The organism is Flavobacterium hydrocarbonoxydans, assembly GCF_009789235.1.
GTDB lineage: Bacteria > Bacteroidota > Bacteroidia > Flavobacteriales > Flavobacteriaceae > Flavobacterium > Flavobacterium hydrocarbonoxydans.
In genome coordinates this window covers 115,343-173,013 of record NZ_WSTB01000008.1, presented here as the reverse complement: position 1 = coordinate 173,013, position 57,671 = coordinate 115,343, and the positions used below count along the sequence as shown (strand labels likewise).

The 57,671-nt window shown below is 34.6% G+C and carries 51 protein-coding genes, 2 tRNA genes and 1 riboswitch (1 of these 54 cut by a window edge); of the genes, 23 read left to right on the top strand and 30 right to left on the bottom strand.

Annotation, left to right across the window (positions count from 1 at the left end; translation table 11 throughout):
* Positions 1 to 150: 150 nt before the first annotated feature.
* The 3 genes from GON26_RS15055 to ahcY all read right to left on the bottom strand — a co-directional run bounded on the left by GON26_RS15055 (position 151) and on the right by ahcY (position 3,306).
* Complete coding sequence (locus tag GON26_RS15055) at positions 151 to 1,002, bottom strand: bifunctional helix-turn-helix domain-containing protein/methylated-DNA--[protein]-cysteine S-methyltransferase (protein ID WP_160375604.1); 852 nt, start codon at positions 1,000 to 1,002, stop codon at positions 151 to 153.
* A gap of 181 nt (positions 1,003 to 1,183) precedes the next feature.
* On the bottom strand, positions 1,184 to 1,660 hold the full coding sequence (locus GON26_RS15050; RefSeq protein ID WP_160375603.1) for a hypothetical protein: 477 nt from the start codon (positions 1,658 to 1,660) through the stop codon (positions 1,184 to 1,186).
* 329 nt (positions 1,661 to 1,989) lie between these two features.
* Entirely contained in the window at positions 1,990 to 3,306 is a 1,317-nt protein-coding gene (ahcY, locus tag GON26_RS15045; RefSeq protein ID WP_160375602.1) for an adenosylhomocysteinase, read from the bottom strand.
* Positions 3,307 to 3,728: 422 nt separating this feature from the next.
* Between ahcY and GON26_RS15040 the strand changes: the two genes are divergently transcribed.
* Complete coding sequence (locus GON26_RS15040; RefSeq protein WP_160375601.1) at positions 3,729 to 4,361, top strand: 4'-phosphopantetheinyl transferase family protein; 633 nt, start codon at positions 3,729 to 3,731, stop codon at positions 4,359 to 4,361.
* A gap of 84 nt (positions 4,362 to 4,445) precedes the next feature.
* On the opposite strand, the gene GON26_RS15035 is transcribed toward GON26_RS15040, so the two are convergent.
* On the bottom strand, positions 4,446 to 4,733 hold the full coding sequence (locus tag GON26_RS15035) for a hypothetical protein (protein WP_160375600.1): 288 nt from the start codon (positions 4,731 to 4,733) through the stop codon (positions 4,446 to 4,448).
* Between the two features lie 79 nt (positions 4,734 to 4,812).
* Positions 4,813 to 5,409: a Crp/Fnr family transcriptional regulator gene (locus GON26_RS15030; RefSeq protein ID WP_160375599.1), complete on the bottom strand. Its 597-nt coding sequence runs from the start codon at positions 5,407 to 5,409 to the stop codon at positions 4,813 to 4,815.
* A 96-nt stretch (positions 5,410 to 5,505) separates the two neighbouring features.
* Here GON26_RS15030 and GON26_RS15025 point away from each other — a divergent pair, with 96 nt between their 5' ends.
* The 5 genes from GON26_RS15025 (at position 5,506) to GON26_RS15005 (ending at position 11,850) form a co-directional block, all read left to right on the top strand.
* Positions 5,506 to 6,234, top strand: a complete 729-nt coding sequence (locus tag GON26_RS15025) for a geranylgeranylglyceryl/heptaprenylglyceryl phosphate synthase (RefSeq protein ID WP_160375598.1) — start codon at positions 5,506 to 5,508, stop codon at positions 6,232 to 6,234.
* Positions 6,235 to 6,253: 19 nt separating this feature from the next.
* The gene (pnuC, locus tag GON26_RS15020) at positions 6,254 to 6,877 is read left to right on the top strand and encodes a nicotinamide riboside transporter PnuC (protein WP_160375597.1); all 624 of its coding nucleotides are present in this window, start codon (positions 6,254 to 6,256) and stop codon (positions 6,875 to 6,877) included.
* A complete protein-coding gene (locus GON26_RS15015) occupies positions 6,838 to 8,952 on the top strand; it encodes a DUF4301 family protein (RefSeq protein WP_160375596.1) in 2,115 nt (704 codons plus the stop codon). Before pnuC ends, GON26_RS15015 begins: the two co-directional genes overlap by 40 nt.
* Entirely contained in the window at positions 8,952 to 9,356 is a 405-nt protein-coding gene (gene arfB, locus GON26_RS15010) for an alternative ribosome rescue aminoacyl-tRNA hydrolase ArfB (protein WP_160375595.1), read from the top strand. The genes GON26_RS15015 and arfB overlap by 1 nt, the downstream gene beginning before the upstream one ends.
* 277 nt (positions 9,357 to 9,633) lie before the next feature.
* Positions 9,634 to 11,850: a TonB-dependent receptor gene (locus GON26_RS15005; protein WP_160375594.1), complete on the top strand. Its 2,217-nt coding sequence runs from the start codon at positions 9,634 to 9,636 to the stop codon at positions 11,848 to 11,850.
* Between the two features lie 65 nt (positions 11,851 to 11,915).
* Here the strand turns inward: GON26_RS15005 and GON26_RS15000 are convergent, their stop codons facing one another.
* Positions 11,916 to 12,332 (bottom strand): Rieske (2Fe-2S) protein, encoded by a 417-nt coding sequence (locus GON26_RS15000; protein ID WP_160375593.1) that lies wholly within the window; start codon positions 12,330 to 12,332, stop codon positions 11,916 to 11,918.
* 156 nt (positions 12,333 to 12,488) lie between these two features.
* Here GON26_RS15000 and greA point away from each other — a divergent pair, with 156 nt between their 5' ends.
* Both greA and GON26_RS14990 read left to right on the top strand, forming a co-directional pair.
* On the top strand, positions 12,489 to 12,965 hold the full coding sequence (greA, locus tag GON26_RS14995) for a transcription elongation factor GreA (RefSeq protein ID WP_160375592.1): 477 nt from the start codon (positions 12,489 to 12,491) through the stop codon (positions 12,963 to 12,965).
* 10 nt (positions 12,966 to 12,975) lie between these two features.
* On the top strand, positions 12,976 to 13,365 hold the full coding sequence (locus tag GON26_RS14990) for an HIT family protein (RefSeq protein ID WP_160375591.1): 390 nt from the start codon (positions 12,976 to 12,978) through the stop codon (positions 13,363 to 13,365).
* Between the two features lie 46 nt (positions 13,366 to 13,411).
* On the opposite strand, the gene GON26_RS14985 is transcribed toward GON26_RS14990, so the two are convergent.
* Complete coding sequence (locus tag GON26_RS14985) at positions 13,412 to 14,563, bottom strand: sensor histidine kinase (RefSeq protein WP_160375590.1); 1,152 nt, start codon at positions 14,561 to 14,563, stop codon at positions 13,412 to 13,414.
* A gap of 160 nt (positions 14,564 to 14,723) precedes the next feature.
* Here GON26_RS14985 and GON26_RS14980 point away from each other — a divergent pair, with 160 nt between their 5' ends.
* From GON26_RS14980 to GON26_RS14965, 4 genes are all read left to right on the top strand, one after another.
* Entirely contained in the window at positions 14,724 to 15,599 is an 876-nt protein-coding gene (locus GON26_RS14980; protein WP_160375589.1) for a flavin reductase family protein, read from the top strand.
* A gap of 31 nt (positions 15,600 to 15,630) precedes the next feature.
* Positions 15,631 to 16,002, top strand: a complete 372-nt coding sequence (locus tag GON26_RS14975; RefSeq protein WP_160375588.1) for a DUF3127 domain-containing protein — start codon at positions 15,631 to 15,633, stop codon at positions 16,000 to 16,002.
* 254 nt (positions 16,003 to 16,256) lie between these two features.
* Entirely contained in the window at positions 16,257 to 16,895 is a 639-nt protein-coding gene (gene aat / locus GON26_RS14970; RefSeq protein ID WP_160375587.1) for a leucyl/phenylalanyl-tRNA--protein transferase, read from the top strand.
* Positions 16,895 to 17,689: an MOSC domain-containing protein gene (locus tag GON26_RS14965; protein WP_160375586.1), complete on the top strand. Its 795-nt coding sequence runs from the start codon at positions 16,895 to 16,897 to the stop codon at positions 17,687 to 17,689. The genes aat and GON26_RS14965 overlap by 1 nt, the downstream gene beginning before the upstream one ends.
* Here the strand turns inward: GON26_RS14965 and GON26_RS14960 are convergent.
* From GON26_RS14960 to GON26_RS14900, 13 genes are all read right to left on the bottom strand, one after another.
* Positions 17,686 to 18,396, bottom strand: coding sequence for a HesA/MoeB/ThiF family protein (locus tag GON26_RS14960; protein WP_160375585.1), 711 nt, complete (start codon positions 18,394 to 18,396; stop codon positions 17,686 to 17,688). The genes GON26_RS14965 and GON26_RS14960 overlap by 4 nt on opposite strands.
* Positions 18,397 to 18,474: 78 nt before the next feature.
* Entirely contained in the window at positions 18,475 to 19,605 is a 1,131-nt protein-coding gene (gene thiH / locus GON26_RS14955; RefSeq protein ID WP_160375584.1) for a 2-iminoacetate synthase ThiH, read from the bottom strand.
* Between the two features lie 63 nt (positions 19,606 to 19,668).
* A complete protein-coding gene (locus GON26_RS14950) occupies positions 19,669 to 20,046 on the bottom strand; it encodes a GxxExxY protein (RefSeq protein ID WP_160375583.1) in 378 nt (125 codons plus the stop codon).
* Between the two features lie 135 nt (positions 20,047 to 20,181).
* Positions 20,182 to 20,958, bottom strand: coding sequence for a thiazole synthase (locus GON26_RS14945; RefSeq protein WP_160375582.1), 777 nt, complete (start codon positions 20,956 to 20,958; stop codon positions 20,182 to 20,184).
* Positions 20,939 to 21,577 (bottom strand): thiamine phosphate synthase, encoded by a 639-nt coding sequence (locus tag GON26_RS14940; RefSeq protein WP_160375581.1) that lies wholly within the window; start codon positions 21,575 to 21,577, stop codon positions 20,939 to 20,941. The genes GON26_RS14945 and GON26_RS14940 overlap by 20 nt, the downstream gene beginning before the upstream one ends.
* Entirely contained in the window at positions 21,567 to 22,322 is a 756-nt protein-coding gene (locus GON26_RS14935) for a hydroxymethylpyrimidine/phosphomethylpyrimidine kinase (RefSeq protein WP_160375580.1), read from the bottom strand. The genes GON26_RS14940 and GON26_RS14935 overlap by 11 nt, the downstream gene beginning before the upstream one ends.
* Positions 22,289 to 22,891: a thiamine phosphate synthase gene (locus GON26_RS14930; protein ID WP_160375579.1), complete on the bottom strand. Its 603-nt coding sequence runs from the start codon at positions 22,889 to 22,891 to the stop codon at positions 22,289 to 22,291. Before GON26_RS14930 ends, GON26_RS14935 begins: the two co-directional genes overlap by 34 nt.
* A 95-nt stretch (positions 22,892 to 22,986) precedes the next feature.
* On the bottom strand, positions 22,987 to 24,810 hold the full coding sequence (gene thiC / locus GON26_RS14925) for a phosphomethylpyrimidine synthase ThiC (RefSeq protein WP_160375578.1): 1,824 nt from the start codon (positions 24,808 to 24,810) through the stop codon (positions 22,987 to 22,989).
* Between the two features lie 339 nt (positions 24,811 to 25,149).
* A complete protein-coding gene (gene thiS, locus GON26_RS14920; protein ID WP_160375577.1) occupies positions 25,150 to 25,356 on the bottom strand; it encodes a sulfur carrier protein ThiS in 207 nt (68 codons plus the stop codon).
* An 86-nt stretch (positions 25,357 to 25,442) separates the two neighbouring features.
* Positions 25,443 to 25,539: riboswitch (TPP riboswitch) on the bottom strand.
* A gap of 121 nt (positions 25,540 to 25,660) precedes the next feature.
* The gene (locus GON26_RS14915) at positions 25,661 to 26,224 is read right to left on the bottom strand and encodes a DNA-3-methyladenine glycosylase I (RefSeq protein ID WP_160375576.1); all 564 of its coding nucleotides are present in this window, start codon (positions 26,222 to 26,224) and stop codon (positions 25,661 to 25,663) included.
* On the bottom strand, positions 26,224 to 26,925 hold the full coding sequence (locus GON26_RS14910) for a hypothetical protein (RefSeq protein ID WP_160375575.1): 702 nt from the start codon (positions 26,923 to 26,925) through the stop codon (positions 26,224 to 26,226). The genes GON26_RS14915 and GON26_RS14910 overlap by 1 nt, the downstream gene beginning before the upstream one ends.
* Before the next feature lie 12 nt (positions 26,926 to 26,937).
* Positions 26,938 to 27,594: a queuosine precursor transporter gene (locus tag GON26_RS14905; protein WP_160375574.1), complete on the bottom strand. Its 657-nt coding sequence runs from the start codon at positions 27,592 to 27,594 to the stop codon at positions 26,938 to 26,940.
* A 54-nt stretch (positions 27,595 to 27,648) separates the two neighbouring features.
* Positions 27,649 to 31,356, bottom strand: coding sequence for a TraB/GumN family protein (locus GON26_RS14900; protein WP_160375573.1), 3,708 nt, complete (start codon positions 31,354 to 31,356; stop codon positions 27,649 to 27,651).
* Positions 31,357 to 31,561: 205 nt separating this feature from the next.
* Between GON26_RS14900 and GON26_RS14895 the strand changes: the two genes are divergently transcribed.
* A complete protein-coding gene (locus GON26_RS14895) occupies positions 31,562 to 33,694 on the top strand; it encodes a M3 family metallopeptidase (RefSeq protein ID WP_160375572.1) in 2,133 nt (710 codons plus the stop codon).
* Positions 33,695 to 33,946: 252 nt separating this feature from the next.
* On the opposite strand, the gene tsf is transcribed toward GON26_RS14895, so the two are convergent.
* From tsf to rplM, 4 genes are all read right to left on the bottom strand, one after another.
* On the bottom strand, positions 33,947 to 34,909 hold the full coding sequence (gene tsf / locus GON26_RS14890) for a translation elongation factor Ts (RefSeq protein WP_160375571.1): 963 nt from the start codon (positions 34,907 to 34,909) through the stop codon (positions 33,947 to 33,949).
* 135 nt (positions 34,910 to 35,044) lie between these two features.
* Complete coding sequence (rpsB, locus tag GON26_RS14885) at positions 35,045 to 35,836, bottom strand: 30S ribosomal protein S2 (RefSeq protein WP_160375570.1); 792 nt, start codon at positions 35,834 to 35,836, stop codon at positions 35,045 to 35,047.
* A 172-nt stretch (positions 35,837 to 36,008) separates the two neighbouring features.
* Complete coding sequence (rpsI, locus tag GON26_RS14880; RefSeq protein ID WP_007808909.1) at positions 36,009 to 36,395, bottom strand: 30S ribosomal protein S9; 387 nt, start codon at positions 36,393 to 36,395, stop codon at positions 36,009 to 36,011.
* Positions 36,395 to 36,850, bottom strand: coding sequence for a 50S ribosomal protein L13 (rplM, locus tag GON26_RS14875; protein WP_160375569.1), 456 nt, complete (start codon positions 36,848 to 36,850; stop codon positions 36,395 to 36,397). Before rplM ends, rpsI begins: the two co-directional genes overlap by 1 nt.
* A gap of 349 nt (positions 36,851 to 37,199) precedes the next feature.
* On the opposite strand from rplM, the gene GON26_RS14870 reads away from it, so the two are divergent.
* Positions 37,200 to 38,225 (top strand): LacI family DNA-binding transcriptional regulator, encoded by a 1,026-nt coding sequence (locus tag GON26_RS14870; RefSeq protein ID WP_160375568.1) that lies wholly within the window; start codon positions 37,200 to 37,202, stop codon positions 38,223 to 38,225.
* A gap of 34 nt (positions 38,226 to 38,259) precedes the next feature.
* Here the strand turns inward: GON26_RS14870 and GON26_RS14865 are convergent, their stop codons facing one another.
* Together GON26_RS14865 and polA are read right to left on the bottom strand one after the other, a co-directional pair.
* A complete protein-coding gene (locus tag GON26_RS14865) occupies positions 38,260 to 39,273 on the bottom strand; it encodes a hypothetical protein (protein WP_230407943.1) in 1,014 nt (337 codons plus the stop codon).
* Positions 39,274 to 39,433: 160 nt separating this feature from the next.
* Entirely contained in the window at positions 39,434 to 42,280 is a 2,847-nt protein-coding gene (polA, locus tag GON26_RS14860; RefSeq protein ID WP_160375566.1) for a DNA polymerase I, read from the bottom strand.
* Positions 42,281 to 42,478: 198 nt separating this feature from the next.
* Between polA and GON26_RS14855 the strand changes: the two genes are divergently transcribed.
* Both GON26_RS14855 and GON26_RS14850 read left to right on the top strand, forming a co-directional pair.
* Complete coding sequence (locus GON26_RS14855; RefSeq protein WP_160375565.1) at positions 42,479 to 43,714, top strand: metallophosphoesterase; 1,236 nt, start codon at positions 42,479 to 42,481, stop codon at positions 43,712 to 43,714.
* 73 nt (positions 43,715 to 43,787) lie between these two features.
* The gene (locus GON26_RS14850; RefSeq protein WP_160375564.1) at positions 43,788 to 44,084 is read left to right on the top strand and encodes a thioredoxin family protein; all 297 of its coding nucleotides are present in this window, start codon (positions 43,788 to 43,790) and stop codon (positions 44,082 to 44,084) included.
* Between the two features lie 2 nt (positions 44,085 to 44,086).
* On the opposite strand, the gene GON26_RS14845 is transcribed toward GON26_RS14850, so the two are convergent.
* Both GON26_RS14845 and GON26_RS14840 read right to left on the bottom strand, forming a co-directional pair.
* Positions 44,087 to 44,725: a polysaccharide deacetylase family protein gene (locus GON26_RS14845; protein ID WP_160375563.1), complete on the bottom strand. Its 639-nt coding sequence runs from the start codon at positions 44,723 to 44,725 to the stop codon at positions 44,087 to 44,089.
* 171 nt (positions 44,726 to 44,896) lie between these two features.
* Complete coding sequence (locus GON26_RS14840) at positions 44,897 to 48,172, bottom strand: glycosyltransferase family 117 protein (protein WP_160375562.1); 3,276 nt, start codon at positions 48,170 to 48,172, stop codon at positions 44,897 to 44,899.
* A 245-nt stretch (positions 48,173 to 48,417) separates the two neighbouring features.
* Between GON26_RS14840 and GON26_RS14835 the strand changes: the two genes are divergently transcribed.
* A tRNA-Gln gene (locus GON26_RS14835) sits at positions 48,418 to 48,488 on the top strand.
* Positions 48,489 to 48,923: 435 nt separating this feature from the next.
* Positions 48,924 to 48,994: transfer RNA gene (locus GON26_RS14830), tRNA-Gln, on the top strand.
* Positions 48,995 to 49,128: 134 nt separating this feature from the next.
* On the opposite strand, the gene GON26_RS14825 is transcribed toward GON26_RS14830, so the two are convergent.
* A complete protein-coding gene (locus tag GON26_RS14825) occupies positions 49,129 to 49,953 on the bottom strand; it encodes a universal stress protein (RefSeq protein ID WP_160375561.1) in 825 nt (274 codons plus the stop codon).
* A gap of 178 nt (positions 49,954 to 50,131) precedes the next feature.
* Between GON26_RS14825 and rimP the strand changes: the two genes are divergently transcribed.
* The 4 genes from rimP (at position 50,132) to GON26_RS14805 (ending at position 55,461) form a co-directional block, all read left to right on the top strand.
* Positions 50,132 to 50,596: a ribosome assembly cofactor RimP gene (gene rimP / locus GON26_RS14820; RefSeq protein WP_031454413.1), complete on the top strand. Its 465-nt coding sequence runs from the start codon at positions 50,132 to 50,134 to the stop codon at positions 50,594 to 50,596.
* A 13-nt stretch (positions 50,597 to 50,609) separates the two neighbouring features.
* Positions 50,610 to 51,863, top strand: a complete 1,254-nt coding sequence (nusA, locus tag GON26_RS14815) for a transcription termination factor NusA (RefSeq protein WP_127337718.1) — start codon at positions 50,610 to 50,612, stop codon at positions 51,861 to 51,863.
* A 51-nt stretch (positions 51,864 to 51,914) separates the two neighbouring features.
* A complete protein-coding gene (gene infB, locus GON26_RS14810) occupies positions 51,915 to 54,797 on the top strand; it encodes a translation initiation factor IF-2 (protein WP_160375560.1) in 2,883 nt (960 codons plus the stop codon).
* A 154-nt stretch (positions 54,798 to 54,951) separates the two neighbouring features.
* The gene (locus GON26_RS14805; RefSeq protein ID WP_160375559.1) at positions 54,952 to 55,461 is read left to right on the top strand and encodes a DUF4920 domain-containing protein; all 510 of its coding nucleotides are present in this window, start codon (positions 54,952 to 54,954) and stop codon (positions 55,459 to 55,461) included.
* A gap of 413 nt (positions 55,462 to 55,874) precedes the next feature.
* Here GON26_RS14805 and GON26_RS14800 read toward each other — a convergent pair whose 3' ends face one another.
* Entirely contained in the window at positions 55,875 to 56,264 is a 390-nt protein-coding gene (locus GON26_RS14800; protein WP_160375558.1) for an SPOR domain-containing protein, read from the bottom strand.
* Positions 56,265 to 56,485: 221 nt separating this feature from the next.
* On the opposite strand from GON26_RS14800, the gene GON26_RS14795 reads away from it, so the two are divergent.
* A protein-coding gene (locus GON26_RS14795) for a c-type cytochrome (protein ID WP_160375557.1) crosses the window boundary here: on the top strand, positions 56,486 to 57,671 show its 5' portion. Its footprint extends 146 nt past the window's final position; only the first 1,186 of its 1,332 coding nucleotides appear in the window; its start codon is at positions 56,486 to 56,488; its stop codon lies beyond the right edge, outside the window.

The window sequence follows — 57,671 nt, the reverse complement described above, 5'->3', positions numbered from 1 at the left end:
AACCTAAAACTTTCGGTTCAGGACCCAAACGTTTCGGTGTTTAACCGAAACACTTCGTGACAGAACCGAAACACTTTGGTTTTTTACCAAACAATATCGTTTTGTTTCTAATGTGGAGTTGGGAAAAAATAATAAGAAAGGGTTTTATACCTAAAAATCTGGGTTAGATTGAACGCCTTCCCATCCAATAATGGCTGTTTTTCTGGTATTTCCCCACATATATCCGCCAAATGTTCCTGTAGATTGAATGACGCGGTGACACGGAATAAGAAAAGCAACAGGATTACTGCCAATAGCAGTTCCTACTGCTCGTGAAGCATTGGGTTTGGCTATTGTATGGGCAATGGATCCGTAAGTAGAGAGTTGTCCCATTGGAATTTTAAGCAGGGCTTCCCAAACTTTCAGCTGAAAATCGGTTCCTTTTAAGTGTAGTTTAATGTCGGATAATTTGCTCCAGTCATTCTGAAAAATAAAGAGGGCATTTTGCTGTGATAAGTCTAGTTTTTGTTCGAATGAGGCATTCGGGAATTTATGTTTTAAATCTGTAAAACCAGTTTCTCTGTCTTCGGCGAAAGCCATAAAACAAATTCCCTTTGATGTCGAGGCTACAATAATATTTCCAAACGGACTTTCGGCAAAACTATAATTGATGAACAGGTTTTTACCTCCGTTTTTATACTCTGCAGGAGTCATGCCTTCGATAGTAACAAACAAATCATGCAAACGGCTTGTACCGGAAAGACCTGTTTCATAAGCAGCATCAAACAGGGTAGCGGTATTGTTTTCTTTCAGGATTTTTTTGGCATGCTCAACACTTATGTATTGCAGGAATTTCTTCGGACTTGTTCCTGCCCATTCCGTAAACAACCGCTGAAAATGAAACGGACTCAAGTGTACTTTCTCCGCAACTTCATCCAGATTGGGCTGCTCCTTAAAATTAGCTTTGATATAATCAATTGCATCTGCAATCCGATTATAATTGATGTTTTCCTGTGTGTTCATTTTCGTTCCTTTTTATAATACAAATATCAACAGGATCTGGGGGTTATAAAATCCGAAACTTGCTATAAATAGATCATCCCTCTGGGGTTTTGTAATCCTAATTTATAGAAAATATAATTAATTTAATTTTTTTAAACGAAAAAACCCGACAGGTCTTAAAACCTGTCGGGTTTGAATAGGATTAATTTTCTATTCTTTTAAATTTTGCTTCTTCTAAAGCTTTCTCTAAATCTTCTAGTTTTTTTAATTTTAATTTTAATTTCACTTCAGCTTCATTTAGTTTACTCTGAGATTTGGCTATTTGCTTTTTAGAATTTTCAATTTTCTTTTGATGGTCGGGATCATTGCTGTTTTCTGTTGCATTTTCCAGATTTTCCAGATTTTTTAATTTTTCTTTTAAATCATCTTCATCGGCCCATATTTTTTTTTCCAGTTTTATTATTTCCTGCTCTTTTCTTGCCAATTTGGATCGCATATTTTGTACGTGGCTTTGAGAAATAGGTTTTACGGTCTCCAATTGTGGAAGTTTTGGATTCCTCGGTGTGAATGGAGAAGTTCCTAATTCAAAAGGTGGTTGTATTTGTACCGGTTTAAAATTTTGTGCGTTCACAAAAAAGGGGAATAGCAAGATTAGTATTACTATCAGGCGGATATTCATAATTTAGGTTTTGGTTTTCAAAAATATACTTAAATTTAAAAAAGCAGGTAAAAATATCCAATTAATTTTAAGGTTCTTGATACCGTTTGCGTGAGGGATAGGAGCCAGCTACCAAAGTAGCGCGTATAGCCCGACAGCATCCCGATAAGAGGGCGAATACGCGTAAAGTAATTTTGCCCTCTTATCGGGATGGTGGCACGCCCAGATTATTTTAGATTATAGATTTCTGAGTTTAGATTAAAAAACAAAACCCGACAGGTGTTAAAACCTGTCGGGTTTGAATATGATTAAAGAAATCTAAAATCTAAACTCAGAAATCTAAAATTAACCTAGTATCTGTAGTATTCTGGTTTGAATGGACCTTCAACTGGAACACCAATATAAGCAGCCTGATCGTCACGTAAAGTTTCCAATTCAACTCCTAATTTTGCAAGGTGCAAAGCAGCCACTTTTTCATCTAAATGTTTTGGTAACATATAAACGTCATTGTTGTAAGCAGCGCTGTTGTTCCATAATTCGATTTGAGCCAAAGTCTGGTTAGTAAATGAATTACTCATTACAAAACTTGGGTGACCTGTAGCACAACCAAGGTTTACCAAACGACCTTCAGCCAAAATGATGATGTCTTTTCCGTTGATAGTATATTTGTCAACCTGAGGTTTGATTTCGATTTTAGATGCACCGTGGTTTTTGTTCAACCAGGCCATATCAATTTCGTTATCAAAGTGCCCGATGTTACAAACAATAGTTTTGTCTTTCATTTGCTCGAAGTGCTCTCCAAGAACGATATCTTTATTTCCTGTAGTAGTAATGATGATATCAGCATTAGCAATTACAGTGTTTAATTTCTTCACTTCGTAACCGTCCATTGCAGCTTGTAAAGCACAAATTGGATCGATTTCAGTAACAGTTACAATAGACCCAGCACCTCTAAAAGAAGCAGCAGTTCCTTTTCCAACATCACCGTATCCACAAACGATCACTCTTTTTCCAGCTAACATCAAGTCAGTTGCACGACGAACTGCATCTACAGCAGATTCTTTACAACCGTATTTGTTATCAAATTTAGATTTAGTAACAGAGTCATTAATGTTGATAGCTGGCATTGGTAAAGTTCCGGCTTTTACTCTTTCGTAAAGTCTGTGAACACCAGTTGTAGTTTCTTCAGACAATCCTTTGATTCCAGGAACCAATTCTGGGAAACGGTCAATAACCATATTAGTTAAATCTCCACCATCATCAAGGATCATGTTCAATGGTTTTCTGTCTTCACCAAAGAATAAAGTCTGCTCAATACACCAGTCAAAAGACTCTTCATCAAGACCTTTCCAGGCATAAACCTGAATTCCGGCAGCAGCAATAGCAGCAGCAGCCTGATCCTGAGTAGAGAAAATATTACAAGATGACCAGGTAACTTCTGCACCAAGAGCGATTAAAGTTTCGATCAAAACTGCAGTCTGGATAGTCATGTGCAAACATCCAGCGATACGAGCACCAGCAAGAGGCTGCTCATCTTTATATTCAGCACGAAGCGCCATTAAACCTGGCATTTCAGCTTCAGCCAGTTCAATTTCTTTTCTTCCCCAAGCCGCTAGAGAAATGTCTTTTACTTTGAAAGCCACATATGGCGTAGTCGTTGTACTCATTTATAGTATATTTGTATTGTAAAATTTTTGCAAATTTACGTAATAACTTTATAATTTTTGCTAAATTATAGAACATTTGTGAAATGTTTAATTTCTTAATCTCTAGAGTATTAGTTCAATAATAGTTTTTAGGAGCTATTCCTGCTATCCGTTGCAATCTTTTATGCCGAACCCCGGCATAAAAGGATTTCCACTTCTATCAGGGCTAGGAGCATCAAACTTAAAAGAACGTTTCGTTTTTAAAAAAGAAAAATAAATTTACTATTTAAACATTTAAGCAATATAAGTTCATTTAAAAAGATTCTTAACTATGTATTTTGGTACGAATTACTTAAATTTACTTGACACAATTTTTAGACACTATATTATATTTTCTTACATCACTTATATGGTTAAAAAAATAAAACCAACAACTTAAAAGAATGCCTTTACTTCAAACCATACAAGCCAACGAAACGACCAAAATTCTAATCTGGAAAATCACCGAGTCTTTCGACGAATTGCGAAGTCAGGTGGTACTGAAAGAAAAAACACAGCTACGGCTCGACGGAATGAAATCTGAACTTCATCAACGAGCCTTTTTAAGCGTTCGTATGTTGATACAAGAAATGGGTTTTACAGACAAAGATTTGCATTATGACGAATTCGGAAAACCGTATTTCGATTGTCATAATTATATTTCGATAACGCATTCGCATCATTTTGCAGCCATCATTATCAGCCATGAAACCGTAGGAATCGACATGGAATTGCAGCGCGAAAAAATCCTCAGAATCGCCGATAAATTCGTTGAAACTGAAAATAGTTTTTTAAATAAAGAAAACATTCCAGATTATATTCGGGAACTGACAGTGATTTGGGGAGCCAAAGAAGCGATCTTCAAAATCAGAAACGAAAAAGGAATCAGTTTCAAAGATCATATTCAGGTCGAAGCTTTTTCATTAGATAAAAATCAAACCCAGGCCAGTCTTCATTTTGATGATTTGGTAAAAAACTTCGAAGTCAATTATATAGAGATAGAAGGTTTTACTTTGGTGTATGCTTTTGAAAAATAACAAAAAAAAGCAATTGAAAATTTCTCTTCAATTGCTTAGAACTATTAGTGGTATTTAATACGTTCTTGGAATAAATAAAATCTGTTATATTAGAAATTTATTTATAAGTATAAATAAGGTACTTAAAACAGTACTCAAAATAATAAGGTTAAAAATTACTTTGTGCTTCATCTGAGCCAAAATAGAAGTGTTGGCAAATACAGAAGCCAAAACAATAATCGCCAGTTGTAACATTTGCGTAATCGAGGTTCCGTTTGAAAGTACATACATGGCTGCTGCACCACCTAAACAACTCTGAACAATAACTGCCATTGCTGCAGAACCCATATAATTTTTATTGAAATTTTCGAATGATGTTTGATAAAGTGTCATAGTATTTAATTTTATACTGCAAAGATACGGCAGCTATAAACCAAGTATTTATGACTTAAATCATATTACAAGAACTATTTTATCGATATACTTTTCGATTGATAATTTTAAGTGAACCTTTCTTTTCTAAAGATTTAATGGTTCTAATAACAGTTTCTACACGTAAACCTGTCAGATCGCCAATTTGCTGTCTTGTAAAATTGATGAGGTAGCCGTTTTCATCTTTTTCAAAATCTAGATGCTCGATACAATAATCGATAAAGGTTAAGACACGATGTTCAGGTTCCTGAGTCGAAATTTCTGCCGCCATAATCGATTTGTAAAATAATCGGCGGGCAAAATCTCCAATCATTTGGATACTTATTGTAGGGTTTTCTTCGAGTAATTTTATAAAATTATTTTTAGGAAGATAAATAATTTCACTGTCCACAACCGCTACAGCATTCGCAGGATATAGCTGATCGATAAACAAAGGAGGCTCACCAAAACCCTGATCGTTGTAGAATATTCCCTGAATAAATTCTCGTCCATCATCATTATAATTATTCATTTTTACTTCGCCAGAAATAATTTGGTAATAATGTGTAGGAAGATTTCCCTCTTCAAAAAGGATAGCGTTTTTCTCGAAAGATTTTCTTAGAGCTCCATATTTTTCTAACAATTCAATTGCAATCATAATTTAGTTTCTTTCGTTAGCAAAACGCATTACACAAATATAATTGATTCAAAATAGTTCTTCGGCATAAAAAAAACTTTTACTTTTACGGCCAATATGCAACCAACGACAAATACTATATACCAGCAAATTATTCAGTCTAAGAAAGATGGAAAAAAGCTATTAGCTATTCTTTTGGATCCTGATAAAATAGAATTATCAAATTTAGATAGTTTGTTATTAAAAATAAATCAATCTCCGGCAACTCATATTTTTGTGGGAGGAAGTATTGTCGAAACTACAATTTTAGAAGAATTAATAGAGACCTTAAAACATAAAACATTTTTACCCGTTGTATTATTTCCGGGTGATCCATCGCAAATTTCACCTCAGGCAGATGCTATTTTGTTTTTGTCATTATTGTCCGGCCGAAATCCTGATTATTTAATAGAATATCATGTTCAGGCTGCGCCAATTTTAAAAAATACCAATCTTGAGGTTATATCTACAGGATATATTTTGGTCGAAAGCGGCAATGAAACTGCAGTTGCACGCGTTAGTAAAACTGAGCCATTAGACAGAGAAAATCTTAATTTGGCTTTGGCAACTGCTCAGGCGGGAGAAATGCTGGGTAATAAATTAATCTATTTAGAAGCAGGAAGTGGTGCAAAAAAAGCAATTCCGTTGGAGATGATTCAATTAATTGCACAAAATCTTAAAATTCCTATAATTGTTGGAGGGGGAATTGTAGATTTGCACGGAATTCAAAAAGCGTATGAGTCAGGTGCTGATTTAGTTGTAATAGGAACTGCTTTTGAAAATAATAATCGTTTTTTTGAATCATAACCAAACCCAATGAACCAAAATGATTGACTTTTTTCTTGATAGTTATAAAAATGCTTCTTTGTGGCATATTATATTGGAATTTTTAGTCTTCGTTTTCGGGATATTAAGTGTCTGGTTTGCTAAAAAAGAAAATATCTGGGTGTATCCAACAGGTTTGGTGGCGACTGTAATTTCAGTCTATTTGTTATATCTGGCAGGTTATATTGGCGATATGATAATCAATGGTTATTTTTCGATTATGAGTATTTATGGTTGGTATGTTTGGTCAAAAGGCGGAACAACCGAAGATAATTTACCCATTACACGAACAAATTTTAATGAAAAAATAATAGGAGTAGTTCTTTTTTTGGTAACCATTTTTGTAGTTTTCGGAATTTATAAATTCTTCGATTACGAAATCAAATATGACAACTATGTAGATATGATTTCTTCAGGAATCTTTTTTGCAGGAATGTGGTACATGGCCAGAAAAAAAATAGAGAACTGGACCCTTTGGATAATTGGTGATATTTTGGTGGTACCTCTGTACGCTTATCGTGGCTTAGGGATGTTGTCACTTCAATATTTAATTTTTACAATTTTGGCTATTTCAGCTTATATAGAATGGAAAAGAATCTTAGACAACAAAACACATCAATCATAAAAATTGCATTGTTTGGTCCTGAGAGTACAGGAAAAACAACATTAGCTAAGCAACTTGCGTCCTATTATAACACAGAATGGGTTCCGGAATTTGCACGCGATTATCTACAGGCAAAATGGAATGAAAATCAGCAAATCTGTACAGAAGAGGACATGATGCCCATTGCTTATGGACAAGTTGCATTAGAAAATGAAAAATTAACTTCAGCAAATAAGTTTTTATTTTGTGATACTAATTTACTGGTTACCAAAGTCTTTTCGAAAATGTATTATGGTTTTTGTAATCCTGCATTAAACGAAGCAGCTCTTGAACATGAATACGATTTGTTTTTCCTGACCGATATTGATGTTCCCTGGGAGAAAGACGATATTCGCGATAGCCCTGATAAGAGGGAAACTGTTTTTTCGGTTTTTAAACAAACCTTAATCGATACTAATAAACCTTTTATAACTATTTCAGGCGATGAAAAGACACGTTTGGATAAAGCAACAGCCATTATAGATAACCTGCTTATTGCAAAAAAAATGGGTTTTTCATCAGATGAGTTTGTTCAGATTTATGAACATGGAATTCCTTTTGAGAATGTTATCAAACAATTGGAGTTTTTTAAATTCGGAATTTCTAAAAGTAATTTAATAAGTCCAGCCACTATAGGTCATGGTATTTTGAATTTTTCTGCTGATGAATTTAAACAAAAAGCAATTTATTTTGATGAGCAAAAGTCTAAATTAAAGCTTAAAAAGTTTGTTCCTGCATCTGGAGCAGCCAGTAGGATGTTTAAGTTTTTAAGCACTTTTTTGAATGATTTTGACCTTCAAAAAGAAACGATTAATGCTTATATAAATAGAAAAAAAGATACAGAGTTGCCTATTTTTATAGTAGCAATGGAGAAGTTTCCTTTCTTTAAAACTATTGATAAAAAATTACGCGAAGTTTACCCAGATTTCGAAACACTGGATAGAGATGCAAAAAATTATTATTTTATAAAAATTTTGCTGGCTTCAGAATATTTTGATTTTGCCAATAAACCAAAAGCAGTTTTACCGTTTCACCAGTATCCAACACATATTGCAAATCCTATAGAAGAACATTTACACGAATGTGCACATTATGCAAGTGCAAATCAAATTTCGAATTTGCATTTTACTGTTTCTGAGGCGCATCAAAATTTATTTGAATCGGCTATAAATTCAGTTAAAACAAAAGTTGAAGAAGAATCCAATGTCGAGATCAATATTGGTTTTTCTTATCAAAGCAAAAGTACAGATTCTATTGCGGTTGATGGAAATAATGGATTAGTAAAAGATAAAAATAACCTTTTGTTTTTTAGGCCTGGAGGACATGGTGCATTGATTCAAAACCTAAATGCGTTAGCAGCGGATGTTATTTTTATTAAAAATATTGATAATGTAATCCAGAACCATATTGATAAAATTTCCTTGTATAAAAAGGCGTTAGCAGGTATTTTGATTGAATACCAGCAGCAAATTTTTGAATATCTTGAAATTATAGAAAAGCATCAGATCAATGAAGTGAAGATTGCAGAAATTGTTTTGTTTTTACAGCAAAATCTCAATATCGAAATGACTTCTGATTTTAATAAATTCACTTCTGAAAATAAAATTGACAAAATAAAAGAACTTCTGGACAGACCAATCAGAGTATGCGGAATGGTGAAAAATGAAGGCGAACCAGGAGGCGGACCATTTTGGGTTCAGAATGAAAAGGGGATTGTTTCGCTTCAGATTGTCGAATCATCTCAGGTTGATCTGACTAATAAAAAGCAACAGGCAATTCTTGCAGATGCCACTCATTTTAATCCGGTTGATTTGGTTTGCGGAATAAAAAATTATAAAGGAGAAAAATTTGATTTGACTCAATTTGTAGATCATAATAGTGGTTTTATTGTCGAAAAAAGTATGGATGGAAAACTGGTAAAAAGTTATGAGTTGCCAGGACTTTGGAACGGAGCGATGGCCAATTGGCTCACCATTTTTGTATCGGTTCCGTTACTGACTTTTAATCCTGTAAAAACGGTTAATGATTTATTAAAACCTGCACATCAGCCACAATAATGGATATAGATAAAATCATATCAGAACTTACATTTAAAGCTGTTCGAAGCAGCGGTGCCGGAGGACAAAACGTAAACAAGGTTTCCTCAAAAGTGGTTTTGTCTTTTTATTTGAGCGCTTCACAAAGTTTATCTGATGAGGAAAAATTGCTTCTGGAAACCAATTTAGCCTCTCGTTTAACTTCTGAAAATATCTTAATTTTAAATTGTGATGAAGACAGAAGTCAGATAAAGAACAAAGATATTGTTATAAAACGTTTCCTGGAAATTATTAAAAAAGGGTTATTTGTTCCCAAGATTCGAAAAGCAACTAAAATTCCAAAATCGGTTATCAAAAAAAGAATCAAGGACAAAAAGAATGTTTCTGAGATAAAACAATCTCGTAGAAAACCTAATTTGGATTAAAATCCAATTTCTAAATTCCAAATTCCAAAAAAAACATTATGTAGTTTTCAATTGGAATTTGGAATTTAATTTTTGGAATTTGTTTTTAAACACTACATTTGCACTGTCTCAAAGGGGTGCTCTAAATAACGAGCTGAGATCATACCCAACGAACCTGAGCGAGTAATGTCGCTAAGGGAAAAAACGACAAATTTCTGCGTGCACTTTTTTGTCGTGAAACACATTTATTAATTTAACAAAAAGAATAATTCCCCCTTTTATTCGTAATTTTTTACGGATGAAAACATTTTTTAAAGGTGCTGAGGCACTAAGTTGCAAAGGTTCAAAGTTTTTTAAATTAAAAACTAAATCTATTTTCTTCACTCTATTTTCTATTTTCTATTCTCTATTTTCTTTGGCTCAAGTTCAGGATTCAACCAAGGTCAATTCGCTTGATGAGGTGCTGGTTTCTGCCGTTCGTGTTACGACCAAAACGCCAGTGAGTTTTAGTAATCTGGATAAAAAAGATATTAAAACCCGAAATCTGGGTCAGGATATTCCAGTTTTAATGAATTATTTGCCATCCGTAGTGACAACTTCTGATGCAGGAAATGGTTTTGGATATACCGGAATCAGAGTCCGCGGAAGCGATGCTACAAGAGTCAACGTTACAATAAACGGAATTCCCTATAACGATGCCGAGAGTCAGGGCACTTTTTGGGTAAATATGCCTGATTTTGCTTCTTCGGTAGAGAGTTTACAATTACAAAGAGGAGTAGGGACTTCAACCAATGGTTCAGGTGCTTTTGGAGCCAGTTTGAATATGCTGACCGATAATTATGCTACAAAAGCAAATGGAGAAATCTCCAATTCTATCGGAAGTTTTAATTCGCGTAAGCACACAGTAAAATTTAGTACAGGTTTGCTAAACGATCATTTTGAATTGGCTGGAAGGTTATCTGTTTTAAAATCGGACGGCTATATCGACAGAGCAAGTTCAGACTTAAAATCGTACTTTTTGCAGGGAACTTATGTTGGCAAAACAACTTTGATAAAAGCATTGGTTTTTGGCGGAACCGAAAAAACATACCAATCCTGGAATGGTTTGGAAGATCCTGAAAAACTAAAAAATGACAGAACGTATAATTCTGCCGGAGTTTACACAGATGAAGCTGGAAATACCCGTTTTTATGACAACGAAACCGATAATTATCAGCAAGATCATTATCAATTGCACTGGAGTGAATCTATTTCGGATAATTGGAGCAGTAATTTAGCTTTTCATTACACAAAAGGAAAAGGCTACTACGAAAACTACAAAGAGGATGCTGATATGGCAGAGTATGATTTAGTGCCAATTGATGCAATAACAACAACCGATTTGGTGCGTCAGAAATGGTTAGACAATGATTTTTACGGAACGACATTTTCATTAAAATATAAAAATGAAAAACTAGATATAATTTTGGGCGGAGGCTGGAATAAATATGAAGGCGATCATTTCGGAAAAGTAATTTGGGCCAGATATGCTTCTCAATCGGAGCTAGGAGATCATTATTACGATGATTATTCAGCTAAAACGGATGGTAATATTTTCGCAAAAGCAAATTATCAATTGACTGATGAATTAAGTTTTTATGGCGATTTACAATATCGAAATGTAACCTACAAAGCCAATAGTTTAGAAACAGGTTTAGTAGATGACAACTTCAATTTTTTTAATCCAAAAGCAGGGTTGAATTATGAATTGAATCAACAAAATACACTTTATTTCTCTTATGCAAGAGCCAATCGCGAACCTAACAGAACTGATTACGAAGGAGGAAACGTGAAGCCGGAAAAGCTAAATGATTTTGAGTTAGGCTGGCGATTCAATACAGAGAAATTTCAATTAAACACCAATTTCTATTATATGGGTTACAAAGACCAATTGGTGCTGACTGGTGAATTAAATGACGTAGGCGCTCCTTTAAGAGCAAATAGCGGTGATAGTTATAGATTAGGACTTGAGATTGATGCTACAATTCAGCTTTCAGAAAAATGGTTTTTGCAGCCTAATATTACGTTGAGTCAAAACAAAAATGAAGACTTTTATTTTACCAGAGATGGTGTTTTGACAAATTTAGGAGAAACCACTATTGCCTTTTCGCCAGAAATCATTGCAGGAAACCGTTTGACTTTTATGCCAATCAAAGACCTTCAGTTTTCCTTGCTTTCCAAGTTCGTAGGAGAGCAATTTATGGGGAATATTGATTCTGAGTTTTCTAAACTTGACAGCTATTTTGTTAACGATTTGAATGTTTCTTATGAGTTTAAACCCAAAACCATTTTTAAATCTATAATGGTTTCGTTATTAGTAAATAATATTTTCGATTTAAAATACGAAAGCAATGGGTATTTCTACACTTACGATGATAATTATTCGAATCCTCCTGCAATCACTACAATCGAAGGAGCGGGATATTATCCACAGGCAGGAACTAATTTATTAGCTGGATTAACATTGAAATTCTAAGATTTTATTTTATCGGAATAAAGGATACAAAAAAGCCTGAAAGTTTAAATTTTCAGGCTTTTTTATTAATTATAAACACGAACAACACTTCCGCTAATTTCAGTTTTATATTGTTTCATAGGATATTCTTTGTCTCCAAGACCAGTATATAAGCTGTAAGTGCTTTTGTCGCAGGAACAAACGGCATTTATACCGTCTATAGTCATGGCCACACAAGAATTCAAAGCCTGATTAGGACAAGCGGCATCAAAAGCAGTGTAGGAACCTTCGCCTACTTTCATCACGATTAAACCTTTGGCTCCAGCCGTAGTAATCATAACCGGATTGCTCGCGTATTTCAGATTATTGTATAACGGGAGGTTAGTGTCCAGTCTTTCGTTTATCGTATAATTGGGTATGTACGGATTATTGTTGCTTTTACTATTTTCGCTACATGAAAAAAGAATTGAAAGAAACAGGGTAAGGAGCCAGAATTTTTTCATAATTTTAAAAAGTATTAGTGAAACAAAAATAAATTATTTAGATTTGAAATCTATATGATTAACATATAATTATGTACTATTAAAAATAATAGTATATTTGTAATACAAAATCCCGTCCCGATGGGATTTTTTCTATTTTATATAAATGATGAAGTTATGAGTAATGTATCTTATTATACCGCAGAAGGATTAAAAAAATTAAAAGAGGAGTTGGAGCATTTAAAAAGTGTAATGCGTCCGAAGGCCTCTCAGGATATAGCAGAAGCAAGAGATAAAGGTGATTTATCTGAGAATGCAGAATATGACGCAGCAAAAGAAGCGCAAGGTTTATTAGAAATGAGAATTTCTAAACTGGAAGAAGTGTATTCGAATGCGAGATTAATAGACGAGTCACAATTAGATGTTTCGAAGGCGTTGGTGCTTTCTAATGTAAAAATTAAGAACCAAAGCAACGGAATGGAAATGAAATATACATTAGTTGCTGAAAGTGAAGCTGACTTAAAAACAGGTAAAATCTCTGTAACATCTCCTATCGGAAAAGGATTACTGGGAAAATCTGTTGGAGAAGTAGCTGAAATCACGGTTCCGAACGGTGTTTTGAAATTTGAAATTTTAGAAATTTCCCGCGATTAAATTAGTAAAGATGAGCACAATTTTTACCAAAATAGTAAACGGAGAAATTCCATGTTATAAAATTGCTGAAGATGATAATTTTTTAGCTTTTTTAGATGTAAACCCAAATGCAAAAGGACATACGCTATGTATTCCGAAGCAGGAAATCAACAAAATTTTCGATATCGAAGATGATTTGTATTTAGGGTTAATGGCTTTTTCGAAAAAAATTGCCATTGCTTTAGAAAAAACAGTTCCGTGCAAACGTGTAGGGATGGCTGTTGTAGGACTTGAAGTACCGCATGCCCACGTACATTTGATTCCATTAAACGAAATGGATGAAATGCGTTTTCTCAACAAAGTAGCACTGTCTAAAGATGAATTTGAAGCTTTAGCCAAAGATATTCAGGCGAATTTGTAAAATTTTTATTAAATAAAAATAAGTGAAGTGCAATGAAAGTAATTTTTTATTGCACTTTTTTATGGAATGAAATCTGAAAAGTAGTTCCTTTCCCAATTTCAGAGTTTAAGACTTTTATTTTTCCAAGATGGTATTCCTCAACAATTCTTTTGGTTAAGGAAAGCCCTAATCCCCAACCGCGTTTTTTGGTGGTAAAACCTGTTTCGAATATCGTTTTGAATTGTTTTTTTGGAATTCCTGAGCCTGAATCTTTTACATTTATTTTTACGTGATGTGCGTCTTGCTCAATCTGAAGGTCTAAAGTTCCTTTGCCTTTCATGGCGTCAATGGCATTTTTGACCAAATTTTCAATGGTCCAGCTATGCAACGTCGGATTGAACATAACAAAAATAGGTTCTTTCGGAACCTGATAAGAAAAAACCACCTGCTTAGAAAAACGGGATTGTAGATATTCGAAAGTATGTAAAGTTTCTGAAACAATATCCAGTGTTTCGAGTGCAGGAATAGAACCGATTTTGGAAAAACGGTCCGTAATAGTTTGCAGACGTTCAATGTCTTTTTCTATTTCCTCCGTGATAGACGGGTCGATTTCTTCTGTTTTTAATATTTCTACCCAGCCAATTAATGAAGACAAAGGTGTCCCGATTTGATGCGCTGTTTCTTTCGCCATTCCTGCCCAAAGTTTATTTTGAGTAGCCATTTTGGTGCTTTTGTAAAAATTGTATATCAAAGCAATAAACAAAAAGATAATCAGTAATAAAGCAATGGGATAATATTTTAGTTTATTAAGTAATTCCGAATTTCCGTAATACAGGGTTTGATATTTTCCGGAAACGTACTCAAATGTAATGGGTTCATTTTCATTTTTTAATTTTTGCAAAAACTGTCTTGATTTTTTTGCATCGTTCAGGATTTCATCAGGAACATTTCGTGTACTCAGAATTTTGCCATACATCGTTAGAATAACCGGTATCGAGGTATTGTTGTTAGAAATCTGCAGCGGAAGTTCGAGGTCGGTATTTTCGTCGGCATTGATTAATGCAATTTGCGAAGTAGCCAAAAGCCTCATTTTTAGCCTTTCTTCATTTTTAAAAATTTGAAAAAAAGTATAAGTGTTCCAAAGAATCAAAGAAATGATCGAAAAACAAATAAAGATAATGATCCAACGGGTAGTATTTCTTCTTTCAGAAAAATTCATAAACTAAATTTTGAGGTATAAATATAACGAATTTCGGAGCGTAATTATTTTGGCAGAGCTTAAAGATTTTTTATTTTTAAATCCTAAACTATTTCTTTGGCTTAAACCATTTCTCTATTTTTGTAGTTGCCGAAACGAGCTTCGGTTAAAACCAAAAATTATGATTAGTATTAATCCAAAAGAAATTCCAACAGCAAAATTACAAGGTTATTTGCAAAGTGCCATTGGTCCAAGACCTATTGCGTTTGCGAGTACGATTAGCGAAAAAGGAATTCCAAATTTGTCACCGTTTAGTTTTTTTAATGTATTCAGTGCCAATCCGCCTATTTTGGTTTTTTCACCTGCACGTCGTGTGCGTGATAATACCATAAAGCATACTTTAATCAATGCTGAAGCGACTGGTGAAGTGGTGATAAATGTGGTTAATTATGATTTGGTACAACAAACATCGCTGGCAAGTACTGAATATGGAGAAGGCGTAAACGAATTTCTAAAAGCCGGATTAACACAAATCCCGTCTGATTTGGTGAAACCGTATCGCGTAAAAGAGTCTCCCGTGCAGTTTGAATGCAAGGTTACGCAGATTATTCCTTTAGGAACAGAGGGCGGCGCCGGAAATTTGATTCTTTGTGAAGTGGTCAAAATTCATATTCACGAAGCTATTCTGGATGAAAATGGCGCTATCGATCAGCATAAAATCGATTTGGTTTCGAGATTAGGAAATAATTGGTATTCAAGGTCTAACCAAGGACTTTTTGAAGTGCCAAAACCGCTTACAACTTTAGGGGTAGGAGTTGATGTGATTCCGAATTTCATCAAGGAAAGCCCCGTTTTTAATGGAAATGATCTTGGGAAATTAGGCAACATTGAGTCCTTGCCTACAACGGAAGAAGTTACTATATTTGTAAAAGAAAATTTTTCTGTGAAAGGAGTTTTAAGCTCCGATGATCAGGAAAAAATTCATTTGGAAGCAAAAAAATATCTCAATAAAGATGATATTGCATCGGCCTGGAAAGTGCTTTTAGCCAAGAAATAAGAAAAGAAACAATTTATAAATAAAGAAGAAGATGGAAGTTACAGGAAAAGTAAAAGTGGTTAATCCGGAGCAACAAGTTAGTGCTGCATTCAAAAAAAGAGAATTGGTTGTTACAACAGATGAGCAATATCCTCAGCATATTTTAATTGAGTTTACTCAGGATAAATGTGATTTATTGAGCAGTTACAAACAAGGTGAAGCGGTTAAAGTTTCTATCAATTTAAGAGGAAGAGAGTGGGTTAATCCACAAGGAGAAACTAGATATTTTAACAGTATTCAAGGTTGGAGAATCGAAAGATTAGCACCTGAAGGTCCTGCGCAAACACCGCCAATGCCAGCTGCAGAAGCTTTTGCACCAGCTACAAACCTAAACGAAGACGAGCCAGACGATTTACCTTTCTAAAAAAGGTAAAATCCCAATAATAAAATTCCAAATTCCAAATCATTATCGTGTATTTGGGATTTGGAATTTTGTTTTTTTGTTCTTTTTCATTAAAATAAATGAGAACTTTACACATAGTTTTTCAGTTCTGAAATGACAAGATTGCGGAAATCTGGAATTTAAACATGAGCGATAGCAAACTGCCGAAGCCATTTCAGTATTCAAATTTCTCACTTGGAATTTGGAATTTTAAAATTTGATTATTTTTTAAAAAGATGCACTACATATTCAACGATTTATATTTTCCACCCGTTTCCCAAGCCGATGAAGAAGGAGTTCTTGCCGTTGGAGGAGATTTATCGCCCGAACGTTTAGAACTAGCTTACAAAAGCGGAATTTTTCCCTGGTTTAATGAAGGAGAGCCGATACTTTGGTGGGCACCGGACCCAAGAATGGTGTTATTTCTGGACGAATTGATTGTCTCAAAAAGTATGCGGAATATCTTGAATAGAAATCTATTTAAAGTTACTTTTAATCAGGATTTTGCAGCCGTTATTTCAAACTGTCAGGAAATAAAACGTGAAGGACAAAACGGAACTTGGATTTCAAACGAAATGATTGAAGCCTATTGTCACCTGCATACTGAAGGAATCGCAAAATCAGTTGAGGTTTGGCAGGATGAGGTGTTGGTTGGAGGTTTGTACGGAATAGATTTAGGTCATGTTTTTTGTGGCGAAAGTATGTTTTCGAAAGTTTCGAATGCTTCAAAAGTAGCTTTTATAGCATTGGTTGATTATTTAAAAAAAGAAAATTATAAACTATTAGATTGTCAGGTTTATAATCCGCATCTGGAGAGTTTGGGCTGTCGCGAAATTGATCGTGAGGAATTTATGTCTATTTTAAAAAGTAAGTAATGAGTGCGAGTTTCATTGTAAAAGAAATTTTTATTTATCCGATAAAAAGTTTGGCTGGTATAACTTGTGAAAAGGCTTTCGCCGAAGAAATGGGTTTCGAAAATGACCGCCGTTGGATGTTAATCGATGCTGACAATCAAATGCTAACGCAGCGGGAACATCGCATCATGAGTCAGTTTTATCCACAGATTTCAGACGGAAAAATAAGCATTACTTTTCAGGATCATAAACATGAATTTTCGATAAAGGAACATCTTGAAAATTCCATTAAAGTCAATGTCTGGGATGATAAAAGTGACGTAGTTGAGGTAAATCATGCAACTTCAAAATGGTTTAGCGAGCATTTAGGATTTGAGTGTAAATTAGTCAAAATCATCAAAAACGGAGCTCGTAAACACGAAAGTTCGAGATTGAAAGAAACTTTCAATGTGAGTCTTGCCGATGGTTATCCTTATTTATTGATTGGTTCAAAAAGTCTTGATTTTTTGAATGAAAAATTAGAAGAAAAAATTACGATTAAAAGATTCCGTCCCAATATTGTGATCAGTAGTGAAGTTCCTCATGAAGAAGATCATTTTGATACTTTTAGCATTGGCGAAGTAAATTTCAAAAATGTAAAACCCTGCGGAAGATGTATTATGGTCAATAACGACCCTCAAAATGGTAAATTAAAAAAGGAGCCTTTAAAGACTCTGAGCACGTACAGAGCAGTAGATAATTCCGTTTTGTTCGGGACTAATATTGTGAGTTTAAACAGCGGAACAATAAGCGTTGGGGATAAAGTTGTTGTCTAAAAATTTAACTTTGTAAAACTCCAATTCAAGGTGTTAAAAAGCACTAATTCATTTTTTAAAGTAGGTAATTCCAAAATCAATTTGAGTGTTTCATGTGCCATCATGGTACCGATAATTCCGGGTAAAGTTCCTAAAACGCCATTCAGATTACAATTCGGAACCTCTTTTGGATTTGGCATTTCCGGAAATAAATCACGTAGATTTTTACTTCCGTTAAGGTTAAAAATCGCAACTTGACCTTCGAATTTTAAAATGCTTCCATAAACCAATGGTTTTTGAAATGCAACACACGTATCATTGACCAAATATCGTGTAGCAAAATTATCAGAACCATCAACGATTACATCGTATTGGGGAATGATTTTTTCTGCATTTTCAGCAGTCAGTTTTTCAGGAATGGCCACCACTTCAATCAATGGATTTAGTTTTTCTAAAACACTTTTGGCTACCAAAGCTTTGTTTTCGCCAACCTGATTTTCTGTATATAAAATTTGTCGGTGTAAATTGTGAATTTCGATAGTATCAAAATCGATTATACCGATACAACCCACTCCAGCGGTAGAAATGTATTGCAAAACAGGACAGCCCAAACCGCCAGCTCCAATAACCAGAATTTTGGCTTTTTTTAGTTTTTCCTGGCCTTCATCTCCAATTTCTGGAAGTATAGTTTGTCGGTTATAACGTAGAAATTCTTGAATAATAGTCATTTTGGGAATTTTAGATTTTAGATTGTTGATTTGGAATTTAAGATTTAAGATTTAGGATTTTGAATTGGAATTTGGAATTTAAATTTTGGAATTTATTGAACTATAGCTTTTACTCCAATCCTTCCAAACGGGCTCATAACCTCGTTTTGTGATGATTTCTGCAATTTCTTTGGCAGAACGCTCGTCGTTAATTTCAAATTGTTCCAAAGATTGGGGATCCACCACATAACCACCCGGATTGGTTTTAGAACCGGCACTCATACTGGTAACACCAATCGGAATGATATTGTTTCTGAACTTTTCATTCTCTCTAGTCGAAATGGAGATTTCTAAATCTTCATTCCACAAGCGATAAGCACAAATCAGCTGTGTTAAATCTTTATCATCCATAATAAAATTGGGTTCGATGATGCCTTCTGCTGGGCGTAACCTCGGAAATGAGACAGAATATTTAGTCTGCCAGTACTGCTTCTGTAAATAATCTAAATGCAGCGCATTAAAAAAGCTGTCGGTTCGCCAATCTTCCAAACCCAATAAAACCCCTAAACCTATTTTATGAATTCCTGCAGCGCCAATTCTGTCAGGCGTTTCCAGACGAAAATCGAAATTTGATTTTTTGCCTTTTGTATGGTACTTTTTATACACTTCCTGATGATACGTTTCCTGATACACCAAAACCGAATAAACACCTGCTTGATGTAATTGTTCGTATTCCTCTGTGGAAAGCGGCTGAACTTCAACAGAAATTAAGGAGAATTGATGCTTTATTAAATCAATTGCGTTCAGGAAATAATTGATATTTACCGTATAATTGGCTTCACCAGTAACCAATAAAACGTGATCGAAACCAGCGTCTTTCAAAGCTTCAACTTCCAATTTAATTTCAGAATCCAAAAGTGTTTTTCGTTTGATTTTATTATCTAAACTAAAACCACAATAGGTGCAGATGTTCTGGCATTCATTGCTCAAATAAAGCGGCGCATACATTTGGATGGTTTTGCCAAAACGTTTTTTTGTGATTTCATGGCATTCCTGCGCCATTTGCTCTAAATAATTTTGCGCAACAGGAGAAATCAATACCAAAAAATCATCGAGATTTCGTTTGGTTTTAGCCAAAGAACGCTCGACATCTTTTGATGTAGTTTGGTATATTTTAGATTGAATAGTATTCCAATTATAGTTTTCAAAAACTGATTTGAATGTTTTCATGTTTTTTGTTTCACGCAGATTTTAAACAGATTTATGCAGATTAAAATTGATTTTTTTTAATCGTTATACTTTATTTGCAATTCTTTTAATATTATCTAGGATGCTCAAAGTGTTGAAATTCACTAGTAGCCCTAGTTTTTTATTTGTAAGTCTTAGATAAGTAGCCATTTGCTTGTAATGTATTGGTGCTAGTTCTTCAACTGATTTTAATTCAATTATTACTTTATCTTCAACTAGCAAATCGAGTTTGAAAGCACCTTCAAGAATGATTTCTTCATAAGAAATTTGAACTTCTACTTGTTTTTGAACTTTTAGATCAAGTTTTGTCAATTCATAAAGTAATGCACTCTCATATACAGATTCAAATAGTCCTGGTCCTAAATTATTATATACTTTAAAAATAGCTCCTCTAATTTTATATGATAATTCGTTTTCTGTCATGACTTTTTTCATTTTTGATTAGTCATAAAAATAAAGATTTTTCTTATTTTAACTCAGTTTTTTTTCAGATAATACAGTAATTAAAAATCTTTTTTTTAATCTGCATAAATCTGTTTAAAATCTGCGTGAAACAATTTACTCATATAAAAATGAAGTCAAAGGACTCGAAGCCACAGCATAATTTTGTTGATTGGCGAGTTTGGCTTCAAAAGCCTTTCGGCCGGCGATTACTGCTTCTCTAAAAGCTTCTGCCATTAATCTAGGATTTCCGGCGACGGCAATTGCAGTGTTTACCAAAACCGCATCAGCACCCATTTCCATGGCTTTCGCAGCATCTGACGGAGCACCAATTCCAGCATCTACGATAACAGGAACATTACTTTGTTCGATAATAATTTCCAGAAAATCAATGGTTTTCAAACCTTTATTACTGCCAATCGGAGAGCCTAATGGCATTACCGCAGTTGTTCCTGCATTTTCTAAATGTTTGCACAAAACGGGGTCAGCGTGGATATAAGGCAGCACAAAAAAGCCAAGCTTGGCTAGTTCTTCGGTAGCTTTTAAAGTCTCGATTGGGTCGGGCATCAGGTATTTTGGGTCAGGATGAATTTCGAGTTTTACCCAATTGGTTTCAAGCGCTTCCCTGGCGAGTTGCGCAGCAAAAACAGCCTCTTTCGCGTTTCTGGCTCCCGATGTATTCGGTAATAAATGAATATTTGGATGTTGTAAATGTGCTAAAATTGCATCGGTTTCGGTTTCCAGATCGATTCGTTTTAAGGCAACCGTTACCAATTCGCTTCCTGAGGCTAAAATAGCTTCTTCCATTTCTTTATTCGAACCAAATTTTCCTGTCCCTAAAAATAGGCGGGACGTTAGGGTTTTGTCTCCGATATTAAACAATGACGTTTGCATATAATTTTTGATTAAGTTCTTGAATTAGTTTTTCTTTTTGATTACTTTTCGTAATCATTCCGGAAACGGCAATGCCATGAATTCCGGTTGTCATTAAGCTTTCGATATTTTCTAAAGTAATGCCGCCAATAGCATAAACAGGTGTTGGAATGTTTTCGATTTTCATTTTATTAAGAATAGAAGTATAACCTTCAAGCCCCAAAATCGGACTCAGTTTTTCCTTGGTTTCTGTAAATTGAAAAGGACCCAATCCAATATAATCGCAGCCATTCTGTGTCTGAAAAAGGACATCTTCAAAAGTATTAGCAGTAGCTCCAATGATTTTGGTAGCTCCTAAAATCGCTCTTGCTTCAGGAATTTTCATATCCGTTAATCCTAAATGCACGCCATCAGCAACAATTTGCTGAGCAAGAGGAACATTGTCGTTTACGATAAAATTCGCCAGATATTCTTCGCATAAAATTTTTGTAGCTTCCGCCAAAGTAAAAATATTTTTCTCAGACTGATTTTTAAATCGCATTTGTATCCAGTCACATCCTGCGTCTAAGGCTTGTTGAATATTTTGTAATTGTTGTTCGACAGTATTACCCTGGGAAATATATTGCAGTTTATTGTACATAGTGATATCCGATTAAAGTTGATGTTGAGCTCAGGTATTTCTCGATATAAATTTTAGCATTTTTACACGCCTCTTCTTTAGATTGTTTCAAAGCTAAATTGGCAGCAATTGCTGAAGATAGCACACAGCCGGAACCGTGTTTTTCGTAATAATTGTTTTCAGAAGGGAATAGTTCAATAATTTCATTTTTTAGAAATAAATAATCAGTTCCAATGGCAGCATTGTTATGTCCGCCTTTTAATAAAATGGTGGTTGAAATTTGGTTTTTTATCGAAAGTTTTTCAAAAGTAAAGTCAGGAAAAAGCTGTAGTATTTCATTGTAATTGGGGGTTATTAAGTCCATTTTTGATAAAATTTCCATCAGTAATTCTTTGTTTTTGATCGAAATAAAATCAAATTGGGTCGATGATTTTAAAACAGTATCCCAAATGATTTGTGTTTGAGGCGAAAGGTATTTTATTGTGGAAACAATTTGATTTAGATATTCCAATGAAGGTACAATACCAATTTTAACCACTTCGATTTTATAATTTCCGAATAGTTTTTCGATGGATCGAATGACAAAATCCAGATCAGTCCACTGAATTTCATAAAAATGATTCTCGGTCTGAATCGTATTGGCAGTTGAAATGGCAAAACCCGAAACCTGGTGTTGTTCAAATGTTTTGATATCTGCCAAAACACCTGCACCACCAGAAGGGTCGAAACCTGCTATCGAGAGTACGTATGGGCGATTTTTTGGCATAATTTGAATTGGTTTAAAAGGTTTTCATTGTTCCATATAGTTCCTAAGAGTGCGACGTCGTCAAAACCACTTTCAAGTGTTTTTGTGATGTTTTCAGAGGTTATTCCGCCCAAAGCAATGACTTTGGTTTTAAAATTGGTTCGCGATTTTATAGCTTCAACAAGATTGGTATTCGGAAGGTAATTTTGCTTTGAAATACTTGGGAAAACAGGACTCAGAAAAGCATAATCAAAATGATTTTCTAGTGTATTAAAATCATCTATTGAGTGCGTAGATGTTGATTTATACCGACAAGGTTTTGAAAATCTTGCAGGAAAGTCATTAGCATGTTTTCTATCTTTTTCCGAAAAATGAATTCGATTTATTCCAAAATCATCTGCCAATTGATGATGCGTGTGCAAAGCCAGTTTCTCTCGATAATTCGATTTTATTTGTTGAAGAAATTGCTGCATTTCTGCCAATGAATAACCCGGTTTTCGAACATGAAATAAATCCAATCCATCCTCAAAAAGGGAATGAATAATGTCGATTTCGTCCCGCAACGCAATAGGATTTGAAAATACAATCATATTTTTTGTTTTTTGTGAAAAATGAAAAATGTGAAAGGTGAAATGTGAAATGTCAACAATGTTTGCATCTCACATTTCACAAAAATCATCTCACATTAGATATAAATTTCTTTCCCCTGTTCGATAAATTCCTCTGATTTCTCCTGCATACCTTTTTCGGCGGCAGCGACATCACGAATTTCCTGAGAGATTTTCATAGAGCAGAATTTTGGTCCACACATCGAGCAAAAGTGAGCGACTTTGGCACCATCCGCCGGAAGGGTTTCATCGTGAAATTCTCTTGCTGTATCAGGATCAAGCGCCAGATTAAACTGATCTTCCCAACGGAATTCAAAACGGGCTTTACTTAACGCATTATCACGATATTGTGCTCCCGGATGCCCTTTGGCCAAATCGGCAGCGTGAGCCGAAATTTTATAAGTAATCACACCATCTTTTACATCTTTTTTATTGGGTAAACCAAGGTGTTCTTTTGGCGTTACATAACACAACATCGCACAGCCATACCAGCCAATCATAGCAGCTCCAATGGCTGAAGTAATATGGTCGTAACCCGGCGCAATATCAGTGGTTAAAGGGCCTAAAGTATAAAATGGAGCTTCGTGACAATGTTCTAATTGTTTGTCCATATTCTCTTTTATCATGTGCATTGGCACGTGTCCCGGACCTTCAATAAAAACCTGAACATCGTGTTTCCATGCAATTTTTGTCAACTCTCCTAAAGTTTCTAATTCGGCGAATTGTGCGGCATCGTTGGCATCTGCAATGGATCCCGGACGCAAACCATCACCCAGCGAAAAAGCTACATCGTATTGCTTCATGATTTCGCAGATTTCCTCGAAGTGCGTGTATAAAAAGTTCTCTTTATGATGATACAGACACCATTTTGCCATAATCGAACCGCCACGCGAAACGATTCCCGTAACACGATTAGCAGTCAGATGGATGTAGCGTAATAATACACCTGCGTGAATGGTAAAATACGAAACGCCTTGCTCAGCTTGTTCGATTAAAGTATCTCGGAAAATTTCCCAAGTTAAATCTTCGGCGATTCCTTTTACTTTTTCTAAAGCCTGATAAATTGGCACAGTCCCGATTGGTACGGGCGAATTACGAATGATCCATTCTCTGGTTTCGTGGATGTTTTTTCCTGTTGATAAATCCATAATCGTGTCGGCTCCCCAACGGCAGGCCCAAACGGCTTTTTCAACTTCTTCTTCGATGCTCGAAGTCACGGCACTGTTTCCAATATTGGCGTTTATTTTGACCAGGAAATTACGTCCCACAATCATGGGTTCGCTTTCAGGATGGTTGATGTTATTGGGGATAATGGCTCTTCCGCAGGCTACTTCGCTACGGACAAATTCTGGGGTAATTTTGCTTTTTGGCGTGTTAGCTCCAAAACTATGTCCTGCGTGCTGGCATTGCATTGCCTGAGTTTGCTCATTTATAAGTTCAATTCGTTGGTTTTCACGAATCGCAATATATTCCATTTCTGGGGTGATGATACCTTGTTTAGCGTAATATAACTGGGTTACATTCGCACCTTTTTTGGCACGTTTGGGTTGGTGTAAATATTCGAATCGAAGGTGATTTAACGTTTCATCTTTCAAACGGGTTTGGCCGTAATCGGAGCTTATTTCGGAGAGGATTTCGACATCGTTTCGATCTAAAATCCAATTTTCGCGAAGACGGGGAAGTCCTTTTCTAATGTCGATTTCGATATTTGGATCGGTGTAAGGACCTGAAGTATCGTAAATGGTTACCGGAGGATTTTTCTCGATTCCGCCATTTGAAAGTTTGGTGTCGCTTAGTATGACTTCGCGCATGGCCACTTTTATAGGATGAATTTCGCCATCTATATAGACTTTTTTAGAATTGGGAAAAGGGGTTCTGGAAATTTGTTCTTCGTGGTTCATAGCTAATTATGGATTTAAGATTTTAGAGTGTAGATTTTAGATTGATTTTGATTGTGAATTTGTTGAATGTGAAATGTGAAATGTGAAATGTGAAATGTTCTGTAGAGACGCACTGCTGTGCGTCTTTTCTGTAGAGGCGCTGCTGTGCGACTGTCTTTACAATTTGAATTTGATTTTTGAAATTTATTCTTTCTGCCAGGGATAGGAGTGGAAAGCCCGTAAAGGAGAAAACCGTAAAAAACAAGGAGCAGGGAAGCGACCAGCGGAAGCTTTTTTGCGACTATGTTTTTGTGGTTTACGACTGCGGACTTGAAACGGATAGCCCGTCCGGCAGCCTAATTATCCTCCTTGTGTGGCGGAAATAATTAGAATCTCGTCAGTTTCCTGTAGGAGGTGCTGGCTCCAATTTATTTTTGGAACAACGGTGTTGTTGATAGCAACGGCGATTCCGTTTTGTTTGTTTGGAATTTCGAGATCGAGCAACGATTGAACGCTGAGCGTATCGGCACTGAATTGTTTTGTCTGATGGTTGATTTTTAGTTCCATTCCTATATTTTTTTAGGTTTAACAGCGATTCACTACTGTGAATTTCTACCTTAGGAATGGCTACAATTACGCATAAAAATGCGCGCAGAAGTCATCTTACTTTTCCCTACGCTAGTATGAACTAGATCAGGTTCAGAGGGTAAAATCTCAGCCTACAAGTTGTAGACACCCCTAAAGTGTGAAGCAAATATAAGTGTTTTTTGTTTAAAAGTTTTAAAAAAGTTTCAGGTTTGCTTCGTCAATTCAGCTTTTCAGCCTTGGGTCAGGTTTCATGTTTTCACTCGAAACTGAAAATAGACACTGTTTACTGGCTTCTTTTCCAGCAATCTTCCGTATGATCGTTGACCATTCCGGTGGCTTGCATGTGTGCGTAAATTACGGTGGAACCTACAAATTTGAAGCCTCGTTTTTTTAAATCTTTGCTGATCTCGTCTGAAAGAGGAGTTGTTGCAGGGACGTCTTTTGAGGTTTTGGGTTTATTGTCGATGGTTTTTCCGTTGGTAAATTTCCAGATATAAGCCGAAAAACTTCCAAATTCTTCCTGGACTTTTATAAAAGCTTGCGCGTTTGAAACTGCCGATCTTATTTTAAGTTTGTTGCGAATGATTCCCGTGTCTTGGAGTAAAGATTCGATTTTGTCTTCGGGATATTGGGCTATTTTTTTATAATCGAAATGGTCAAAAGCAGCTCTGAAATTCTCTCTTTTGTTGAGAATAGTAATCCAGCTCAAACCCGCCTGGAAAGTTTCAAGAATCAAAAATTCGAACAACGAAGCATCATCGTAAACAGGAACACCCCATTCTTCGTCATGGTATTTTTTGTATAAATCACTGGCGGTACACCAGCTGCATCGCATTACGTTTTCCATTATTTTCCTATTTGCCAATGATATCCTTTTACACTCGGAATATAGGCGTTACTTCCAATAATAATCAAATCAGTGTAAGTTTTTTGGTTGAATTTTATGCCTATCGCATTGCCTGAAGTGTACATTTTATTTTCCTTAAAACTTACTTTCATACTAGCGTCATTAAATTTTGCATCCGAAACTTTTTCTACAAACCAGGTTTTGTGCCACTTGATTGCAATTTCATCTTCGGCAATTTTGGTGATACTTTTTATTAATTTAATGCCGTCTTTTGGAATGTTGTAATTCTTTGTGAGCTCCTTTTGGGTTAGCGTTTGTCCTATCTTGCAATCGGCTAACATTTTGCGGAAATAAATAAAACTTGCAACTTTTTCGGTTTGTGAATTTTCGGCCTCTGGAGTTTGATCAGCAATAGTATCCGGGTTTTTTGCTTTCTTTTTTTTGCCTTTGGAATTTGGTTTTCTTTCTGTAATTTCTTTTTCCGAAACAGTTTTTTTCAAAACGCTTTTAGCAATTACGGAATCATTAGGAATTCCGGGGATAGTATCTGTTACAAGCGTATCTTTTGCTTTGCTTATTAGGGACTCAGTACTTTTTTTAGAGACTACAATGTTTTTTTGTTGCTGCTTTTTTTCGTCTTTACCACAACTTAAAAAAAGACAGCTTATAAAAAGAATACTAAGAGAATAATGTTTTTTCATAACTAAGGAACCTTAATCTGAGTTGTCTTCTTTTAAATATTTTTTGATTAAATGATGTCCGGCATAAATCAGGGGAGTTAGTAAAACGGCAACTGAAAGTTTGAAAACATAACCCGTTAATGCCGAAGAAATAAAGGTATCAAAATCTATTTTTCCGGGTAGCCAAAATGCAATTCCTAGTACAATAAATGAATCGAAAAGCTGCGAAATTATTGTTGAACCTGTAGTTCTAAGCCATATTTTTTTGTCACCTGTTCTGTTTTTAAAAAACCAAAAAACGCTTACATCGATCAGTTGCGAAACCATAAAAGCAATAATACTTCCCACAATAATCCACATACTTTGCCCAAAAACTGCCTGAAACTGTTCGTCATTTACTGGGCTTATTCCTTTAGCAGCCGGAATGGTGAGTGCCATAAATAAAATAATAAAGGCATACGCAATTAGACAGGCGGTTATAAAAGAGAGTTTTTTAACGCCCTTTTCTCCAAAATATTCATTGATTAAATCGGTTGTTAAAAAAACAATTGGCCATGGCAAAATCCCAATACTCATTACAAAAGGACCAATCTGAATGAGTTTACCGCCAATAAGCTCCGCTACAACAGCATTCGTTATAAAAATCCCGGCCAGAATTACAAAAACAATTTCTTTTTTGGTCTTAAACATAAAGTAAGTTTAGTTTCAGGTTATAAAGTTAATTAATTTTGAGAAAATTGACTTCTAAAATTCCAATTCAGGATTAGTTTGTTTTTCGGCTTTTTCCTTTACAAAGCTGGCTCTTGGATGGTTACCATTTAGCGATTGATTGATAATAAGTTCATATTGTTCCTCCAGATTTTCATCTTCAGTAATCTCTTTTAGCGAAAGCATGTTGTAAGCCAATGGATTTATTTTTTTATTCTCATAGATAAAAGCCAAAGCACATAATTGTTTCTGAGTGATTTCGGAGTCTTTTACCTTTTTTGAAATCTGATAAAAATAATACGTTATCTCTTTTCCGTTGTGTTCTACTATTTGTTTTTTTAGTAACTGAATAGAATCTTGTAAAGCAGGATTTGTAAAATTCATCAAAGCCGACGCTGCAATTTCATCATCTGATAAAGCAACAAACTCTTTTTTGTCTGCATTGAGCAACAGATTGAGGGTAATAAATCTCGTTTTTGGATTCTCCAAAGCAGTTTTTATTTCCGGTTCTGAAAGCTTGTTGTGTATAATTCCAAGACGCAGTAATTCGATGTTAAGTTCCGGAATATCCAGTTTTTTTATTTTGTCGAATAAGTCTTTTGTTTCATTATTTTGGTCAAAATTAGAAAGCAAATCCATATAATTGACAATATTTTCTAATGAGTTTCGGGAATCATAATCATCATAAATTTCTACTGTTTCTTCCTCATCTTCTTTGTCTATTTTCTTTTTCTGATTCCAGCTTAAAACCCTTTTGTATTCTAGTTTTGCATTGGTAAGTATGATTTTTTTGAAAACATTTAGTTTCTTTACTGTGATTAGTTTTTTCTCTAATAAAATGTTTGTAAAGTCCAGAATAGGCTTGTTGTATTCGGTAATACTATAATACTGAAAAATGTCAGGAAACAGTTCTTTACTGTTTTCAGCATCGTTTTCAAAAGCATAAAACAATCCTTTTATTTCATATTCATTGTCCGGAAGCGGTAAGTCAAATTCTAATAATTCGTTTACTTTTTGGTACCCTTTTTTATTTTTTTGATTAGAAAGTGCTTCCAGAATACTAATTCTAACCGTAGTTTTGGTTGCTTCGTTTTTGTAATATTGCTCCAAAAACGGAATCACTCGTGTATCATCAATTTTGCCTATTTTTCCAATTAAGGTATTAATCGCATCTGTTTCATTATCTTTAAATTTAAAGCTGCTCAGAAAGCTGCTAACCTTATCAAAATCTTTCTTTTCGATAGTAAGCATGTTTACAGATTTTAAGGCTGAGTATCGAATAGTGTCTTTTTCGCTTTTAGCATCTGTTATAAAAAGCTGTACTTTGTCTTCAGAAAGGGCTTTTTTATCGGTTTCTTTTAATTGTAAAGTTGTAAAAGCTTTTTCTACGAAAGCATCGTTATCAGGATTATTTTTTTCTACTAAACTACTCATCGAATAGAAAGCATTATTGCGATACAAAACTTTGTATTTTACTGCTTGCGAAGCATTTGGTTTCGAAACCAAAGCCTCAATAGTATAGATATTTTTGTCCTGATCATAAAAGGAAGATTCCTTCAGAATTTGATAATCGTCGTTTTTATTTCTTAAAATTTTATTCCATACAGATTTTGAAAACCCTTTTTTAGAATGCATATTGGTATTTAGCAACGAGGTCTGACTAGCCGGTAATTGTGTGAAATTGGGATTAAAGTTTTCTTCAAAATCATCATCATCTCTATTGTCTCTGTAGTTTAGGAATGTTTTTTTGAAACGTCTATAAACGCTGTCGTTGCTAATTGTGCTTTCGTATTTTGAGTATTTATAATATTGTAAATCGACCGTTTTTTTTGTTTCTGATTCAAACGAATAAAAGTTGCCGGAATCTTCAAAAGTATTTTTAGAGTTTCTTTTCTCTGCTGCTAAATTCAGGAAAAGCTTTTCATTTTCTTTTTCAGGAATTTCAACACTAAATGTAGCCAAGGTATCGGTAAAAACTTTGTTTTTAGACTGATAAAGAATTGGAGTAGGAGAAAAAGAATCGAAATAACGGTTTGTATTATTGTCCGAAGCATTTACGGTTCCCAATAAATAGTATTTATTACCAGCTATAAAAGTTTTCAGATTTATTTTTTTTGTACCCAATGTCGAAGCCGAAACAAAAGTATTCTTGTCTTTGTCAAATTTTGTGTTCGTTGAGTCTATATCGTGCTGCAGGTAAAACTGATAATGAATTTGCTGCTGCTCGTATTCTGAGTTTTCTATAATACTGGTTTCGTTTATTGTTTTTTCAGTCAGAAAATAATATCCTTTTTCGGTATTGTCATAGGCCTGAATTTCGATGTTATTTGGTTTTTCAATACTGTTTCCAAAAACAAAATTGAATGCAGGCAATTCTATTTCGAATCCTCCTTTTTTAGGTTTTATTTTCTCCCAATTGGTTTTAAAAGACTTGATTTTGATGTTTTCAAAAACGTCGTTTTCATATTGTCTTACATAATTTGTGGGGCCATTCATCGAAACCGAAATGATTTCGAGCGGTGTAATAAAGAATTTGGAACGCTGGTTATTTCCGGTTTTCGTGATGTTTTTAATATCATATCCGGAGTAGTTTTCCTGTTCAAAATAGGTTTTCTGAATAATATCGCCGGCAATTTTTTCGAAAAACAAACTATCGAGCGATTTAGGCTCATAAACGTCGTTGTCTTTTTTTAGAAATTGATTTAAAGGAATTCTTTTGATATTGATAGCGCCGCCATTGGTAAAATCTGGCGATCCTAAGGTTTGGTTTTCTTCGACAGTTTTTTTATACAACGGAAGCGTTATCATTCCGTCGCTGGTATTGGTAACTGCAAAATTTGGGTTTGGGAAATAAGCTTCGATATCCTTCTTTTGGGTTTTTCCTTTTTCGGTAAAAACATCAATGATGGGTTTTACCGTATATCCTTTTTGTCTTAATAACTCAATAATGCCATCTTTTCCGGCAAGATGCGCTGCGCCCACAGCAGAAAACAAACTTCCTGTTTTTGCAATAGAATCAATACTTTTGGTCATTATGATATTGCGGTTAACAATCAGGGCATCGTGTGCTTTTTTAGAAAACATCAGTTTGTAGATAGAGTCAAGCATTACGATATCTTTTTCGCGATAGTATTCTTTCATTACCTCAGTTGGGTTTCTGTTTTTGATGATTTTCATTAACAGCAGCTTGTTTTCTTCTTTTGGTGTTGCATCATCGCCCATTATATTTAGCAACGAAATCATTGATTCTTTGGCATCTTCAAGACCTGTTATTTTCTTTTTGTATTTTTTTCCTGTTTGAAAAATAAACATATCCAGAACGGTGTTTTCCTGAAAATCGGCCTGATCGCCTTCAACTCCTGAAAGCATATTCCTGAAAAAAGTATTGTCGTTTACAAAAATGGTTTTAATCGTTTCTTTTTCAGTTGGAAACAGATAAAAATCAGAATATTGGGTATTGTTTCGGTAGTTATTTAGATAAGAATCATTATAATTGTTTTTCATTAAATTATTCAAATCACTCCAGGTTTCCGGATTGCTTTCGTTTGCGACGATGTCTGCCGCTAAAAGGTTTTTGAAAAATAAATCAGATAAGTGAAAAGAGACTTTTTCGCTAACATGCATGGTTCCGTACAAATACGAGTTCTTAGAAAGGCCATTTCCGGAGATTTCCCAGAATAAACTATTGTTTTGTGCCTGTACAGAAGAGATTATGAATAATAAAATAAAAAGTAACTTTTTCAAGGTTTTTGGTTTTTCGGTTTAGTCAAACAAATATAGAATAGAAATCAATCATTTCGTTATTTTATTAGAAAGGATTTTCTTAAAATGTTTTCTTTTTTTAAAGGTAAAAAATGATTGACAGCAGCCTTTTCTTTAAAAAGAATCATTTACCTAAGTTGTCCTAATTTTTGGTTATTTTTGAAGTATAACAAATCTTTTTTCATTTATGAAAATTACTAAAACAAAGAAATTAATAACCCTTTTTATCATGAGTAGTACGATTTTTTCGGTAAATGCGCAAACCCAAGCTGATAATCCTTTGATTCAAAAATGGACCGGACCTTATGGCGGAGTTCCTGCTTTTAATGAATACAAAGTTTCAGATTTTAAACCTGCAATTGAATTTGGAATTCAGGAAAAATTAGATGAAGTTGACGCTATTGCAAATAATCCAAAAGCACCTACTTTTGATAATACCATTGCAGCTTTAGAATTGTCCGGAAGAACAATGTCCAGGATTTCGGCGGTTTATGGCATTTACAGATCGAATTTAAGCAGTCCGGAATTCAATAAAATTGATACAGAAATGTCACCTAAATTGTCTGCGTTTAGTGACAAAGTGTATCAAAACAGAAAGCTTTTTACCCGAATTGAAACATTATATAATTCAAAGGAAAGTACAAAACTAACCAGTGAGCAGCAACGTTTGATTTGGTGGTATTATACTCGTTTTGTTCGTGAAGGAGCAAAATTAGATGAAAATACAAAAGCAAAAGTTGGTAAAATTAACCAGGAGTTGGCTTCTCTTTTTACAAAATTCAGTCAAAATCTATTAGCAGAAGAAAACAATCAGTATGTAGAATTAAAAACGGAAAATGATTTTGCAGGTTTGCCAAACGAAGTAAAAAATGCTGCTATTGCTGAAGCGAAGACCAGAAAATTAGAAATTATGGGTTGTGTGGCCAATACACGTTCTTCTATCGAGCCATTTCTGACCTTTTCGACCCGTAGAGATTTACGGGAAAAAGCCTTTGATATTTTTGTAAAACGAGGTGATAATGGTAATGCAACTGATAACAATGAAACGGTGGTAAAGATTTTGCAATTACGTCAGGAAAAGGCAAAATTACTTGGTTTTGCTACATTTGCAGATTGGAATTTATCTAATAAAATGGCCAAAGATCCGCAAAAGACTTTAGATTTAATGAATTCTGTTTGGGAGCCAGCGGTTGCAAAAGTAAAAGATGATGTGGCCGAAATGCAAAAGATTGTGGATGCCGAAGGAGGAAATTTTAAAATTCAGCCTTGGGATTATCGTTATTATGCTGAGAAAGTTAGAAAGGCAAAATACGATTTAGATCAAAACGAAGTAAAACAATATTTGCAGTTAGAAAAACTACGTGAGGGGATGTTTTGGGTTGCGGGTGAATTGTTTAATTTGAATTTCAGACAAATTACCAATGTTCCGGTTTATCATCCAGATGTACGTGTTTGGGAAGTAAGTAATAAGCTAACGGGAAAAGTAGTGGGATTATGGTATTTTGACCCTTATGCACGTGCCGGAAAGCGCTCTGGAGCCTGGATGAACTCGTATCGTGAGCAACAAAAGCTAAACGGAGAGGTTCTTACGATCGTTTCTAACAATTGTAATTTTATAAAAGGGAGTACAGACGAACCCATTTTGATTTCTTGGGAAGATGCTTCGACTTTGTTTCACGAATTTGGTCACGCGCTTCACGGATTGTGTTCGAATGTTACCTATCCAAGTTTAGCTGGAACTGCTGTAGCAAGAGATTATGTGGAGTTTCCTTCCCAATTATTAGAACATTGGTTGGGTACTCCAGAGGTTTTAAATAAATTTGCTTTGCATTATAAAACAGGTCAGCCGTTGCCAAAAGCATTTGTAGAAAGAATAGAGCAAGCCAGTAATTTTGGTGAAGGATTTGCTACTGTAGAAACTATTTCAAGTTCTTTAATCGATATGAAATTGCACCTGACTACCGAAACAATTGATCCGCATCAATTCGAAAAAGAAACTTTAGACAAATTGCACATGCCGTCAGAAATCGTGATGCGTCACCGAATTCCGCAATTTGCACATATTTTCTCCAGTGATGGATATGCAGCGGGATATTATAGCTATTTATGGGCAGATGTTATCAATGCAGATGCCTGGGAGGCTTTTACAGAAGGAAAAGGAGCTTATGATAAAGAAGTGGCAAAGCGTTTATACGATAATGTGTTTAGCGTTGGAAACACAATCGATCAGGAAAAAGCATACGAAAGTTTTAGAGGAAGAGCTCCAAAATCGGATGCATTGATGCGTGCCAGAAATTTCCCTATTAAGGATAAAAAATGAAATGTGAAATGTGAAAAGTAAAATGTAAAATGTAAAATGTGAAATGTGAAATGGATTGGATGAAAAACAGGAGCTTTACAAAATGATTTGCTTAAACTCGGCTCAAGATAAAATAGATTTGTGACACTTTTCTTGAAGTTGTTAGAATCTAACTTTTTCAGATTTCACTTTTCATATTTAACATCTCACATCTCACAAAAAAAAAGTCCCGAATAACTGAATATTCGGGACTTTTTATATTGAAATAATATATTAACCTAAAGTAACTCTTTTGAAACCTGTAATTTCAACGTTGTATCCTTTAACATAATCACCCACTTTTTTACTGTCATCTTTGATGAAGTTTTGATCCAATAAAGCTTTTTCTTGGTCTAAAGTAGTGTTGTCAGAAATGAAACGTTGTATTTTTCCTGGAATAATTTTGTCCCAAATTTGCTCTGGTTTACCTTCAGCTTTTAATTCAGCTTTAGCATCTTCTTCAGCTTGTTTGATAACTTCTTCAGTTAATTGAGAGAAAGAAATGTATTTAGGAACATTTTTCAATGTTTTTCCTAAACGTTTTGCTTCTTCATTATCTTTTTCGATTACAGCAATACGAGCAGCAAGTTCAGATTCAACAAAAGCAGGATCAAAATCTTTGTAAGATAATGTATCAGCTCCCATAGAAGCAACTTGCATAGAAACATCTTTAGTTAAAACGTCAGCGTTAGGAATTGCAGCAGAAATTGCAGTTAATGCAGCAATTTTGTTAACGTGAACATAAGATCCTACGAAAGCACCTTCTAAAATTTCGAAACCACCGATTTCGATTTTCTCACCAATAACACCAGTTTGCTCAATTAATTTTTCAGCAACAGTAATTCCGTTGAAATCTGAAGCTAAGAATTCTTCTTTAGAAGAGAAGTTAATCGCTTTTTCAACTAATTCTTTAGCCAAAGTTACGAAAGCTTCGTTCTTACCTACGAAGTCAGTCTCACAGTTTAAAGTGATGATAGCTCCTTTAGTATTGTCAGCATTGATAAAAGAAACAGCAGCTCCTTCAGAAGACTCACGGTCAGAACGGTTAGCAGCAACTTTTTGTCCTTTTTCTCTAAGGACTTGTATCGCTTTATCGAAATCTCCATCAGCCTCAACTAAAGCTTTTTTACAGTCCATCATTCCGGCACCTGTAGATTGTCTTAATTTATTTACGTCTGCAGCAGTAATTGTTGCCATAATATTTTGAATTTTAATGTTAAAAGTAAAAATTCCATCTTTTAAATTCCAAACTCCAATTTTAATAAATTATCAACATTATGTTTTTAATTATTCTTGGATTTTGGAATTTAAAATTTGGAATTTAAATTTGATTTATTCTTCAGTTGCAGGAGCAGCTTCAGCAGCCGGTGCAGCTTCAACAGCAGCAGGAGCTTCAGCAGCAACTTCTTCTGTAGCTTCAGTTTCTTTCTCAGAACCTCTGTCAGAAAGACCGTCAATTACAGCAGCAGTAACTAAAGATAAAATTTTGTCAATTGATTTAGAAGCATCATCATTTGCAGGAATAACGTAATCAACCTCTCTTGGGTCAGAGTTCGTATCAACCATTGCGAAAACTGGAATGTTTAATTTTTGTGCTTCTTTTATTGCGATATGTTCAGCTTTAATATCTACTACGAACAATGCAGCTGGTAGTCTGGACATGTCAGCGATTGAACCTAAGTTTTTCTCTAATTTAGCACGAAGACGATCAACTTGCAAACGCTCTTTTTTAGATAACGTCATGAAAGTACCATCTTTCTTCATTTTATCAATAGAAGACATTTTTTTAACTGCCTTTCTGATAGTTACAAAGTTAGTTAGCATTCCACCTGGCCATCTTTCAGTGATGTAAGGCATGTTTGCAGCTTTTGCTTTTTCAGCAACGATGTCTTTAGCTTGTTTTTTGGTAGCTACGAATAAGATTTTTCTACCTGATGCAGCGATTTTTTTCAAAGCTTCGTTAGCCTCTTCAATTTTTGCTGCAGTTTTATATAGATTGATAATGTGAATACCATTACGCTCCATATAAATGTAAGGAGCCATGTTTGGATCCCATTTTCTAGTCATGTGTCCAAAGTGAACACCTGCTTCTAGTAAGTCTTTAACTTCTATTTTGTTTGCCATTTTTGTACTAGTTTACGTTCTGTTGATTAGCAATGTATAAATGGCGGTTTCCCAGGCTTTATACATTTAGATGCTAAACTATTTCCTACCTCGATAGGAGAGCAACAACAACTGTGTTTTTAATTTCAATAAATAATTGAGTGCCTTGTACCAATGTACAAGACAGGTAATATTAACGTTTAGAGAATTGGAATCTCTTACGAGCTTTCTTCTGACCAAATTTCTTACGTTCAACCATTCTTGGATCTCTTGTTAATAAACCTTCTGGTTTAAGGATAGCTCTGTTTTCAGCATTTACTTCACACATAACGCGTGCCAATGCCATTCTTACAGCTTCTGCCTGACCAGTTGAACCACCTCCGTAAACGTTTACTTTTACATCAAAGTTGTTTACATTTTCTGTCATAGACATTGGTTGTAAAACTTTGTATTGTAAAGTTGCAGTTGGAAAGTAAGTTGCGAATTCTTTTTTGTTTACAGTGATTTTTCCTGTTCCTTCAGAAACATATACACGTGCAACAGCGGTTTTTCTTCTACCGATTTTGTGAATAACTCCCATTACTTAAGATCGTTTAGGTTAACAGTTCTAGGTTTTTGAGCTCCTTGTTTGTGCTCTGGTCCTACAACAACATTTAGATTTCTAAAAAGTTCAGCTCCTAATTTGTTTTTAGGTAACATTCCTTTTACAGCTTTTTCTACTAATAATGCAGGGTTTTTAGATTGCAATACTTTAGCAGTTAAAGTTCTTTGTCCTCCTGGGTAACCTGTATGACGCATGTAAATTTTGTCATTCATCTTTGTACCTGTAAGGTTAATTTTTTCTGAGTTGATAACAATTACGTTATCTCCACAGTCAACGTGCGGTGTGTAACTTGGTTTGTACTTACCTCTTAAGATCATTGCAACCTTTGAAGCAAGACGACCTAAGTTATGACCTTCAGCGTCAACAACAATCCACTCTTTAGTTACAGTGGCTTTGCTAGCTGAAATTGTCTTGTAGCTTAATGCGTCCATAATATTATTTTAATTAAACATTCCATCCCCAATAAAGGGGATGCAAAAGTACAATTAATTATTTTAAAACCAAATACCTTAAAAGATTATTTTTTAGTGCTTTGAATACTGATTATCAAATGTATATTACAATACGTAAAAAGCGACTCCTATTTCAAATCATACTTATGGTCTGTCTTTCATAAATTATATTACATTTGCATTAGAAAATTATTGTACATTACACTTTTTTCAACTTAAAGACGTTTATTAAGCATAATTACTCTTTTTTACACATATAATTGTATAATAAGTGCCATTTTGTTAACTTTCGACTTTACAATTACGATTAATTAACTCATATCTATTTATGAAAGCTAAAGCAACTCTAAAACAAATTGCAAAAGAACTTAATGTTTCTGTATCTACAGTTTCTAAGGCACTAAATGATAGCCCGGAAATCAGCGAGCAAACAAAGGTAAAGATTAAGGAGTATGCCAAACTCAAAAATTATAAGCCTAATGTTATTGGTCTGAATCTAAAAAATCGTAAAACCAAAACTATAGGGGTTATTATACCTAATATACTAAACTCCTTTTTTGCCAAGGTTTTTAGCGGAATCGAAAAGGTTGCTGATAAAAAAGGGTATAACGTAATTACCTGTATTTCGAATGAGTCTTTAGAAAAAGAAATTCATACCCTTGAAATGCTGAGCAACGGAACCATCGACGGATTTATTCTTTCGGTTTCTGAAGAAGCTCAGAAACTTCAGGATTACAGTCATTTCTCTGCAATTATCAATGATGGAACGCCAATTGTGATGTTCGATCGTATTGCAGATGAAGTAGAATGCGATAAAGTAGTAGTAGATGATTTTGATTCGGCCTTAAACTCAACACAACATTTAATTGATTTAGGCTGCAAAAATATCGCTTTGATTTCGTCTGTTGATAATTTGAGTGTTGGTAAATTAAGAGCTGATGGCTATTTGAAAGCTTTAAAAGACAATAATATTTCGTTAAACGAAAAAATTATCATCCGCACCGATTCTGAAGAAGACATGAAAAGTAAAATTGACGCTATTTTTGATCATAAAATTGATGCTATTTTTGCTTTGGATGAAAATGACTCCGTGGCCGCATTGCGTGTGAGTCTGAAAAAAGGATTCAGAGTGCCGGAAGATATTTCGATAATTGGTTTTGCCGATGGAATTTTGGCTTCAAGACGTTTGTCACCAAGTTTAACAACCGTAAGTCAACACGGAATTGAGATTGGAGAAGTAGCTGCTAAAAAATTGATCGAAAGATTAGAAGAATCAGAAGAAGAAACCTCAGATTACGAAACCATCGTCATCAAAACAAAACTAAAAGAGCGAGAATCTACTCGTAAGAAATAAACAAAAAACCTCGAATTTAACTTCGAGGTTTTTTTTAGTTCAAACCGTAAGGAAATTTAGGATTTTTATATTTCTTTAATTTTTCAAAAGGCACTAAAAAAGATTCCTCGCAAGATCGCTCTACTCGTGGAAAGTATGGTGTAAATTCAATACCTTTTTCAGTATAGTTCCAAGAAATAAAATCCCAATATTCTGTATTAGTGTAATCGCAGGAATCATCTCCGTCTTTTGGTTTTACAAAATGCTCAATTGAAGTGATAATGGCAAGTAAATTTGGTGCAAAATAAGTCGATCGATATTTTGAAAACCCTGAAAAATCACTTTGTTTCTCCGTTGTTACACTTTTGTCAAAGGCTATAATGTCATCGATTTCATAGTTTTTTCCGCTGTTCAGATCAATTAGATAACCATTAGTTCCAAAATCAGGATGTGCACCTCCGCAATCCCAAAACATTGAGGTTTCGAAACCTAATAAGTTTTCATTTAAAAAGGTTATTGTCGAATTTCCTTCAATTCCTTTTCCTTCGCTATATTCAAAAGTGGAAGCGCAGTTGAGTTGCGCGAGTGTATTTTCAATATGTATGTTTTCTAAAACAGGATTAATACGAGCTTTATTTTTCTCTGAAAAATTAGTTCCTAATCTAAAAAAATCAGAATCACAATGTTTCTCAGAGTACCAGATAAATTCTTTGTTGTTGTAAAGAGTGGTTTTTTGTTTTTTGAATTCTAAAAATTTACATTTAACAAGGTTTAATTTCTCCTTTTCATAATAGGGATCCAGATTTGATTTGTAATTCGAAAAGTTGATAGGTTCTAATTGAACTGGAAACTGTTTTCCTTCAGCATTATACCAGGACCCTTCAAAGTGATTATTATTACCTTTCTTTAAATAGAATTTTTCAGTTATTACATTGTCTGGTTTAAAGAAGAAGGTGTAAGTTTCATTTTTTAAAGTAGCCTCTAATCGGATATCCTTTAGTGAATTCTGATAAAAATAAGTAGTTGTCAGGCTTGTTTCTTTATCATCTTTATAAACTTCAATTTTCATATAGATTTTACTTTTTGCCAAAGTTCCTTCTAAATAAAAGGTTTCCTGACAAAAAGTAATTGTTGAATAAAATACACAAAAGAGAAAGAAAATCTTCTTCATTAATCGTTTATTGCTTGCGTGGTTTATAAGAAAATCTACACTCTAAAATCTAAAATTATCAGTGCGCTTCCAGCCAGTCTTTACCCAAACCAAGTTCAACATCTAGCGGAACGCTCATCATAAAAGCATTTTCCATCTCGTGTTTGATCATCGGCTGAATTTTTTCTAACTCATCATTATGCACATCAAACACAAGCTCATCATGTACCTGAAGCAGCATTTTAGACTTCCAGTTGTCGCCTTTTAGTTTTTTATGAATGTTAATCATCGCAATTTTTATCACATCGGCGGCACTTCCCTGAATTGGTGCGTTTACGGCGTTTCTTTCGGCAGCGCTACGAACAACGGCATTTGCTGAGTTGATGTCTTTTAAATATCGACGACGACCTAAAATCGTTTGTACATAACCATTTTCGCGTGCGAATTCTATTTGTTCCTGAATGTATGATTTCAAACGTGGATAGGTTTTATAATACGCTTCAATCAAAGCAGCACTTTCACTACGAGACAACGAAGTCTGATTACTCAATCCAAAAGCTGAAACACCATATATAATTCCAAAGTTTACAGTTTTGGCGTTGCTTCTTTGCTCTCGTGAAACTTCATCCAACGGCACATCAAAAACTTTGGCAGCAGTTGCTTTGTGAATGTCTTCTCCGTTTTTAAAAGCGGCAATCATATTTTCTTCACCACTTAAGGCAGCGATAATTCGAAGTTCTATTTGCGAGTAATCGGCAGAAATCAAGGTGTGATTTTCGTCACGGGCTACAAAAGCTTTACGAATCTGACGCCCTCTTTCGGTACGAATCGGAATGTTTTGCAAGTTTGGATTATTAGAGCTCAGACGTCCTGTAGCCGCAACAGTTTGCATATAATCGGTGTGAACACGTAATGTTTTTTTATCAACTTGTTCTGGCAAAGCCAAAATATAAGTGCTTTGTAATTTTACCATTTGTCTCCAGTCCAGAATTTCTTTCACAATAGGATGGTCATTGGCTAAATACGACAATACTTCCTCGCCAGTTGCGTACTGACCTGTTTTGGTTTTCTTTTGCTTTGCTCCGCCAATTTTTAGCTTGTCAAATAAAATATCTCCCAATTGTTTTGGAGAAGCCAGGTTGAATTTCTCGCCAGCTGTTTCGTAGATTTTTTGTTCCAAAGATTTAATTTCAACTTCCATTTCGGTTGACATCTGTTTTAAGAAGTCAACATCCAGACGAATTCCTTCTGTTTCCATATCGGCCAAAACAGTTACTAACGGAATTTCGATTTCGTCAAAAAGCTTTTTAGTTTCGGTTTTGTCTAATTCGGATGTGAAAATTTCTTTTAGTTGAAACGTTACATCAGCATCTTCGGCAGCATATTCTTTGATGTCTTCGATGGCAACATCGCGCATCGAAATTTGATTTTTACCTTTTTTACCAATTAAAGTTTCAATAGATTTTGGTGCATATTTCAAATACGTTTCCGATAAAATATCCATATTATGACGCATATCAGGATTAATCAAATAATGCGCAATCATGGTGTCGAACAATTTTCCTTTTACCGAAATTCCGTAATTAGAAAGTATTTTTAAATCATATTTTAAGTTCTGACCAATTTTTTCGATAGTTTCATTTTCGAAAAAAGGTCTGAATTTTTCAATCAAAGTTTGAGCTTCTTCCTGATTTTCCGGGAAAGGAACGTAAAAGCCTTTTCCTTTTTCATAAGAAAATGCAATTCCGACTAATTCAGCGTGCAAAGCATCTAAGCCGGTCGTCTCAGTATCAAAACAAACCGAAGTCTGATTTTGTAAATTTTGTAAAAGCAATTTTATACCCAAATCGCCCTGAATGGCTTGATAGGAGTGTGGTGTATTCTCTAAAGTATTGTAAAACGAAGCTCGGGTAGTTTCTGTTTCTTCTTCAGAATTTCCTCCGCCAAAAAGATCGAATTGATCTTCGTTTTTGGCTTGTGGTTTTTTATATAATTTAGCATCCGAAGCCGGAGCTGTAGTTGCTAATTCATTTCCACCACCCACTTTAAATAAATTATCAAATTGTTCTGCCATTCTTCTGAATTCCAGTTCCTGAAAAATAGCATCAGTTTTTTCGATGTCAGGACGCGTTAATTCGTAGTCAGCTTCGTTAAAAGTTACGGGACAATCTAATAATATCGTTGCGAGGGTTTTAGACAACAAACCTTTTTCTTTGTTGGCTTCGATATTTTCTTTCATTTTTCCTTTTAGCTTGTCTGTATTAGCTAAAAGATTTTCCATTGTGCCAAATTCTTTCAAAAGCTTTTTAGCTGTTACTTCACCAACACCCGGAAGTCCTGGAATGTTATCGGCAGCATCGCCCATCATTCCAAGAAAATCAATTACCTGCTCAGGTCTTTCAATTTCAAATTTTGCTAAAACTTCCGGAACGCCCCAAATTTCGATTCCGTTACCCATACGGGCAGGTTTGTACATAAAGATGTTTTCAGAAACCAATTGTGCAAAATCCTTATCGGGCGTTACCATAAAAACCTGATAATTTTCTTTTTCGGCTTGTTTGGCAATGGTTCCAATTAAGTCATCGGCTTCAAAACCCGCCACTTCAATGATCGGAATGTGCATCGCTTTCAATAACTCGCAGATATAAGGAACGGCAATTTTTATGGCTTCGGGAGTTACGTCGCGGTTTGCCTTGTATTCAGGAAATATTTCGTTTCTTAACTGACTTCCTCCTTTATCAAAAGCAACGGCCAAATGATCTGGTTTTTCACGTTTAATAACATCCAAAAGGGAGTTCATAAAACCCATGATAGCGGATGTGTCCATTCCTTTTGAGTTGATTCGCGGATTTTTTATGAAGGCATAATAACCACGAAAAATTAAGGCGTAAGCATCGAGAAGAAAAAGACGTTTTTGAGTTGACATAAAAAAAATATTAGTCTGTAAAAATAAGCAATTGGGTTTTAAAAACGAATTTGTTGTTTGAAATTATATTGCACTTTAAACTTAATTTAAATCAGCTGTTGAATTTGTCAAAAAATGTATGGATTTCTAGTTAAAATTTTGATAATATAAAGCAATCAATTCATCATTCTTTGTTACTTTGTTCAAAAATTTTAATCAATGATTGTTCGCTTTCTAATTCTTTGTGCTCTTTTTTTATTTGTTGAAATATATTCTTATCAGGCTCTCCGAACTTTAATTAAGCTGCGTTGGGTTTTGGTAAGCTATCAGATTATAAGTTTACTGCTTTTAGTTTTTATCGTTTATTCCTTTACGCAATTTGACCGTTCTGTTGGACAAACCAAGCAAACCATGTTTACAATGGGGTTGATGCTGTTGGTTTATGTGCCAAAAATTGTCATAACTATAGTTTTATTAGGTGAAGATATTTTTAGAATAGGAGCCAGTATCCTGAATTATTGTATGTACAATGCTCCCCGAAAGGAAATAATGCCAGACAGGCGAAAGTTTATCAGTCAGATTGCTTTAGGATTGGCTGCTGTTCCTTTTTTATCTTTGATTTATGGAATTTTTGAAGGGAAATACAATTACAAAGTTTTCAAACAGACTATTTTTTTTCCAGATTTACCAGCTGCTTTTGATGGTTTTAAAATCACTCAGATTTCAGACGTTCACAGTGGAAGTTTTGATAATCCGGAAAAAATAAATTATGCGATAGATCTGATAAACGAGCAAGACTCTGATATGATTTTGTTTACGGGTGATATAGTGAATACGCACGCCAAAGAAATGCATCCCTGGATAAATTCTTTTAATAGAATAAAAAATTATAAACACGGAAAGTTCTCTGTTCTCGGAAATCACGATTATGGCGAATATGTTACGTGGCCATCAGAAAAAGAGAAAAACGAAAATTTTCAGGAAATAAAAAAATTATACGGCCAAATTGGTTTTAATCTTTTATTGAATGAACATGCTTACATTCAAAAAGGCGATGATAAAATTGCGTTGATAGGAGTGGAGAATTGGGGTCATAATTTTAAAAAAGCGGGAGATTTAAACAAAGCTTCGCAAAATGTCGCTCAGGAAGATTTTAAGGTGGTTATGAGTCATGATCCGAGTCATTGGGAATATGAAATTAAAAACCATCCAAAGAATTTTCATCTAACGCTTTCAGGACACACACACGGAATGCAATTTGGCATTGAAATTCCGGGCTATTTTAAATGGAGTTTGGCACAATACGTTTATAAACAATGGGCTGGTTTATACGAAAACGTGGGAAGATATGTTTATGTTAATCGCGGTTTTGGTTTTCATGCGTATCCGGGTCGTGTGGGAATTATGCCAGAAATCACGGTTATTGAACTAAAAAAAGGGAACAATGTGGCTTAATTCGGTAAAAATGCTACATTTGTAGAATGTTTATCTCTTTTTAGTAGATTAAAAAAATTAAATTTTTGGTTTTATGTCAAAATTTGGAGAACTAATAAATGCTCATGTCCCTGTGTTAATTGACTTTTACACAGACTGGAACGAATCTTCTGTATCCATGCACCCTGTAATTAAGGATGTAGCGGCAGCACTTGGTGATAAAGCTAAAGTGATCAAAATAGATGTCGATAAAAATCAAGAACTGGCCGATGCTCTTCGTATAAAAGGACTTCCGACTTTAATGATTTATAAAGACGGACAGATGATCTGGAGACAATCTGGTGAGTTAGATGCCAACACGATTATTGGTCTTGTTCAGGAACAGTTGTAGTTTTATCGGATTACATCAAATACAAATCCCTTTTTATTTAAGAAATCTAATGTTTTAGGTAGCGCAAATTTAAGATTTTGTGAAGCTTTTATGCTGTCATGAAAAACAATCACACTGCCTGATTTTACATTTTTCACTACATTTTCAAGACATTTTTCAGGCGTAATATTTCTGTCAAAATCGGCACTTAAAACATCCCACATAATAATCTTATAACCTAGTTTGCGTAAAACTTTAGATTGCTCTTTTTTGATTCTTCCGTAAGGTGGACGAAATAATAATGAAGTAGTCGTTTTTTCTTTTTTTAATATCTCGGCACAATCAGTTACATTTTTTATATAATCATCAGTGCCGCTTTTCCAGCCGTTAAGATGATTAAAAGTGTGGTTTCCTATCGAATGATTTTCGCTTTTAATTTTTAAAAACAATTCAGGATTAGAATTTATATTTTTTCCGATGCAGAAAAAAGTTGCTTTTGCTTCGTATTTTTTTAATTCATCCAAAACCCAATTGGTTACTTCAGGTGTTGGTCCATCATCAAAAGTTAGGTATATTTTCTTTTCATTATTGGGAATGTCCCAGCAATATTTAGAAAATACTCTTTTGATAAATGCGTTCGTTTTTACCCAGTAGAAACTCATGGTACTGTTTTTTTTGATAAGTAAATTATTAAAACTGTACTAAAGTTACGAAATTTTATTTATTGAAAAAAGAAAAGCCAATAGCAAATTTTGCATAAGTAAGATGTAAAAAAAAATGCAACACTATTAAAAAGTAGTGCTGCATTTTTTTGTTTTATTTGAATTTGATATTTATTCTTTGTCTCTTCTAAAACGTTCAAAAACATTGATGTAAGTATTAAAAGCTACTTTATGTTTTTCATAGAACGGCTTGTCGTAAGTTTTCATAACAAATAATAAGCCTCTGTAACGTTCGATATCTGTAATGATGTCAATAGTTAAATCATTTTGATCTACTGCATTTAGCGTGGCATAATAATTCAGATTCTCTTTGTATTTTACAACTAACTGATCTAATAAAGCACGTGCTTTTGTGGCATCTCCAACTTTGTAATAACCATCGGCGAAAGGCTCTACTAGTGAATAATAGCCATATTCATCCAAAGGCATTTTGGTCAGAGCTAAATTAATGACGTTTTTAGCTTTGTCAATTTTACCTTCTTCAATTAGCTGATTCATTAATCTTGAAAGATTAGTTCTGTAGGTAATGCTGTTGCGTCTGGTCTCTGGGTCGTGATAAATGTTTCCATTACTATTACCCCAATCCCATTTCATTACAATATTATACATCTTATCAGCGTCAATTTGACCCATATCCATTGGTCCGCCCTCTTTAGAAGGAGTGTTTCTGATTGGAACTAATTTGTAAACCATTCCATCCAATTGAAGAAAATCTTTCATCCATAAGTAATCTTCGTCGTCAAAAGCTCCTCCGCTAAAATAGATAGGTCTTTTCCAGTCGTTATTAGCCAAAATGTCCAACATCATCAAACGGTTTTTATACAAAGCGCTTCCTTTGATGTCAATGTCGATATATGGAACAATCGAATCATTGTATTTAGGATTGACAACTTTGTTTTGAATGATCTTGTTTTTATCAATTGTAAGTCTGATTTTATTGGTCGGATAATAATGAATCGTTTGACCGTTTTGTAAACCTACAGTAGATTTTGGATGCTTGATAAAACTCAGGAAATCTTTAATATCCAGACGGGATTCTACTTTTTGGATATACGCGACGTAGTCTAGTTTGTCACCCACATATTCATCATGTTTAAATGAAATAGGCAGAGGATCAGATTCGTATGATTTGGCTTTCATTTGGTCAATGTACCAATCCGTCATGAAAAGACTTGTGTTTACGATTTTTACATCGGTACGAATGTGTTCAATCTCTTGTGCGTACCAAAGCGGGAAAGTATCATTATCTCCGATGGTAAATAATATGGCATTTTTATCACAAGAAGTCAAATAGGCTTTTGCCATTGCTACAGCTGTATATTTGTTTGATCTGTCATGATCATCCCAGTTTTGAGAAGCCATTAAAACCGGTGCTGCTAAAAAGCTTGCAGCAAGAATAACTGGTCCTGCTATTTTTGGGGTAATGTATTTCTGAATGGTTTCATAAAGTGAATACACCCCAAAACCAATCCAGATGGCAAAGACATAAAACGAGCCAACTAGTGCATAATCTCTTTCACGAGGTTCAAAAGGCCTTTCGTTTAGGTATATTTTTAAGGCAATTCCGGTAAATAAAAACAAGGCTAAAAGAACGTAAAAACTTTTTAGATCTTTATTAGCGTGCCACATCAAGCCAATTAATCCTAAGATAAAAGGCAGGAAGAAATATACATTTCGTCCTTTGTTGTTCAAAACATCGGCAGGTAAATTGTCCTGAGGTCCAAGATGCAATGAATCCATAAATTTGATTCCACTAATCCAGTTCCCGTCAAGGTTGTCGTATTTACCCTGAATATCGTTTTGACGGCCGACAAAGTTCCACATCAAATATCTCCAGTACATATATCCAAATTGATATTCGAACATAAAACTGAAATTATCTGAGGTTGTTGGTTTTTCGATAATTAAATATTTTTCATAACTTCTTAAGAATTTAACATAGCCTTCGTTATCAATTTGCTTTTGCGCGTAGGCTTGTCTGAATTCAGTAACCGTTTTTTCGACCTCATTGCTTAACTGCGCAATTGCTTTATTGTATTCTTCTTCAGTTAATTGGCTGGCATCAATCCCGTATTGTGCTAAATCCTCTTCATAAGGATAATTAGGATTGATTTTAAACTGAGGCGGGTTCGAGAAATTGATGTAATTTTCGATATGACCAGGCTCGGTACTCCACATTCTAGGCAAAATCGTTTTCTGATTGTCATCAGAATTTTGTTCTGCATTTTTAAAGTTATTGGTAATAATGTATTTACCGGTTTTATAATCTCTTTCGTAGTTAGGTTTTTTGTCTAAATAAGGAGTGGTAGCATCTAGTCCTGAAAAAACTTCGGTATATTGAGGGCCATAAAACAGGGGGTTTACACCGTATTGCTCACGATTATAATAGGCTAAAACCTCGGCAGCATCTGATGGTTTATTTTCGTTGATTACCGTATTGGCGTTAGCACGAACAGGTAGCATAAACCAGGTTGAGAATCCAATTAAAATAAATAAAATACAAAGAATAATAGTATTGTAGAAAACCAATCCTTTTTGTTTGGTGAATTTTAATCCAAAATAAAAGAAAGCTATAAATAATAAAGCAACAAAAATAGTTCCGGAATCAAATGGTAATCCCAGGCTATTGACCATGAAAACTTCGGTTTTCCCGAAGAAAGCCATTGTTAAAGGTAAAAGTAATTTGAAAATGAATAACAAAATGGCAATTACTACAACATTGGCGATAATAAAGTTTTTTACGGTAACTTTTTCATAGTTTTTGAAAAAATATAAAAATCCAATTGCAGGAATGGTCAATAAAGCCATAAAGTGAACTCCAAATGAAAGTCCTACTACAAGCGAAATAATTAAGAGCCATTTGTTTCCTTTAGGTGTGTTCATGTCTTGTTCCCAACGAAGTCCAAGCCAGAAAAGCAATGCTATTAATAAGGATGCCATAGCATAAACTTCGGCTTCAACGGCATTATACCAAAAACTATCAGAAAAAGTATAGGCAAGGGCACCAATAAAAGAACTTCCTAGAATTACAATTGAATTATTAGTATTGATTTCAGCAAAACGAGCTATGATTTTCTTTAAAACCATAGAGGAAGACCAGAATAAAAATAAAATGGTGAATGCGCTTGAGAAAACAGACATCATGTTTACCATTAAGGCTATATGTTGGTCATCTGTTGCAAACATGGCAAAAAATGCGCCCATCATTTGGTAAAGAGGGGCTCCGGGCGGATGCCCTACTTCAAGTTTTGCAGCTGTGGCAATGTATTCGCCACAATCCCAAAAGCTCATAGTGGGTTCAACTGTTAGTGTGTAAGTAATTAAAGCGATTGCAAATGCAAACCAACCAATAATTGTATTCCATTTATTGAAATTGAATTGTGCCATATTTAGGTATTAAAATTTTGTATGTTTTCTATCTTACAAAGAAAATGTTTTTTTGTTTAAAGAAACGAGCATTAACAAAAAATTCTACAAATGTATTTAATAGCAGTAAGGCGCTGTTTGTAAAACACTTGTGAAAATATTAGGTGTTTTGGAATAAAAAAAATGAGTAAAAATGATTTTTTTTGGCCAAAAAGTTTGCGCAAACTAAAAAAAGCTTTAAATTTGCACTCGCTTAACAGCATTGCTGGTCTATGGTGTAATGGTAACACAACTGTTTTTGGTGCAGTCTTTCAAGGTTCGAGTCCTTGTAGACCAACATAAAAGCCTCTCAATCGAGAGGCTTTTTTTATGCGCTTATTTTAAAATTTTTGCAGATCAAAGGTGTGGAATTTACCGCAGAGATCGCTAAGTTTTTTTGCTCTTAGCTTTTATAAAAGGCAAAGTTCGCAAAGCTTTGTATTGATTTAGCTTTGCGAATACAATGTTTTATAAAATATTCTTAGATAAGAATTTGCATTCTTTCCTGTAAATTCGGGTGTGGAAAAATTAAGGATTAGTTCGAAAATCTTTTTAGTGCTTGAAAATAGTATTAAAGCGGATAGATTTTAAAGTCTCATTGGTTAGATAAAAAAAATAAAGGTAACAAAGAGGTTGAGGAATAATGATTTATCAATATTTATTTGTGCTTCTGTCGAAAAAGTTTGCGCAAACTAAAAAAAGCTTTAAATTTGCACTCGCTTAACAGCATTGCTGGTCTATGGTGTAATGGTAACACAACTGTTTTTGGTGCAGTCTTTCAAGGTTCGAGTCCTTGTAGACCAACATAAAAGCCTCTCAATTTGAGAGGCTTTTTTTATGGAAAAACTTTTTTGAAATCTAAATTTTAGAAAATCGAAATCCAATAGGATCAGGTGAAAACTTCGAACTTCAAGCTTCAAACTTCAAGCTTTTACAATTTAGATTTTAAAAGTAATTACCGGTCGTACGGCATGGTTGACTAATCCTTCGCTGATGCTTCCGTTAAAAAAGTGCGCAAAACCGGTTCTTCCGTGTGTGCACATTCCAATGATATCTGCATTTACGCTGTTGGAAAAATTAATAATTCCCTTTTCGATATTCGTGTCGTTATAAATGTGTGTAGAATAGTTGCTCAGATGAAACTCGGCTACAAATTCATCTATGATTTTTTCTGCCACGTGAGTTGGTTTGAAGCTATTTGGAGTGCAAATCATGACCAAGTGTAATTTTGAATTGAAAAATTCGGTGAATTCAATTAACTTTTTAAAAGGTTTTTTGGTTTCATCCGAAAAATCAGAGGCAAAGACAATATGGGCAGCATTAAAATCATTGATGTCTTTTTTAATAACTAACACCGGAACTTCAGAATGGCGGACTACTTTTTCGGTGTTAGATCCAATTAAAAGTTCCTGAATTCCTGAGGTGCCATGAGAGCCCATTACAATCAGATCTATTTCGTTTTCTTTGCTTACAGAGGATATTCCGTGTACGGTTTTGTCGATTTTTACGATTTCGGTTACGTTAATACCTTCGAGGTAAGGTCTTTCGGTAATTGCATCGAGCATTTCATTCGCCTTTTTCATAAATAAAATGGTTTCAGGAATGCTTACTCCTCCGGTGATGGCATCGTTCATTTGGCTCGGTAGCTCCAGCATGTGCAGGACTACAATTTCAGAATTGTTTTTTTGGGCAATCTGAGCAGCAACTTTCAGGGCATCTTCTGCGTGTTCAGAAAAATCGGTAGGAACTAAAATTCGTTTCATAAATTTGAATAGATTAAATTATTAGAAAATCCTTTAATATTTATGCTCTTATAAAGATAAGAATTATTTTTACAGCAATCAATTTATTTTGATTTATAAAAAAAACACTATATTTGCACCGTTATTTATTAAAATCTAAATAATGAGGGGACTAAGTGTCCCCTCTTTTTATAAAATTATGACATTTAAAGAAAAAGTAAACGCATTAATAACTGAGGCTCTTTTAGAAAAGCCATCAATCTTTTTGATTGATTTGAGTATTTCAGACTCATTCAAGATCAGTGTGGGTTTAGACGGAGATAACGGAGTGGCGCTGCAGGATTGTATCGATATTAGTCGTGCAATCGAGAATAATCTGGATCGTGAAGAGCAGGATTTTTCGCTTGAAGTAGCATCAGTTGGAGTAGGATCTCCTTTGAAATTTACAAGACAATACATAAAAAATATTGGTAGAACATTGATTGTTACTACAAATAGTGAAAAAATTGAAGCAGAATTAGTAGAAGCTAACGATGTTTTTATAATTTTGTCTTGGGAAGCAAGAGAACCGAAAAAAGTAGGAAAAGGAAAAGAAACAGTTCAAAAAGAGCAACAAATACCTTATACAGAAATTAAAGAGGCAATTGTTACAGTAACATTTTAATTAAAGAATTCGCATGGAAAATTTAGCATTAATCGATTCATTCTCAGAGTTTAAAGATAATAAACTTATTGATCGTGTAACGCTTATGGCAATTTTAGAGGACGTGTTTAGAAATGCATTGAAGAAAAAATACGGTTCTGATGATAACTTCGATATTATCATAAATCCTGATAAAGGAGATATGGAAATCTGGAGACGAAGAGTTATTGTTGCTGACGAAGATCTTGATTTTGAAAATGAAGAAATTACTTTGACAGAAGCAAGAATGATTGAAGCTGATTTTGAAATTGGTGAAGAAGTTTCTGAAGAGGTAAAATTGATTGACTTAGGAAGAAGAGCTATTTTGGCTTTGCGTCAAAACTTAATATCTAAAATTCACGAGCACGATAATACCAATCTTTACAAACAATTTAAAGATATTATCGGTGATATTTATACTGCAGAAGTACACCACGTACGTCCTAGAGTAGTTATCCTGGTTGATGACGAAGGAAATGAAATTGTACTTCCAAAAGAAAAACAAATTCCATCTGACTTTTTCCGTAAGGGAGACAATGTTCGTGGAATAATTGAAAGCGTTGAATTAAAAGGAAATAAACCTCAAATCATTATGTCAAGAACTTCTGAGAAGTTTTTAGAAAAATTGTTTGAACAAGAAATTCCAGAGGTATTCGACGGTTTGATTACAGTAAAAAATGTAGTGCGTATTCCAGGTGAAAAAGCTAAAGTAGCGGTAGATTCTTATGATGATAGAATCGATCCTGTTGGAGCTTGTGTGGGTATGAAAGGATCTCGTATTCACGGAATTGTTCGTGAATTAGGAAACGAAAATATCGACGTAATCAACTATACAAGTAATATTCAATTGTTTATTACAAGAGCATTAAGCCCTGCAAAAGTTTCTTCTATCAAAATTGATGAAGAAAATAAAAGAGCTGAAGTATTCTTGAAGTTAGAAGAAGTTTCTAAAGCAATTGGTAGAGGAGGTCATAATATTAAATTGGCTGGTCAGTTAACGGGTTACGAGTTAGACGTTATTAGAGAAGGTGATGTTGCAGGTGCAACTGCTGACGAAGATGATGTTGAATTAACTGAGTTCTCTGATGAGATCGAAGACTGGGTTATTGAGGAATTTGCTAAGATAGGTTTAGATACTGCAAAAAGTATCCTGAAACAAGAAGTAGAAGATTTAGTAAGAAGAACAGATTTAGAAGAGGAAACAATTCTTGATGTTATGAAAATACTAAAAGAAGAGTTTGATAGCTAGTAGATAGCTGATCAAACAACACAACGAAAAAGGTAATAATAAAAAGGTTATATGTCTGAAGAGAGAGTAATAAGAATAAACAAGGTTTTAAGGGAATTAAATATTTCGTTAGAAAGAGCTGTTGATTATCTAAAAGATAAGGGAATTGCTATTGACGCAAATCCGAATGCAAAAATTTCTGATAGCGAATTTAATATCCTACAAAGCCAATTTGCGGGCGATAAGGGGAATAAGGAAGCTTCTAAAGAGGTAGGAGAAGAGAAAAGGAAAGAAAAAGAGGCATTACGTGTAGAACGTGAGAAAGAAATTGAAGACAAACGCAGACAGGACGAAGAACGCCAAAAACAACAGGAAGTTATAAAAGCGAAAGCGGTTGTAACAGGACCTGTTCAAGTAGGTAAAATTGATTTGAATCCAAAGAAGCCTGCTGCTGTTGTAGCTCCTTCTGAAGAGCCGGTTAAAGCTGAAGAGCCTAAAGTTGTTGTTCAGGCAGAAGTAGAAAAACCAGTTGAAAAACCTGTTCAAAAAGAAGAGGTAAAGGTTGAAGCTCCTGTTGTTGCTCAAGACAAAGTTGAAAAACCTATTATTACAGAGAAAAAAGAAGTAAAAGCGGAAGCGCCTAAAGTTGCTCAGGAACCAGTTGTTTCAACTGAGTCTGGAGTAGTTGAAGAAACAATCACTACGCAATATCAAAAATTATCTGGAACTACGCTTACAGGTCAAACAATTGATTTATCTCAATTTAATAAACCTAAGAAAAAGAAAGAAGATCCTAAGATAACACCAAACAAACCAGGTGCTCCAGGTGCAAACAATAACGCTAACAAAAATAAGCGTAAAAGAATTGCTCCTAAGCCAGGTACTCCGGGTGCAACAGGTGCTCCGAGACCTGCTACTGCGCCAGGTACACCAAATCCTAACAAAATCACGCCTAATACTGGTGGTGGTGGAGGTTTTAATGCAAACAGAAGTGCAAGATCGGGATTCGTAAAAGGAAACCGTCCGGCTATTGTTGCAAAAGTAGAGCCTACTGAAGAGGAAGTAAAAAACCAAATTAGAGAGACTCTTGAAAAACTTCAGGGTAAAGGTGGAAAATCTAAAGCTGCCAAATACAGAAGAGATAAAAGAGATACGCACCGTCAGAAATCTGATGAGGAGCAAAGAGCACTTGACGAAGGAAGTAAAACTATTAAGGTTACAGAATTCGTTACAGTAGGTGAAATTGCAATCATGATGGATGTGCCGATTACCAAAGTAATTGGAACTTGTATGTCTCTTGGAATCATGGTTACCATGAACCAACGTTTGGATGCTGAAACTTTGACTATTGTTGCTGATGAATTTGGTTACGAAGTTGAATTCATCACTGTAGATATCGAAGATGCTATTGAGGTAATCGAAGATAAAGAAGAAGATTTAGTGGTTAGAGCGCCGATTGTTACTGTAATGGGTCACGTCGATCACGGTAAAACATCTTTACTGGATTATATTCGTAAAGAAAATGTTATCGCTGGTGAGTCTGGAGGTATTACACAACACATTGGAGCTTACGGAGTAACGCTTGATAACGGTCAAAAAATCGCATTCTTAGATACACCAGGTCACGAGGCGTTTACCGCGATGCGTGCACGTGGAGCTCAGGTTACGGATATCGCTATTATCGTTGTTGCTGCGGATGATGATATCATGCCACAAACAAAAGAAGCGATTTCTCACGCACAGGCTGCGGGAGTGCCAATTATATTTGCAATCAATAAAATTGATAAACCAAATGCTAATGTTGAGAAAATCAAAGAGCGTTTGGCTGGTATGAATTTACTTGTTGAAGATTGGGGTGGAAAAATTCAGTCACATGATATTTCTGCAAAAGTTGGAACAGGAGTAAAAGAATTATTAGAGAAAGTTTTATTAGAAGCTGAAATTTTAGATTTAAAATCTAATCCAAACAAAGCAGCTCAGGGAACTGTGGTTGAAGCTTTCTTGGATAAAGGAAAAGGATATGTATCAACAATTTTAGTTCAGCACGGAACTTTAAAAGTTGGAGATTATATGTTGGCTGGTAAGCATCATGGTAAAATTAAAGCTATGCATGACGAACGTGGACATATCGTTAAAGAAGCTGGTCCTTCGACTCCGGTATCTGTATTAGGTTTAGATGGAGCTGCAACTGCAGGTGATAAGTTCAATGTTTTTGAAGATGAAAAAGAAGCAAAACAAATTGCATCAAAACGTTCTCAATTAATGCGTGAACAATCTGTACGTACTCAACGTCATATTACACTTGATGAAATTGGTCGTCGTATCGCTCTTGGTCAGTTTAAAGAATTGAACGTGATCCTTAAAGGAGACGTTGATGGATCTGTTGAAGCATTATCAGATTCATTCTCTAAATTATCTACCGAAGAAGTTCAGATTAATATTATACATAAAGGTGTTGGAGCAATTACTGAAACTGACGTTATGTTGGCTTCTGCTTCTGATGCAATTATTATCGGATTTAACGTTCGTCCTGCTGGAAACGCAAGACAATTGGCTGATAAAGAAGAAATCGATATCCGTTACTATTCTATTATCTACGCTGCTATCGATGACTTGAAAGATGCGATGGAAGGAATGTTGGCTCCAGAAATGAAAGAAGAAATTCTTGGAACCGCTGAAATTCGTGAGATTTTCAAAATTTCTAAAGTGGGTTCTATTGCAGGATGTATGGTTATGGATGGTAAAATTCTTAGAACTTCTAAAATTAGAGTTATCAGAGAAGGAGTTGTAGTGCATACAGGTGAACTTGTGGCATTGAAACGTTTCAAAGATGATGTTAAAGAAGTTTCAAAAGGATACGATTGTGGTATTCAGATAAAAGGTTACAACGACATCGAAGAAAGAGATGTTATTGAAGCTTACCACGAAGTAGCAATCAAAAAGAAATTGAAATAAAATTCAATCATTATATTGTAAAGTCCCAACGTGAGTTGGGACTTTTTTTATAGCTGTTTTTTAATAGAAGTGGAGTGGTTTTGGTGTGGTACAAAAATATTTTTTTAGCTTATTTTCAGATATAAGTATTATTTTTGATAAAAATTATTTGATTATGAAACGATTATTGTATTCAGTGCTTCTTACTGTAAGTGTTTTGTCTGTGTCTTTTTCACAGGAAGATGTTCAAAAAAGTTCTCCGCCAGCAGGTAATGCTTTGGTGGGTGATTTTTATGGCGCCGATATTTCAAAAACATCTGAAAATAAAGCTATTTCGGTTGAAAAATTAGAAAGTGACTTAAAGAATTCTAATAAAGCTGAAAATGTTTCAGTAAAAGGAGTTGTGACTGATGTTTGTCCTAAAAAAGGATGTTGGGTGTCTATTAAAACTGAGGATGGTTCTTCTTTCTTTGTTAAAATGAAAGATTATGCTTTTTTTGTTCCTACCGCATTAAAAGGGAAGAATGTTGTTTTAGAGGGAACAGCTGAGAAAAAAATAACTTCAGTTGATGAGTTGAAACATTATGCTAAAGACGCTAAAAAATCAAAAGCTGAAATTGATGCTATCATTAAGCCTCAAGAAGAAATTCGATTTATGGCTGACGGAATTAAGGTTGTCAACTAAATTATGATTTAAATTCAATAAAATATATTTAAAGTCGCTGCGAAAGTTGCGGCTTTTTTTATAATATCATAAAAGTGTAAAACAATGTATTATACAACAGATGAAGAGAGCATTTTTTTAGAGTTAGAGATAGGTATCTAGAGGGAGATTCTTTTTATGTGGAAACTTTTGCTTTTTCGTATTTGGAAGCTGTGACAGGTTATATTGACGTTTATGATAAAAAAAGAAGTAATAGTAGATTTTATTTAATGATGGATGAAAGGCCTTTGTTTCATAGTGAGGGAAATAGAAATGAATGATATAGACGTGTCAAGGAGAGTTTAATAACTTGAAATAATCATACTTTTTATCTAATCAATCCAAAAAAAAAGCCACTTTAAAGTGGCTTTTTTTTGAAAATTATATGTTTAATATTATTTCGAAGGTTTCAATAAAAACACGCTTTTATATCGTTGTTTAATTTCTGCTAAGTTTTTTTCAGCTTCAATTCGGGTTTTAAAATTACCAACTATTACTTTGTAATTAGGTGTGTTGAAAATAATCGTACCGTCAATGGTGTTAAATTCTCTTTTAAAATCCGATAACGTTTTCTTTGCTTCATCGCTTTTACCGCTAAAGATTTGAATTTTATAAGTATCGTTAGTACTAATTGACGCGTTAATTTTACGTTTTTCATTGAGTAATTGTTCGAATTTAGGGTCTTGATTTAAGCTAACATTTTGCTCTTGAGCATTAATATTAGAAGCTAAAGTAATCATTGTTAATGTAAAGAAAACTCTTTTCGAAGGGGTTAAAATTCTCATAATGTGATGGTTTTTATGCAAAAATAGTATTTAATGTTTGTATGTAAAATTTTAATATTATTTAGAATTGATATAAATTGATATTTAAGACTATTTTAAGGTTTTGAGAATAGTTCATAAATCGTATTTTTGTGCAAGTTTTAAAAGAAGGTGTTCAATTTTGACTGTATTTAGGTACAGAAAAAATCATACCAAAATTAGTAGATAATTATTTATACTATATGAAAAAGGTGGGTAACCATAATTCGATCTCAAGAAAATTGCTGCTTAGCTTATCGCTAACGCTGATTTTCTCCCTAACTTCATTTGCTCAAGATCCAGCTGCTCCTGCGGCTCCTGAAGCTGCGGCACCTGCTGCAACTGGAGGTGGTGATCCTGTGAAAGGGAAAGAACTTTTTAATGCAAATTGCGCTGCATGTCACAAATTAGATGCAAAATCAACAGGTCCTGCTTTAAGAGGAGTTGCTGATAAACACGATAAAGCTTGGCTTTATAAGTGGATTCATAATAGTTCTGACATGATTAAGTCAGGTGATGCTGCTGCGGTTAAACTTTTTGAAGAAAATAACAAGTCGGTAATGACTGCTTTTCCTCAATTATCTGAAGGAGATATTGATAATATTATAGCTTATACTTCTGAAGTAAAAGCTGAGCCTGCGCCAGGACCGGGTGGTCAAGCTACTCCTCCGGGGACAAATGTAGAAGGTGGTGGGATTTCTAATAACATTATTTTAGGTGCACTTGCACTTGTAATGGCTATTTTGGTTGTGATGTTGTTTATGGTAAACAAAGTCTTGACTAAAGTTGCTAAAAACAATGGTATTGAAGTTGCTCCTAAAGAGCCTACAACTCCAATCTGGAAAGCTTTTGCAAGAAATCAATTCTTGGTATTAGTTACTTCTATATTCTTGCTTTTGGCTAGTGGATATTTTGTTTATGGATTCTTAATGCAAGTTGGTGTAGATCAAAACTACGAGCCGATTCAGCCAATTCATTACTCTCATAAAATTCACGCAGGAGATAATGAGATCAATTGTAAATATTGTCACTCTGCTGCTCGTGTAAGTAAAAATGCTGGTATTCCTTCATTAAATGTTTGTATGAACTGTCATAAAAATATTTCTGAAGTTGCTGAAACTACTGCTACTCCTGAGTACAGTAAAGCATTCTACGATGGTGAAATCCAAAAATTATACGATGCTGTTGGATGGGATAAAGCAAAACAAGCTTATACTGGAAAAACACAACCTGTAAAATGGGTTCGTATTCATAATTTACCTGATTTCGTGTATTTCAATCACTCACAACACGTAAATGTTGCAGGTGTTGAATGTCAGACTTGTCACGGTCCTGTTGAGGAGTTTGAAATCATGAAGCAATATTCTAAATTAACAATGGGATGGTGTG

Bases quoted from the DNA above. Each gene is read 5' to 3' on its own strand.
- arfB (WP_160375595.1), top strand. From the start codon at position 8,952: ATGGATATAGATAAAATCATATCAGAACTTACATTTAAAGCTGTTCGA.
- GON26_RS14930 (WP_160375579.1), bottom strand. From the start codon at position 22,891: ATGATTGTATTTTCAAATCCTATTGCGTTGCGGGACGAAATCGACATT.
- rplM (WP_160375569.1), bottom strand. From the start codon at position 36,850: ATGGACGCATTAAGCTACAAGACAATTTCAGCTAGCAAAGCCACTGTA.
- GON26_RS14800 (WP_160375558.1), bottom strand. From the start codon at position 56,264: ATGAGAATTTTAACCCCTTCGAAAAGAGTTTTCTTTACATTAACAATG.
- GON26_RS14895 (WP_160375572.1), top strand. From the start codon at position 31,562: ATGAAAATTACTAAAACAAAGAAATTAATAACCCTTTTTATCATGAGT.
- GON26_RS14845 (WP_160375563.1), bottom strand. From the start codon at position 44,725: ATGAGTTTCTACTGGGTAAAAACGAACGCATTTATCAAAAGAGTATTT.
- ahcY (WP_160375602.1), bottom strand. From the start codon at position 3,306: ATGAGTACAACGACTACGCCATATGTGGCTTTCAAAGTAAAAGACATT.
- GON26_RS14950 (WP_160375583.1), bottom strand. From the start codon at position 20,046: ATGACAGAAAACGAATTATCATATAAAATTAGAGGAGCTATTTTTAAA.
- GON26_RS14855 (WP_160375565.1), top strand. From the start codon at position 42,479: ATGATTGTTCGCTTTCTAATTCTTTGTGCTCTTTTTTTATTTGTTGAA.
- GON26_RS14945 (WP_160375582.1), bottom strand. From the start codon at position 20,958: ATGCAAACGTCATTGTTTAATATCGGAGACAAAACCCTAACGTCCCGC.
- polA (WP_160375566.1), bottom strand. From the start codon at position 42,280: ATGTCAACTCAAAAACGTCTTTTTCTTCTCGATGCTTACGCCTTAATT.
- GON26_RS14865 (WP_230407943.1), bottom strand. From the start codon at position 39,273: ATGAAAATTGAAGTTTATAAAGATGATAAAGAAACAAGCCTGACAACT.
- GON26_RS15035 (WP_160375600.1), bottom strand. From the start codon at position 4,733: ATGACACTTTATCAAACATCATTCGAAAATTTCAATAAAAATTATATG.
- GON26_RS15005 (WP_160375594.1), top strand. From the start codon at position 9,634: ATGAAAACATTTTTTAAAGGTGCTGAGGCACTAAGTTGCAAAGGTTCA.
- thiS (WP_160375577.1), bottom strand. From the start codon at position 25,356: ATGGAACTAAAAATCAACCATCAGACAAAACAATTCAGTGCCGATACG.
- GON26_RS14805 (WP_160375559.1), top strand. From the start codon at position 54,952: ATGAAACGATTATTGTATTCAGTGCTTCTTACTGTAAGTGTTTTGTCT.
- nusA (WP_127337718.1), top strand. From the start codon at position 50,610: ATGGAAAATTTAGCATTAATCGATTCATTCTCAGAGTTTAAAGATAAT.
- GON26_RS15025 (WP_160375598.1), top strand. From the start codon at position 5,506: ATGCAACCAACGACAAATACTATATACCAGCAAATTATTCAGTCTAAG.
- GON26_RS14870 (WP_160375568.1), top strand. From the start codon at position 37,200: ATGAAAGCTAAAGCAACTCTAAAACAAATTGCAAAAGAACTTAATGTT.
- GON26_RS14980 (WP_160375589.1), top strand. From the start codon at position 14,724: ATGATTAGTATTAATCCAAAAGAAATTCCAACAGCAAAATTACAAGGT.
- GON26_RS14825 (WP_160375561.1), bottom strand. From the start codon at position 49,953: ATGAAACGAATTTTAGTTCCTACCGATTTTTCTGAACACGCAGAAGAT.
- GON26_RS15050 (WP_160375603.1), bottom strand. From the start codon at position 1,660: ATGAATATCCGCCTGATAGTAATACTAATCTTGCTATTCCCCTTTTTT.
- greA (WP_160375592.1), top strand. From the start codon at position 12,489: ATGAGTAATGTATCTTATTATACCGCAGAAGGATTAAAAAAATTAAAA.
- GON26_RS15015 (WP_160375596.1), top strand. From the start codon at position 6,838: ATGGAAAAGAATCTTAGACAACAAAACACATCAATCATAAAAATTGCA.
- GON26_RS14940 (WP_160375581.1), bottom strand. From the start codon at position 21,577: ATGTACAATAAACTGCAATATATTTCCCAGGGTAATACTGTCGAACAA.
- GON26_RS14990 (WP_160375591.1), top strand. From the start codon at position 12,976: ATGAGCACAATTTTTACCAAAATAGTAAACGGAGAAATTCCATGTTAT.
- rpsI (WP_007808909.1), bottom strand. From the start codon at position 36,395: ATGGGAGTTATTCACAAAATCGGTAGAAGAAAAACCGCTGTTGCACGT.
- GON26_RS14850 (WP_160375564.1), top strand. From the start codon at position 43,788: ATGTCAAAATTTGGAGAACTAATAAATGCTCATGTCCCTGTGTTAATT.
- rimP (WP_031454413.1), top strand. From the start codon at position 50,132: ATGACATTTAAAGAAAAAGTAAACGCATTAATAACTGAGGCTCTTTTA.
- GON26_RS14910 (WP_160375575.1), bottom strand. From the start codon at position 26,925: ATGAAAAAACATTATTCTCTTAGTATTCTTTTTATAAGCTGTCTTTTT.
- GON26_RS14935 (WP_160375580.1), bottom strand. From the start codon at position 22,322: ATGCCAAAAAATCGCCCATACGTACTCTCGATAGCAGGTTTCGACCCT.
- GON26_RS14965 (WP_160375586.1), top strand. From the start codon at position 16,895: ATGAGTGCGAGTTTCATTGTAAAAGAAATTTTTATTTATCCGATAAAA.
- thiH (WP_160375584.1), bottom strand. From the start codon at position 19,605: ATGAAAACATTCAAATCAGTTTTTGAAAACTATAATTGGAATACTATT.
- GON26_RS14905 (WP_160375574.1), bottom strand. From the start codon at position 27,594: ATGTTTAAGACCAAAAAAGAAATTGTTTTTGTAATTCTGGCCGGGATT.
- GON26_RS14960 (WP_160375585.1), bottom strand. From the start codon at position 18,396: ATGACTATTATTCAAGAATTTCTACGTTATAACCGACAAACTATACTT.
- aat (WP_160375587.1), top strand. From the start codon at position 16,257: ATGCACTACATATTCAACGATTTATATTTTCCACCCGTTTCCCAAGCC.
- GON26_RS14985 (WP_160375590.1), bottom strand. From the start codon at position 14,563: ATGAATTTTTCTGAAAGAAGAAATACTACCCGTTGGATCATTATCTTT.
- GON26_RS14840 (WP_160375562.1), bottom strand. From the start codon at position 48,172: ATGGCACAATTCAATTTCAATAAATGGAATACAATTATTGGTTGGTTT.
- infB (WP_160375560.1), top strand. From the start codon at position 51,915: ATGTCTGAAGAGAGAGTAATAAGAATAAACAAGGTTTTAAGGGAATTA.
- GON26_RS15000 (WP_160375593.1), bottom strand. From the start codon at position 12,332: ATGAAAAAATTCTGGCTCCTTACCCTGTTTCTTTCAATTCTTTTTTCA.
- thiC (WP_160375578.1), bottom strand. From the start codon at position 24,810: ATGAACCACGAAGAACAAATTTCCAGAACCCCTTTTCCCAATTCTAAA.
- GON26_RS14975 (WP_160375588.1), top strand. From the start codon at position 15,631: ATGGAAGTTACAGGAAAAGTAAAAGTGGTTAATCCGGAGCAACAAGTT.
- rpsB (WP_160375570.1), bottom strand. From the start codon at position 35,836: ATGGCAAACAAAATAGAAGTTAAAGACTTACTAGAAGCAGGTGTTCAC.
- GON26_RS15040 (WP_160375601.1), top strand. From the start codon at position 3,729: ATGCCTTTACTTCAAACCATACAAGCCAACGAAACGACCAAAATTCTA.
- pnuC (WP_160375597.1), top strand. From the start codon at position 6,254: ATGATTGACTTTTTTCTTGATAGTTATAAAAATGCTTCTTTGTGGCAT.
- GON26_RS15030 (WP_160375599.1), bottom strand. From the start codon at position 5,409: ATGATTGCAATTGAATTGTTAGAAAAATATGGAGCTCTAAGAAAATCT.
- GON26_RS15055 (WP_160375604.1), bottom strand. From the start codon at position 1,002: ATGAACACACAGGAAAACATCAATTATAATCGGATTGCAGATGCAATT.
- tsf (WP_160375571.1), bottom strand. From the start codon at position 34,909: ATGGCAACAATTACTGCTGCAGACGTAAATAAATTAAGACAATCTACA.
- GON26_RS14915 (WP_160375576.1), bottom strand. From the start codon at position 26,224: ATGGAAAACGTAATGCGATGCAGCTGGTGTACCGCCAGTGATTTATAC.